The 57,671-nt window shown below is 32.5% G+C and carries 47 protein-coding genes and 3 tRNA genes (2 of these 50 cut by a window edge); 25 read left to right on the plus strand and 25 right to left on the minus strand.

Going from position 1 to position 57,671, the window contains the following annotated elements:
• The 6 genes from NLG42_RS23745 to NLG42_RS23770 form a co-directional block, all read left to right on the plus strand.
• Positions 1 to 874, plus strand: the 3' portion of a protein-coding gene (locus NLG42_RS23745) for a chloride channel protein (protein ID WP_089056203.1). It extends 404 nt beyond the left edge of the window; only the last 874 of its 1,278 coding nucleotides appear in the window; the start codon falls outside the window, past its left edge; it ends in the stop codon at positions 872 to 874.
• Positions 875 to 961: 87 nt separating this feature from the next.
• Entirely contained in the window at positions 962 to 1,564 is a 603-nt protein-coding gene (locus tag NLG42_RS23750) for an HPP family protein (RefSeq protein ID WP_089056204.1), read from the plus strand.
• A gap of 204 nt (positions 1,565 to 1,768) precedes the next feature.
• Positions 1,769 to 2,308 carry an IS1096 element passenger TnpR family protein gene (locus tag NLG42_RS23755; RefSeq protein ID WP_089056205.1) on the plus strand — a complete coding sequence of 180 codons (540 nt, stop codon included), beginning with the start codon at positions 1,769 to 1,771 and terminating at the stop codon, positions 2,306 to 2,308.
• 95 nt (positions 2,309 to 2,403) lie between these two features.
• Entirely contained in the window at positions 2,404 to 2,763 is a 360-nt protein-coding gene (locus NLG42_RS23760; protein WP_257682612.1) for a four helix bundle protein, read from the plus strand.
• Positions 2,764 to 2,806: 43 nt separating this feature from the next.
• Positions 2,807 to 3,865 (plus strand): nucleoid-associated protein, encoded by a 1,059-nt coding sequence (locus NLG42_RS23765; protein ID WP_089056207.1) that lies wholly within the window; start codon positions 2,807 to 2,809, stop codon positions 3,863 to 3,865.
• 205 nt (positions 3,866 to 4,070) lie between these two features.
• On the plus strand, positions 4,071 to 6,440 hold the full coding sequence (locus NLG42_RS23770) for a GAF domain-containing protein (RefSeq protein ID WP_257682613.1): 2,370 nt from the start codon (positions 4,071 to 4,073) through the stop codon (positions 6,438 to 6,440).
• Between the two features lie 183 nt (positions 6,441 to 6,623).
• On the opposite strand, the gene NLG42_RS23775 is transcribed toward NLG42_RS23770, so the two are convergent.
• Complete coding sequence (locus NLG42_RS23775; RefSeq protein ID WP_257682614.1) at positions 6,624 to 7,802, minus strand: Pycsar system effector family protein; 1,179 nt, start codon at positions 7,800 to 7,802, stop codon at positions 6,624 to 6,626.
• Between the two features lie 26 nt (positions 7,803 to 7,828).
• Between NLG42_RS23775 and NLG42_RS23780 the strand changes: the two genes are divergently transcribed.
• Positions 7,829 to 11,563, plus strand: a complete 3,735-nt coding sequence (locus NLG42_RS23780; protein WP_257682615.1) for a metallophosphoesterase — start codon at positions 7,829 to 7,831, stop codon at positions 11,561 to 11,563.
• A 171-nt stretch (positions 11,564 to 11,734) separates the two neighbouring features.
• Here the strand turns inward: NLG42_RS23780 and NLG42_RS23785 are convergent, their stop codons facing one another.
• Both NLG42_RS23785 and NLG42_RS23790 read right to left on the minus strand, forming a co-directional pair.
• Entirely contained in the window at positions 11,735 to 12,592 is an 858-nt protein-coding gene (locus tag NLG42_RS23785) for an SdiA-regulated domain-containing protein (RefSeq protein WP_257682616.1), read from the minus strand.
• 80 nt (positions 12,593 to 12,672) lie between these two features.
• Positions 12,673 to 13,725 (minus strand): hypothetical protein, encoded by a 1,053-nt coding sequence (locus NLG42_RS23790; RefSeq protein ID WP_089056212.1) that lies wholly within the window; start codon positions 13,723 to 13,725, stop codon positions 12,673 to 12,675.
• Between the two features lie 108 nt (positions 13,726 to 13,833).
• Between NLG42_RS23790 and NLG42_RS23795 the strand changes: the two genes are divergently transcribed.
• Genes NLG42_RS23795 through NLG42_RS23805 form a run of 3 tightly spaced genes read left to right on the plus strand, consistent with a single transcriptional unit; the run spans position 13,834 to position 17,946 of the window.
• Positions 13,834 to 14,745, plus strand: coding sequence for an ABC transporter ATP-binding protein (locus tag NLG42_RS23795; RefSeq protein ID WP_099719483.1), 912 nt, complete (start codon positions 13,834 to 13,836; stop codon positions 14,743 to 14,745).
• A gap of 3 nt (positions 14,746 to 14,748) precedes the next feature.
• Positions 14,749 to 15,585 (plus strand): ABC transporter permease, encoded by an 837-nt coding sequence (locus tag NLG42_RS23800; protein ID WP_099719484.1) that lies wholly within the window; start codon positions 14,749 to 14,751, stop codon positions 15,583 to 15,585.
• Between the two features lie 15 nt (positions 15,586 to 15,600).
• Positions 15,601 to 17,946 (plus strand): T9SS type B sorting domain-containing protein, encoded by a 2,346-nt coding sequence (locus NLG42_RS23805; RefSeq protein WP_257682617.1) that lies wholly within the window; start codon positions 15,601 to 15,603, stop codon positions 17,944 to 17,946.
• Between the two features lie 122 nt (positions 17,947 to 18,068).
• Here the strand turns inward: NLG42_RS23805 and typA are convergent, their stop codons facing one another.
• Complete coding sequence (gene typA / locus NLG42_RS23810) at positions 18,069 to 19,865, minus strand: translational GTPase TypA (protein ID WP_089056216.1); 1,797 nt, start codon at positions 19,863 to 19,865, stop codon at positions 18,069 to 18,071.
• A gap of 222 nt (positions 19,866 to 20,087) precedes the next feature.
• Here typA and NLG42_RS23815 point away from each other — a divergent pair, with 222 nt between their 5' ends.
• Together NLG42_RS23815 and NLG42_RS23820 are read left to right on the plus strand one after the other, a co-directional pair.
• Complete coding sequence (locus NLG42_RS23815) at positions 20,088 to 21,743, plus strand: PAS domain-containing sensor histidine kinase (protein ID WP_233207056.1); 1,656 nt, start codon at positions 20,088 to 20,090, stop codon at positions 21,741 to 21,743.
• Positions 21,744 to 21,749: 6 nt separating this feature from the next.
• Complete coding sequence (locus tag NLG42_RS23820; RefSeq protein ID WP_089056218.1) at positions 21,750 to 22,166, plus strand: response regulator; 417 nt, start codon at positions 21,750 to 21,752, stop codon at positions 22,164 to 22,166.
• A 167-nt stretch (positions 22,167 to 22,333) separates the two neighbouring features.
• Here the strand turns inward: NLG42_RS23820 and rpsT are convergent, their stop codons facing one another.
• The 5 genes from rpsT to proS all read right to left on the minus strand — a co-directional run bounded on the left by rpsT (position 22,334) and on the right by proS (position 24,596).
• Positions 22,334 to 22,585: a 30S ribosomal protein S20 gene (gene rpsT / locus NLG42_RS23825; RefSeq protein WP_089052957.1), complete on the minus strand. Its 252-nt coding sequence runs from the start codon at positions 22,583 to 22,585 to the stop codon at positions 22,334 to 22,336.
• Positions 22,586 to 22,738: 153 nt separating this feature from the next.
• Positions 22,739 to 22,810, minus strand: a tRNA-Glu gene (locus NLG42_RS23830).
• Between the two features lie 44 nt (positions 22,811 to 22,854).
• A tRNA-Glu gene (locus NLG42_RS23835) sits at positions 22,855 to 22,926 on the minus strand.
• 39 nt (positions 22,927 to 22,965) lie between these two features.
• A tRNA-Glu gene (locus NLG42_RS23840) sits at positions 22,966 to 23,037 on the minus strand.
• A gap of 80 nt (positions 23,038 to 23,117) precedes the next feature.
• Positions 23,118 to 24,596 carry a proline--tRNA ligase gene (gene proS, locus NLG42_RS23845; RefSeq protein ID WP_257682618.1) on the minus strand — a complete coding sequence of 493 codons (1,479 nt, stop codon included), beginning with the start codon at positions 24,594 to 24,596 and terminating at the stop codon, positions 23,118 to 23,120.
• Between the two features lie 101 nt (positions 24,597 to 24,697).
• Here proS and NLG42_RS23850 point away from each other — a divergent pair, with 101 nt between their 5' ends.
• The 5 genes from NLG42_RS23850 (at position 24,698) to NLG42_RS23870 (ending at position 30,315) form a co-directional block, all read left to right on the plus strand.
• Positions 24,698 to 25,702 carry a hypothetical protein gene (locus NLG42_RS23850; protein ID WP_257682619.1) on the plus strand — a complete coding sequence of 335 codons (1,005 nt, stop codon included), beginning with the start codon at positions 24,698 to 24,700 and terminating at the stop codon, positions 25,700 to 25,702.
• 47 nt (positions 25,703 to 25,749) lie between these two features.
• On the plus strand, positions 25,750 to 27,255 hold the full coding sequence (locus tag NLG42_RS23855; RefSeq protein WP_257682620.1) for an OmpP1/FadL family transporter: 1,506 nt from the start codon (positions 25,750 to 25,752) through the stop codon (positions 27,253 to 27,255).
• 201 nt (positions 27,256 to 27,456) lie between these two features.
• The gene (rimO, locus tag NLG42_RS23860) at positions 27,457 to 28,767 is read left to right on the plus strand and encodes a 30S ribosomal protein S12 methylthiotransferase RimO (RefSeq protein ID WP_257682621.1); all 1,311 of its coding nucleotides are present in this window, start codon (positions 27,457 to 27,459) and stop codon (positions 28,765 to 28,767) included.
• A 42-nt stretch (positions 28,768 to 28,809) separates the two neighbouring features.
• On the plus strand, positions 28,810 to 29,376 hold the full coding sequence (locus tag NLG42_RS23865; protein WP_089056223.1) for a hypothetical protein: 567 nt from the start codon (positions 28,810 to 28,812) through the stop codon (positions 29,374 to 29,376).
• A gap of 33 nt (positions 29,377 to 29,409) precedes the next feature.
• Positions 29,410 to 30,315 carry an N-acetylmuramoyl-L-alanine amidase gene (locus NLG42_RS23870; RefSeq protein ID WP_089056224.1) on the plus strand — a complete coding sequence of 302 codons (906 nt, stop codon included), beginning with the start codon at positions 29,410 to 29,412 and terminating at the stop codon, positions 30,313 to 30,315.
• 325 nt (positions 30,316 to 30,640) lie between these two features.
• Here NLG42_RS23870 and NLG42_RS23875 read toward each other — a convergent pair whose 3' ends face one another.
• The 4 genes from NLG42_RS23875 to NLG42_RS23890 all read right to left on the minus strand — a co-directional run bounded on the left by NLG42_RS23875 (position 30,641) and on the right by NLG42_RS23890 (position 35,768).
• Positions 30,641 to 31,711: an outer membrane beta-barrel protein gene (locus NLG42_RS23875; RefSeq protein WP_089056225.1), complete on the minus strand. Its 1,071-nt coding sequence runs from the start codon at positions 31,709 to 31,711 to the stop codon at positions 30,641 to 30,643.
• Positions 31,712 to 32,511: 800 nt separating this feature from the next.
• The gene (locus NLG42_RS23880; protein ID WP_099719490.1) at positions 32,512 to 33,468 is read right to left on the minus strand and encodes an aldo/keto reductase; all 957 of its coding nucleotides are present in this window, start codon (positions 33,466 to 33,468) and stop codon (positions 32,512 to 32,514) included.
• 170 nt (positions 33,469 to 33,638) lie between these two features.
• Complete coding sequence (locus tag NLG42_RS23885) at positions 33,639 to 34,205, minus strand: HdeD family acid-resistance protein (protein ID WP_089052948.1); 567 nt, start codon at positions 34,203 to 34,205, stop codon at positions 33,639 to 33,641.
• A 234-nt stretch (positions 34,206 to 34,439) separates the two neighbouring features.
• Positions 34,440 to 35,768 carry a sialate O-acetylesterase gene (locus NLG42_RS23890; RefSeq protein WP_257682622.1) on the minus strand — a complete coding sequence of 443 codons (1,329 nt, stop codon included), beginning with the start codon at positions 35,766 to 35,768 and terminating at the stop codon, positions 34,440 to 34,442.
• Positions 35,769 to 35,907: 139 nt separating this feature from the next.
• On the opposite strand from NLG42_RS23890, the gene NLG42_RS23895 reads away from it, so the two are divergent.
• A complete protein-coding gene (locus tag NLG42_RS23895; protein WP_257682623.1) occupies positions 35,908 to 36,417 on the plus strand; it encodes a C40 family peptidase in 510 nt (169 codons plus the stop codon).
• A gap of 84 nt (positions 36,418 to 36,501) precedes the next feature.
• On the opposite strand, the gene NLG42_RS23900 is transcribed toward NLG42_RS23895, so the two are convergent.
• Positions 36,502 to 38,082, minus strand: coding sequence for a L,D-transpeptidase family protein (locus NLG42_RS23900; RefSeq protein WP_099719635.1), 1,581 nt, complete (start codon positions 38,080 to 38,082; stop codon positions 36,502 to 36,504).
• Between the two features lie 185 nt (positions 38,083 to 38,267).
• Complete coding sequence (locus tag NLG42_RS23905; RefSeq protein WP_089052944.1) at positions 38,268 to 38,681, minus strand: DUF1573 domain-containing protein; 414 nt, start codon at positions 38,679 to 38,681, stop codon at positions 38,268 to 38,270.
• Positions 38,682 to 38,846: 165 nt separating this feature from the next.
• On the opposite strand from NLG42_RS23905, the gene NLG42_RS23910 reads away from it, so the two are divergent.
• From NLG42_RS23910 to NLG42_RS23920, 3 genes are all read left to right on the plus strand, one after another.
• Positions 38,847 to 40,109, plus strand: a complete 1,263-nt coding sequence (locus tag NLG42_RS23910) for a sensor histidine kinase (RefSeq protein ID WP_257682624.1) — start codon at positions 38,847 to 38,849, stop codon at positions 40,107 to 40,109.
• Positions 40,106 to 40,792, plus strand: a complete 687-nt coding sequence (locus NLG42_RS23915) for a response regulator transcription factor (protein ID WP_089056231.1) — start codon at positions 40,106 to 40,108, stop codon at positions 40,790 to 40,792. The genes NLG42_RS23910 and NLG42_RS23915 overlap by 4 nt, the downstream gene beginning before the upstream one ends.
• 109 nt (positions 40,793 to 40,901) lie before the next feature.
• A complete protein-coding gene (locus tag NLG42_RS23920) occupies positions 40,902 to 41,666 on the plus strand; it encodes an MBL fold metallo-hydrolase (RefSeq protein ID WP_257682625.1) in 765 nt (254 codons plus the stop codon).
• A 1-nt stretch (position 41,667) separates the two neighbouring features.
• Here the strand turns inward: NLG42_RS23920 and NLG42_RS23925 are convergent, their stop codons facing one another.
• A complete protein-coding gene (locus tag NLG42_RS23925) occupies positions 41,668 to 43,884 on the minus strand; it encodes a B12-binding domain-containing radical SAM protein (RefSeq protein WP_257682626.1) in 2,217 nt (738 codons plus the stop codon).
• Between the two features lie 134 nt (positions 43,885 to 44,018).
• Here NLG42_RS23925 and NLG42_RS23930 point away from each other — a divergent pair, with 134 nt between their 5' ends.
• Positions 44,019 to 47,363: a T9SS type B sorting domain-containing protein gene (locus NLG42_RS23930; protein ID WP_257682627.1), complete on the plus strand. Its 3,345-nt coding sequence runs from the start codon at positions 44,019 to 44,021 to the stop codon at positions 47,361 to 47,363.
• 89 nt (positions 47,364 to 47,452) lie between these two features.
• Here NLG42_RS23930 and NLG42_RS23935 read toward each other — a convergent pair whose 3' ends face one another.
• The 4 genes from NLG42_RS23935 to NLG42_RS23950 form a co-directional block, all read right to left on the minus strand.
• Positions 47,453 to 48,817, minus strand: coding sequence for an alpha/beta hydrolase family protein (locus tag NLG42_RS23935; protein ID WP_257682628.1), 1,365 nt, complete (start codon positions 48,815 to 48,817; stop codon positions 47,453 to 47,455).
• 41 nt (positions 48,818 to 48,858) lie between these two features.
• Complete coding sequence (locus NLG42_RS23940) at positions 48,859 to 49,521, minus strand: SdpI family protein (RefSeq protein WP_257682629.1); 663 nt, start codon at positions 49,519 to 49,521, stop codon at positions 48,859 to 48,861.
• Between the two features lie 3 nt (positions 49,522 to 49,524).
• Entirely contained in the window at positions 49,525 to 49,779 is a 255-nt protein-coding gene (locus tag NLG42_RS23945; protein WP_089056237.1) for an autorepressor SdpR family transcription factor, read from the minus strand.
• A 100-nt stretch (positions 49,780 to 49,879) separates the two neighbouring features.
• A complete protein-coding gene (locus NLG42_RS23950; RefSeq protein ID WP_089056238.1) occupies positions 49,880 to 51,157 on the minus strand; it encodes an MFS transporter in 1,278 nt (425 codons plus the stop codon).
• A gap of 269 nt (positions 51,158 to 51,426) precedes the next feature.
• On the opposite strand from NLG42_RS23950, the gene bshC reads away from it, so the two are divergent.
• The 3 genes from bshC (at position 51,427) to NLG42_RS23965 (ending at position 55,147) form a co-directional block, all read left to right on the plus strand.
• A complete protein-coding gene (gene bshC / locus NLG42_RS23955) occupies positions 51,427 to 53,016 on the plus strand; it encodes a bacillithiol biosynthesis cysteine-adding enzyme BshC (protein WP_257682630.1) in 1,590 nt (529 codons plus the stop codon).
• A gap of 218 nt (positions 53,017 to 53,234) precedes the next feature.
• Positions 53,235 to 54,506, plus strand: coding sequence for an acyltransferase family protein (locus NLG42_RS23960; protein WP_257682631.1), 1,272 nt, complete (start codon positions 53,235 to 53,237; stop codon positions 54,504 to 54,506).
• A 221-nt stretch (positions 54,507 to 54,727) separates the two neighbouring features.
• Positions 54,728 to 55,147 (plus strand): nucleoside-diphosphate kinase, encoded by a 420-nt coding sequence (locus NLG42_RS23965; RefSeq protein WP_089056241.1) that lies wholly within the window; start codon positions 54,728 to 54,730, stop codon positions 55,145 to 55,147.
• Positions 55,148 to 55,255: 108 nt separating this feature from the next.
• On the opposite strand, the gene NLG42_RS23970 is transcribed toward NLG42_RS23965, so the two are convergent.
• From NLG42_RS23970 to ftsY, 5 genes are all read right to left on the minus strand, one after another.
• Positions 55,256 to 55,717: a hypothetical protein gene (locus tag NLG42_RS23970; RefSeq protein ID WP_257682632.1), complete on the minus strand. Its 462-nt coding sequence runs from the start codon at positions 55,715 to 55,717 to the stop codon at positions 55,256 to 55,258.
• 29 nt (positions 55,718 to 55,746) lie between these two features.
• Positions 55,747 to 56,043 carry a DciA family protein gene (locus NLG42_RS23975; RefSeq protein ID WP_089056243.1) on the minus strand — a complete coding sequence of 99 codons (297 nt, stop codon included), beginning with the start codon at positions 56,041 to 56,043 and terminating at the stop codon, positions 55,747 to 55,749.
• Positions 56,024 to 56,464 carry a hypothetical protein gene (locus NLG42_RS23980; RefSeq protein ID WP_089056244.1) on the minus strand — a complete coding sequence of 147 codons (441 nt, stop codon included), beginning with the start codon at positions 56,462 to 56,464 and terminating at the stop codon, positions 56,024 to 56,026. The genes NLG42_RS23975 and NLG42_RS23980 overlap by 20 nt, the downstream gene beginning before the upstream one ends.
• A 280-nt stretch (positions 56,465 to 56,744) precedes the next feature.
• Entirely contained in the window at positions 56,745 to 56,924 is a 180-nt protein-coding gene (locus tag NLG42_RS23985) for a hypothetical protein (protein WP_257682633.1), read from the minus strand.
• Between the two features lie 7 nt (positions 56,925 to 56,931).
• Positions 56,932 to 57,671, minus strand: partial view of a signal recognition particle-docking protein FtsY gene (gene ftsY, locus NLG42_RS23990; protein ID WP_089052932.1) — the 3' portion only. 214 nt of this gene lie beyond the right edge of the window; 740 of the gene's 954 nt are visible here — the last part of the coding sequence; the start codon falls outside the window, past its right edge; the stop codon is at positions 56,932 to 56,934.

Raw genomic sequence — 57,671 nt, forward strand, 5'->3', positions numbered from 1 at the left:
ATCTGTTGCTCATGAAAAAGAAAATGTCTTCCGTCAATATAAAACGGAATTAATTTGTGCGGGTGTTGCTGCTGGAGTTACAGCTCTTTTCAGCAGTCCAATTGCAGGAATCCTGTTTGCTTTCGAAGTTATTTCAAGAAAAGTAACTCGTGCATTTATTATTTCCAATGTAATTGCTGTTTCAATTGCATTCGGTTTACTTTCGATTTTAAAAGAAGAACCTCTATTTGCCGTGTCAATTACAACTTGGCATCTAAAAGCAATTCCGTATTTTATTCTTTTAGGAATTTTAGCTGGAATGAATTCTGTGTATTTAACACGATGTGTATTGTTCTTCAAATCTCAATTTGGAAAAATAGATACTCATTATTATAAAATCCTTATTGGCTCTGTAGTTTTAAGCATCTCATTATTTGTTTTTCCACAATTATATGGAGAAGGTTATCATGCTATAAAAGCTATTTTTGGAAACTCGGCCGAAATCCCATTAACCATAACATTAGCTTTAACATTTATTGGTATTTTAATTCTTAAACCAATCGTTACCTCAATTACATTGGCTTCTGGCGGAGACGGCGGCGTTTTTGCACCAAGTCTTTTTATTGGTGCATTTTTAGGATTATTACTCGCATCTGTTTTAAATACCTTTTTCAATCTGCATGTAATTCCAGTAAACTTTATGATTATTGGTATGGCAGCGGTATTAAGTGCTAGTATTCATGCGCCCTTTACGGCAATATTTTTAGTATGCGGTTTAACAAACGATTATACGTTGTTTTTACCAATTCTTGTCGTGTGTTTAATTTCTAAATACACTGCAAAAATGATTTATCCTCATACTGTTTATACTTATGCTCCAAGTTTAACAAAATAACAATTCAGAAACCAACTCACAAATCTCACAGATTTAAATACTAATCTTTAACCCTTTCTTAGTAAAATATACAAACATTAAATAATTATGCCCACTCCTAGAATTAAAAGAAGCTATCGCAAAACTCGTTATATTCTTTATAAAGAAACTTTAATTGACTACAAAGAACATTTTTGGTCATTTCTCGGATCATTTGTTGGCATTGGTATTTTAGCTTATGTACAATCTATACATTTTACAGGAAATGACGCTGTTTACTTAATTGGTTCTTTTGGAGCCTCAAGCGTTTTGGTTTACGGAATTATTCAAAGTCCATTTTCACAGCCTAGAAATTTAGTTGGCGGACACGTAATTTCGGCTTTCATAGGCGTTACAGTTCATAAACTAGCACCAGATATTATCTGGATCGCAGCACCTTTGGCAGTTTCACTTGCGATAATTTTTATGCAGATTACAAAAACTCTGCACCCGCCAGGAGGCGCAACAGCTTTGATTGCTATTATTGGCTCAGATAAAATTAAAGCTTTAGGATATTTTTATGTTGTTTCGCCGGTTCTTGTGGGGACTCTTATTTTACTTTTGACTGCTCTGCTTTTTAACAATATGACATCAAGCAGAAGTTATCCTAGTCATAGTACCTACCACAAACATTATCATAAAATCAAAAAGAGATTAACTGGTAAGTCATAAATGCTCTTGTAGACTCTTCATAACCTTGCCTCTGCTAATTTCGGAATCATTGAAAACTAAAAGATTCTGAAAATTCAACAAATTCATAAAACACACTAAATCACAGGAAAACAATAGTTTAAAATCTTTTCAACAAATCGTAATTCACAATTCGTATTTTGTTTTTTATATTTTACCTTTGACCTCTCAATAAAAACAAAGATTATGGTTTATAAATTTAGAGTAATTCTAGACGCCGAAGAAGATATTTTTAGAGACATTGCTATTCTTGAAGAAGATACTCTTGAAGATTTACACAATGCAATCTTCAACGCTTTTGGTTTTGACGGAATGGAAGTAGCTTCGTTCTACACCTGCGATGAAACTTGGAATCAAGAAGATGAAATTCCGCTTTTTGATACTGGTGATGTTCCTGGTGAACAAAGAACTATGAACGATTATCCATTATCTTCTATCTTAGATAAAGAAAATACCAAAATCATTTATGTTTACGATTTCATTCATATGTGGACTTTCTTAGTTGAATTGGCTGCTATTGAAGAGCAATCTGTTGGAGCTGTTTATCCAGAAACTTTATTCTCTCACGGAGAAATGCCTGATGATTCTGGCGAGAAAAATTTTGAAGCTGATATGCATGACGATATCTACGGCGAATTTGAAGATGATTTAGACGAAGACGATCTAGATATGTTTGAAGGCGATGACAGCTTTGAAGATTTTGGATTTGAGGAGAATTGGAATTAGTTTTTTTTTGAGGTTCTAAGGTTCTAAGATGCTAAGGTTTTTAATTTGAGAGTTTTTTCTTATTTTTAATTTTTCAAATTAAAAATAAATTAAACATGAGTAATTTTAGAAACCTACTTATCTGGCAGAAATCAATGGCCTTGATAACCAAAATTTATTCTTCAACAAACAGTTTTCCAAAAGAAGAAATCTTCGGATTAACTTCACAAATTAGACGTAGCTCGGTTTCTATCCCTAGTAATATTGCAGAAGGATTTGGCAGAGAAAGCGATAAAGATTTTTTACGCTTTTTAAACATTTCTATTGGGTCTTTATTCGAAATGCAGACTCAATTAGAGATTGCAAAAAACATTTATTACTTAAAAGAAAACGATTTTAATAACTTATATGAGGACAGTCGCGAAGTAGAAAGAATGTTAGTTTCTTTTATTAAAAAAATAAAAAGCAGAAACTAAACCTTAGTACCTTAGCATCTTAGAACCTCAGCACCTAAAAAAAATGATCAACTTATTCAACACCCACATCGAGACGCTTTCGATTCACCGCGTAGGGAACAAAAGCCGTAACGAAGCTATTTTTTTATCAGAACAACCATTTAATTTAAATGACGAAATTGTGCCTTTGATAAAAGAGTATTTCTTTAAACCTTTTAGAGAAAAGGAAGAAAACTATTATCAGTTTGCGCATGAAGTGGATTTGGATTATAATGACATGTTTAAATATGCGACTGAAATTTTTACAAATCCAGCTAATGTTCAGGAGATTTCAAAAAAAATTACGACGCATTTATTTGAGCAGTCTAACCATCCGCATATTAAAAACGGAGAAGTTTATGTTACGTACTTAACAAACTTAAGTATCGACAATAATGTAGTTGATGCGATCGGAATTTTTAAAAGTGAGTTACAGGCTGACTTTTTACAATTTGAAGAAAAAGACAGCAATCTTGAAATGATTTTACAACAAGGTATCAACTTGAGTAAACTAGACAAAGGATGTTTGATTTTTAATTATAAAAAAGAAGAAGGATATAAAATTCTAACTGTAGACAGCAACCGTTATGATGCACGTTATTGGTTAGAGCACTTTTTATCTGTTGATGCTTTTGAAGATGAAAACTTCATCACTAAAAAGTACTTGAAATTCTGTCAAAACTTCGCAAAAGATGTTGTTTTACCTGCAGAAGACAAAAAAGAAGAAGTTATGTTCATGAACAGATCTGTGAATTATTTCGCTAAAAACGATCAGTTTGAAGAACAAAATTTCTTAAATGAAGTACTTGATAATCCAGACTTAATTCCTGAATTCAAAAACTATAAAGTTGATAAAGGAGAAAAATACAGCATTGAAGATGTAACCTCATTCCCAATTGCAAACGCAGCAGTTTCTGACGCTAGAAAATCGATTAAAAACGTTATTAATCTAGATACACATATCCAGATTAAAATGGATTTCATCAATCCTGAAAGTGCAGAGAAATTTGTTGAAAAAGGCTGGGATGAAGAAAAACAAATGTATTACTACTTAGTTTACTTCAATAAAGAAGAAAAAAGCTAAGAGTTATTCATTTTCTATTACTTACTTAAAACGAAAAACGGCAGTTGCAATTTGTAACTGCCGTTTTTTATTGGCCGTTTTTGCACTATAAAAGATATTCTTTTCAAAACATCAATTAAACTTGATAGTGCTATAAACGAAAGAAATCGCAAAATGCGAAAGATTCTTAATTTATGCTTAATTTTGTATTTTAAAACCAAAACAAATGGATCGTCTTTTACACAACGAAAGTCCTTTCGAAACGATAATCTCATTTCATAAGCTAATTGAATCTTTTGAAGAAATTGCTTTATCTGATGTTGATTATCGATCTAATTATGCCAAAGCCATTTTAAAAGAGGTTGAAGCATATCCGGAATTTAGAACCGGAATTCACGACTACTCTATTATTAAAAATAACGAAGGTTTAATCAAAAATCTAGTTGCTGATTTATTTCCAACTGCGCTTACGCATAACGAGATAAAAGCAATAACAATTCCTTTTCAAAACGTTTCATTCAATTATACAGAACGTTTCAAGAAAATTTTGAGCAATGCCGGCGATGAATTTTATATGGAAATTCGTGATTTTGATGAACATCAATTTTACATCAACAATTGCTGCTTGATTTTAAGCGATTATTACAAACAAAATCTCGATTTCAACAGACCATTTTTTTATGATATTCCAGATGAAAATGGCATAGAAAAGCATTATAGAATTTTGTATAATGCCGATTTTATGGAAATAATTCCATCAGAAAAAGCAGTACATTTAACTCAGGATGATATCGATCTTCTTATTGATAATTATAATGATATCGATTTATGGAAATCAAAATTTCCTAAAGGAAGCTGGACTCTTAAAGGATTTGGTATTGTTTCTTTGTTTGATGCAACAACCGAAAGCGCTATTTCGAACTTAAAAAGTAATTTATTAAAACCTGAAACGACAAGAGTTGCTTCGACAGAAATAATTGAAAACATTTTTAAATCGATTTTTAAAATTTCAAATCTAAAAGTTGGTTTTATAATCTATAATCCAGAAGAAGAAAAATTCATTAGACCAATAAAATTTGACAATCAGCTTACCAGTTTTTTATTAAAATCGGATCAGGAAGTCGATTGTAAAAATGCTTTTTTTGGATGTTCTTTTGAAAATTTATTAGACAAAAAAGAACCGCTTGTTATTTCTAATGTTAAAAAATTCATTGAAGCTTCTTCAAACAAAAAACTTGGTGAACATTTATTAAAACAAGGAATTCAAAGCTGTGTTTTTGCTCCGGTTATAAAAGATGGTAATTTATTGGGTGTAGTCGAATTGGTTTCTGAAAATGCAAGAGAATTAAACAGCGTTAACGCAACAAAACTAGAATTAGTTTTACCGTACTTAACAGATACAATCGATCGCTATAATACCGATATGCAGCATCAGGTTGAAGCTATTATTCAACGTGAGTACACTACAATTCACCCAAGCGTTTATTGGAAATTCAAGAAAGAATCTCAAAATTACTTTCAAAATATAAATCATACGAAAGATTATATTTTTAAAGAAATTGTATTTAAAAATGTATTTCCGTTATACGGACAAATTGATATAAAAAGTTCATCTGAACATCGAAATGAAACTGTAAAAATAGATCTTCAAAATCAGCTTACAGCACTTCTAGAAATCTTTGACAATCAAAAGCCGAACTCTAATTTGGTTCTTTTGGAACAAAGAAAATTCGAGTTAGAATCGTTGCGAGACGAATTAGAATTTCCTTTGAAAGCAGATACAGAACAGCATATTCAGAGATATATCGAAGAAGAAATTCATCCGATATTAAAAAACACAAAAGACAATGCTAAGAATGTAAAATTGGAGGAATTGTATTTTGCAACTCTCGATGAAAAAACAGGAATGTTTTATCAAGAAAGAAAGAAGTTTGACAACGCGATGTCGATTATCAACAAAAGATTAGCTTCTGTTCTAGATAAAAAACAAATCGAGGCACAGCAAATTTATCCACATTATTACGAGCGTTTTAAAACGGACGGAGTAGAACATAATTTATATATTGGAGCTTCAATTGCACCAACAAAACCATTTGATATAATGTATCTGCATAATTTGCGTTTGTGGCAGCTGCAAACGTTATGCGAAATGGAATTGGCACATCATCAGCTAAAAGAATCACTGCCATACGAATTAGATGTTACTTCGTTGATTTTAGTATTTAGTTCTCCGCTTTCTATACGTTTTAGAATGGATGAAAAGCGTTTTGATGTTGACGGAACTTATAATGCCAGATATGAAGTTGTTAAAAAACGAATTGACAAATCGAATATTAAAGGAACTAACGAACGTATTACCGAAAAGGAAAAAATAACTATTGTGTATTCGCAAAACAGCGAAGAAGCCGAATATTTAAAATATATTAAATACTTGCAGCACACTAAAGTTCTTGAACCTGCCATAGAACAATTTGAGGTCGAAGATCTTCAAGGTGTTTCGGGCTTAAGGGCGATTCGAGTAAAAGTGATTAATAACACGGAGAATCCAGCGGTAAAAAAAATAACCTATCAGGATTTATTAGACGAGCTCAACTAATTAGTTGAGCTTTTTCTTTGATTATAAATACTGAACGCAGATCAAACGGATTCGCTATCGCGAAAACGCAGATGACCACAAATTGAAAAGTTTTTTTAAAAAAAATTTATTCCAAAATCCGCTTTTGTCAGCATTTTCGCGATAGCGAATCCGTAAAATCAGTGTCTAAATACGTACTTAAAATTAAATAGACTTAAAAGCGATTACAAACGCTATTACCGTAATAATTATTCCTACCATGAAAAAATTATAGGCAATACGCAGTAAATTGTACTTTCGCTGTAAAACCAATCCTAGGTAATATAAATCTTTGATCATTGTTGAATACAAATAATCTCGATCTTTCATCATTTCATTCATTGCCCAATCGTAATCTTCAAGAGGCATTTTATAGAAATTTCCAAAGAACATTAAATTCACTTTTTTCTCTTCAACATCAGCACGTGTAAAAAAACCAGAAGTTACTTTTGGCCGCGTAGAAAGTATTGCAAAAATAATGGTAACTACACTTGAAATCAGCATAATGAATGTTGGCAGTACCAAATGCGCATTTTTTGGACTGTCTAATTTTGGAATAATAGACGAAAGTGCAATCGAAATAATAATAGCATTAACAGATAACAGAATATTAGCTTTACTATCGGCAATACCGCTTAAACGTGTGTGATTTCCAAGAGTAACGCGAAATAAAGTATCAATACCACGATCTGGTTTTTCGAGTTTTTCTTTCTTTTTATTCTCCTCCTCTATTGCTTCGGCAGCTTTTAATTCTTGTTTATCAATTTTTTTTCGAACAAGAAGTAAATTTTTCTCTTTCAGCGGCTGCCATTTTCGCAGTGCATAATCTGTGTAAAAACGATGCTTATTCAATAAAAAATTCAAATTCTCTTTTGCCCATTCCGCATTAGAGAATGATATTTTTCCAGTATTTTTAAGTTCTAAACGTAGCAATTCGCAAGTGGTTACATATTCTGTCCCCATAAGATGAGCATAATCTGCATCTTTAATGATTTTTTCTAAATGCGTTTTAGGAACGTATTCTTTCTGTGTTGCCAAAATCAAACTGGCAACAGTTGCAATAAATTCTTCTGACTGTCCTTTTTCTTTCAAAAAAGCAGTCGCAATTTTCACACTCTCTTTCTCATGATTATCGTAACCATGTACATAACCTGTATCGTGAAACCAAGCCGCAATTATAAGAGCTTCTTTATCGCCGTCACTTACTTCCTCTTTCTTACATAGTTCTTTAACCGCAGTAACTACCGTTAATGTATGGTTAAAATTATGGTAAGAATATAAATTAGAAAGTTTATCTTTGAGTAAATTACTGACGAAATCTTCGGATTGATCTATTAGATTCATAAAGAATATTTTTATACCACTAAATTATGAAATTGTTTTTGGAAAATCATTTCATTGCTAAGATTAAAAACTATTTATTAGCAATTGCAACTCTTATATTAATTAGCTCTTGTGCCACGCATAAACCTCAATACGGAAAAAATGTAAGCGCTAATGAAACAGAAAACGCAACTGATACCATAAAAATTGCCCAAACCTTTTATCTTGTCGGAGATGCAGGAAATGCTGACGAAGAGCAAGCACAGCAAACTTTGGAGCTTTTACATCAAAGGTTAAAAAAAGCCGGTAAAAAGTCAACTTTGCTTTTTTTAGGCGACAATATATACCCAAAAGGTTTTCCAAGCGATAAAAATCCTGACGATAAAGCACTTGCCGAAACTAAACTTACTAATCAATTAAAACTGACTAAAGGTTTTAAAGGCAAAACAATTTTTATTCCCGGCAATCATGATTGGTACAGCGGTATAAAAGGTCTTGAACGACAAGCTGATTTTATAACTAATTATTTAAATGACAAAAAAGCTTTTTTACCAAGAAAATCATGTCCAATTGAAGGCGTGAAAATTGACAGTACAACAACTTTAGTAACAATTGACAGCGAATGGTTTCTTGAAAACTGGGATGATCACCCGACTATCAACGATAATTGTTCTATAAAAACAAGAGAAGATTTTTTTGATGAGCTGGAAAGCATTTTAAATAAAAATCAAGAAAAAACAGTTGTTTTAGCAATTCATCATCCTTTGTTGAGCAATGGAACGCATGGCGGACAATTCTCTATGGAAAAACAGTTATTTCCTCTTGAGAATAAAATTCCGCTTCCAATTATTGGATCTTTTATCAATTTACTTCGAAAAACATCCGGAATAAGTCCGCAGGACATTCAAAATAAGCAATATACTATTTACGCCAAAAGAATTAAAACGCTGTTACAGAAACAGAAAAATGTAATTGTTGTTTCTGGACACGATCACAATCTGCAATACATCAGCAAAGAAAATATTCAGCAGATTATCAGCGGAGCCGGATCAAAATCTGAAGCTGCTAGAGCTGTAAATCCTTACGATTTCTCGTATGGCGGAAATGGCTATGCAACTTTAACTTTATTTAAAAGCGGCGATGCTAAAGTTTCTTTTTATGGAAATGAAAACAATAAAGAAAAACTACTTTTTGAACGCGAAATAATCAAGGCTAAAGAAATTAACTGGGCGGCAGATATCCCGAATAACTTCCCGCCAAAAATAACAACTTCTATCTATCCGCCGAAAATGACTGAAAAAAGTATCTTTCATAAATTCTTGTTCGGACAGCATTACAGAAAATATTACAGCATGCCAATTGAAGTAAAAACGGCTACTGTCGATACTTTAATGGGAGGATTAAAACCTATTCGAGAAGGCGGCGGGCACCAATCGGTTTCCCTTAGAATGTCAGATCCAAAAGGCCGCGAATATGTAATGCGCGCCATGAAAAAAAGTGCTACTGCATTTTTACAGTCAGTTGCTTTTAAAGATCAATATGTTGTAAACGATTTTGCCGATACTTATGCAGAGAATTTCTTATTAGATTTTTACACTACATCACATCCATATACAAGTTTTGCAGTTGGAAATTTATCCGATAAAATAGGATTATCGCACACCAATCCTGTTTTATACTATATCCCCAGACAAAATGGCTTAAAAGAATTTAATGCGAGTTTTGGAGACGGATTATATATGGTGGAAGAAAGACCTGCTGACAATCATATTGACGCTAAAAACTTCGGAAATCCGAGTGATATAATAAGCACAGGTGACATGATGGCAAATCTCCATAAAGATGAGAAATATACTGTTGATGAAAAAGAATATATAAAAGCTCGTTTGTTTGATATGCTGATTGGCGACTGGGACAGACACAGTGACCAATGGCGTTGGGGCGAACATAAAAAAGACGGAAAAATTATTTACAAACCAATTCCGAGAGATCGTGATCAGGCATTTGTAAAATATGATGGAACTTTACTTTCTCTTTTAATGAATATTCCCGCATTGCGTCATATGCGTACTTTTAAAAGTTCTATCGACAATGTAAAATGGCTTAACAGAGAACCTTATCCTTTAGATTTGGCATTTTTAAAAACGTCTGAAGAAAAAGACTGGATTGCACAGGCAAAATTTATTCAAGAAAATCTATCGGACAGCGATATTGATAATGCTTTTAAAAGTCTGCCAAAAGAGGTTCAGGATGAAACGATTGACGAAATTAAGCAAAAGCTAAAAAGCAGAAAGAAAGAGCTTCAAAAATATGCAATACGCTATTCTGATGTTTTAAGTAAAACAATTATGATTGCGGGAACTGATAAAAAAGACAAATTTGTTTTGAATCATATTGCTAAAAACAAAATTGAACTTCAGGTTATCAGAATGAAAAAAGATGGCGACGAATTACAATACACAAAAACGATAAGTGACACTAAAACGAAAAATTTATGGATTTATGGTTTAGACGACAACGATGTTTTTGAAGTAAAAGGCGATCATAAATCGAACGTTAAAATTCGTTTAATTGGCGGTCAAAATAATGATGTTTATAATATTGAAAATGGACGAAAGGTTATTGTTTACGATTTTAAATCAAAAGAAAACACATATAACTTGGACTCAAAAACTAAAACTCAGTTAACTGACGATTATGATGTTAACTTATACAATTACGAAAAACCAAAATACAATGTAGTTTCTGGTCTGCCAAATATTGGATATAATCCTGATGATGGTGTAAAATTAGGTTTTAATATAAATTACACGGTAAACAATTTCAAACAGAATCCTTATACTCAAAAGCATGTATTAAATGGTTTTTACTACTTTGCTACAGGCGGTTTGGAATTTAATTATGCGGCACATTTTCCTGGATTACTGGGTAAATGGGTTATTGATGTTGAATCACAGTATACTACTCCAAATTTTGCCATGAACTATTTTGGATATGGAAATGAAAGTCAGAACAATGATGAGGAATTTGGAATGGATTATAACAGGGTTCGTATTCGAAAATTTAATGTATCGGGCGCTATTAGACACGTTGGACGATACGGAAGTGAATTTAGCTTTCAACCTATTTTTCAAAAAATGACAGTTGAAGAAACCGAAAATAGATATATTGATATTCCAAATATCGTAAATCCGATGGTATTTGACAGCCAGACATTTGGCGGTGTAAAAGTGAAATATCAATTTAAAAATTCTGATTTTGCTGCAAAACCAACTTTAGGAATGGCGTTTATGATTGCCGCCACTTGGACGACAAATTTGAGCGACACTAAACAAAATTTCCCAACACTGGAAAGTATTTTAGGCTTTACTCATAAAATCGATCATAACGGAAAACTGGTTTTGGCGACATACTTAAAAGGAAAAGCAATCCTTAATAACAATTACGAATTTTATCAAGGCGCTGCTTTAGGAGGCGACACCGATTTAAGAGGGTATAGAAACGATCGTTTTTTAGGGAATTCATATTTCTCTCAAAGCTCTGATCTTCGATTAAGTCTTGGTAAAATCGAACGTACGGTTGCTCCTTTGACTTACGGAATTTTAGGTGGTTTTGACTACGGAAGAATCTGGCTTGATGGAGAAAATTCAAGAAAATGGCATCAGGATTATGGCGGTGGTCTTTGGCTGAATGCAATCAATGTTTTAACAGCAAGAATCTCTTATTTTAAATCTCCTGACGAAGTAGGAAGAGTTATTTTTGGGGCTGCATATAGTTTCTAGAAAAAGGTGCTAAGGTTCTTAGATACTAAGGTGCTAAGTTTTTCCCTAGATAACGAAAAAAAAACAGCCACGAATTCATAAATTTTAATCATAGTAAATTCGTGAATTCGTGGCTGACTTTTTTTGCTAAAGTCTTAGTATCTCAGAATCTTAGTATCTCAGAACCTTATCTTATAGTTTAAATTCATAAACATTTCCTCCTGTCTTGTTCGCTTTTTCATCAGCGATAAGCAAAGTGGTATTGTCTTTAAAAGCAACGGCCTCTTTTTGAGAAAAATGGTTGAGATCAATTTCAGTCTGAGTTCCTTTGTGAAATAAATCTCCTTTAAAATCTTTAAATAAAACAATTTTGTCATGGCTTAGCAAAACCACTTTTTTCCCGTCAGGACTAATTGCTGCGCTGGTAAGCACGCAATGATTATAGTTATCGCAGGTTTTAAACTCTCCTATTTTGACTGCTTTTTGAGTTCCTTTTGCATTTTTTACTTTATAGATAAAAGCAGTTCCGTCAAAACCTTTACTTCTGTTCTTGGTAAAAAGATAAAAATAGCCGTTGTGCTCAAAAAAGCCTTCAACATCGTAAAACATTTCTTTTTTCTTTGGAGGAAATTCAGTCTGTTCTGGATAAGAGAATGAAATTTTATATTCGGCGGAAGCCACATCTTTATCCAATTGAGTTTTATCTACTTTATAAATGCATAAATCTTTACGTTCGTTATCATTATTTCCGAAATCACCAATATAAAGATTCCCTCCTTTATCTTTTGTTATGTCTTCCCAATCCACGTTTACTGCATTTGAAATCGTAATTGTTTTGGCTAATTTCCCGTCAGCATTTAATGCATAAACCGCATTTTTGTTTCCGCTGTCTTCTAAAGTATAAAGTAAATTTGTCTCAGGGAAATAAGTTATTCCAGATACCTCTTTTAACTTTTTTGGAAGTGAATAAAGCGTTTTTAAATCACTATTTGATTGTTGCTGGCATGCTAATAAAACAATAGAAGCTGCTACTAAAAAAGACTTTTTCATAAGACTGTTTTTTTTTTGAACCCTATAAGTGATATAAGAAAATTTAAGTTTTGCTATGTGAACTTATCTGGTTTATTCTTTTAAACTAAGTTTGTATTTTTAAAATTACGGGTAATAAATTCGAATGCTGCATGCATAATATGCCCCATTGATTTGGCGTTTTTAAATTTCATATCGTTTGTATATCGATACAATTCCATTTTCAATTGATTCAAATGCTCTTCAGTTGAAATGGTATCGTGACACATTATATTCAGCAATTTATGTATTCTCGTTTCGGCTGAATGTATACGTTTTGCCAAAATCGCTCTTTCTTCATCTTTGTATTGAATAATGGAACGATCTTCTAATTTCTCTTTTATAAGCTGCATCATCGGATAATTTTCTTTAAAAAACTGCGGACGATACACTTTAAAATTTCCTTCGTAACACTGCTGATCAAAATCAATAGGACGAATTTTATACACTACTTGATCAAAATCGTGAATAGGCACAATTACATAATTATAAGCACGCATATCTCCTAAAAGCCTGATCATACAACGTTCATTAAACTTTACAAACTCCTTTGCAATCTGAGATTTTTCCGTTTCAGTACAATTGTGCAGTAAAGTATCCATAAAAACATCGCCCGGAATCCCTATAATATGTTCTTCGATCAAGGTGTCTTTATAGACCAAAAAGTTTATTTTATCCGGTGAAAGAATATCTTCCAATTCAAGTCCGTAAATCCTCGAAGCATCTGCTTTTTTAATATAAAAATGAACATAATTGTCATTCAGAATATTTCTAACCTTAATTCGAAATGGTTTTGAATTTCCAAAAGTACAATAGTCAATTGCATCAATATTTAGAAACTGAATGATATCACTATTTCCATCAGAATGTAAAAGCGAATAAATTTTCTTTAGATTCAAATCGATTTCATTTCTTTCGAACTCGCTGTAATAAACCCGAATCCACAAAGTATCCGTTTCATTTTTATCATATACATTGACCGAGCCGGAAAAACGCAATAAGTCATCGTAGAACACAGATACTTTCGAAATACGTTCGTATCGTTCTAAATAACTTAATAATGGACGTGTTAAAGGATAAGTAGGTTTCTTTAACACCATTAAAGGTTCGCTCATTTTGAATATCTTTATTACAAATTTACACGAATAAGATGATAAAAATAAATTTGGCGTAACAATATCCAACTTGCTTCGTCTTACTAAAAAACTAAAACCACAATTAACTTGGAAACCATATTAACTATCGAGAATCTCAGTAAAAGATACGGACGCATTCATGCGCTTCAAAATGTATCTTTTAGCATTAAAAAAGGACATGTTTACGGAATTTTAGGTCCAAACGGAAGCGGAAAATCAACGACTTTAGGAATCGTTTTGAATGTTGTAAACAAAACTTCCGGCGATTACAAATGGTTTGACGGCAAAGTACAAACGCATGAAGCTCTAAAAAAAGTTGGCGCTATTATAGAACGTCCCAACTTTTACCCTTACATGACTGCCGAAGAAAACCTTAAACTGGTTTGCAAAATAAAAAGCATTGATTATTCTAAAATAAATGAAAAACTGACTCTTGTAGGTTTAACCGAAAGAAAAGACAGCAAATTCAGCACTTTTTCTTTAGGAATGAAACAACGTCTTGCAATTGCATCGGCATTATTAAATGATCCAGAAATTCTAATTTTGGACGAACCTACAAATGGCTTAGATCCGCAGGGAATTCATCAGATTAGAGATATTATTAAAGAAATTGCATCGCACGGAACAACCATTTTATTGGCTTCGCATTTACTAGACGAAGTCGAGAAAGTATGCTCGCATGTTGTTGTTTTACGCAAAGGCGAAATTTTATATTCAGGCTCAGTTGATGGCATGTCTGCCAATGAAAGTTTCTTTGAACTGCAGGCAAATGACAATTTAGCTTTAAAATCAGTTTTAACAGAGCATCCAGCTGTAGATAAAATCAAGGAAGCCGATGGAAAAATTTTGGTACATCTAAAATCCGATTTATCAGCTTCTGAACTGAATTTGTATTTGTTTTCTAAAAATATTGCTTTGAGCCATTTGGTAAAACGCAAAAATAGTTTAGAAGCACAATTTTTAGAACTTACACAAAAAGCCACTATCAAAAAAAACTAAGCCATGAACAGACTTGTCTCTATAGAATTACAGAAAATCTGGAAAAACAAAGCCAGCAAAATTCTTACTTTAACTTATTTTATCCTTCTTTCATTTATAGCATTAATTGCATCTATAAAATTTGACTTAGGTGTTTTTAAATTTCATTTGGCAGAAATGGGAATCTTTAACTTTCCTTTTATCTGGCATTTTAACACTTATATCGCAGCATGGCTGAAATTTTTTCTAGCTATTGTAATTGTTTCAATGATGGCAAATGAATACAGCTACGGTACATTGAAACAAAACTTAATTGATGGTTTAAGCAAAAAAGAGTTCATTTTATCTAAGTTTCTTACGGTTGTACTTTTTGCATTATGCTCTACCATTTTTGTTTTTGTAATGAGTTTATTGCTTGGATTAAGTTTTTCATCGTACACTGAATTTGATGTCATTTTCATGGATTTAGATTATTTGCTTGCCTTTTTTGTAAAACTAGTTGGATTCTTTTCTTTCTGTTTGTTTTTAGGAATCTTGGTAAAACGATCTGCATTTGCTTTGGGATTTTTATTAGTCTGGAGTATTCTTGAAGGTATCGCAAAAGGTTTATTAGTTTTCAAACTATTTCCTGAAAGCACAACAGGATATACTATAATGAAGTTTTTCCCGCTGGAAGCGATGTCAAATTTAATTATAGAACCCTTTTCAAGACTTTCAGTTATCAAAAATATCGGAGCTCAAATGGGCGTAAATGATGTTAAAGATTATAGCGTAAGTTATACTTCGATATTGATTGTTTTAATCTGGACTTTCTTGTTTATATACTTTTCTTACAAACTATTAAAAAATCGAGATTTATAGTATATTTGTTATACTATGATTCCAGTAAAACGTTTTTTATTTATTCTATTTTTATGCTGTTTATCTGCAAAGATGAATGCGCAGGTAATCACTATTGACGACACAAAAACACCAACACAGTTAATTGAAAATATCTTAATTAATAGTTCTTGTGCCAATGCCTCGAATTCGACAGGTCGCGGCGATACTTTTAGACTTGGAAAACAGAGTTTTGCTTATTTTAACAGTAACGGAAGCAGTTTCCCTTTTAGAGAAGGAATCGTTTTAGCCACTTCAACAGCTCAAAGTGCAATCGGCCCCTTTGTTAGTAACCCAAATGATGGTTCTGATGATAGTATTTCATGGGGTCGTGACACCGATTTGGATCAAACACTTGGTATTAATTCAATAAATACAACGGTTCTGGAATTCGATTTTATTGCGAACACAAGTTCCTTGAGCTTTAATTATATTTTTGCTTCTAATGAATATCAATATGATTTTCCATGCAGATATTCTGATGGATTTGCTTTCTTAATCAAAGAAGCTGGAACTGCTGATCCTTATAAAAATTTAGCAGTAATACCTAATACAAATACGCCGGTTTCTTCTGTAAATATTCATCCAAAAATTGATCCGGGATCAAGTGTTGGAGGCATTAGTTATCCTGGTTGTGCAGCTTCAAATGAAAGTTACTTTAACGGGCGAAATACAAATACAAGTCCAATAAATTTTGCTGGACAAACTGTCGTAATGACTGCTAGCAGTATAGTAACTGCAGGAAAAAAATATCATGTAAAACTTGTAATAGGCGATGCTGACGTTAGATATCAAACTTCAGCAATTTTCCTTGAAGCAGGAAGTTTTGCTTCTAAAATTGTTCTTGGCGAAGATCGCACAATTGCAAATAATAATCCTGCCTGTTTTGGAGAAAGAATTACTTTAGACAGTAAACTATCAGCCGCTGATTATACTTTTAAATGGTATAAAAAAGACAATCCTGCTATTACTTTAGGTTCGGGTTCAACTTATGAAGTTACAGACGCAGGAAATTATGTAGTTGAAGCCACTGTAATAAGTACAACGTGCATATTATCTGGAGAGATAAAAATAGACTATGCTTCAGAAATCCAGTCAACAGATACCTCTTTACTGCAATGTGATGATAATACAGACGGGATTTCGATTTTTGATTTAAGCAAAGTAAACAATATTGTAAAAAATAATGTTGCTTCGATTTTAAATGAAGGCTTTTATGAAACACTGACTGATGCTCAGAACAAAACAAATAAAATTGCAGTACCAAACCGATATGTAAATAATGCACCAAATCAAATTGTTTACGCCCGTCTTGAAAATCAATTTGGCTGTTCTAAAATTGCCGAAGTAACTTTAGAGATTGCAAATACATCTATGGCTGATCCAAATCCAATAAGCATTTGTGACCAAGATCAAATTCAAGATGGATTTTATCAATTTGATTTAGATAGAGATGTTACACAACAGCTTGGTCTTATGGCTGGACTAACAGTTAATTACTATGCAACCGCAAATGATGCTGTAACAGAAACAAATCAGCTGCCAAATATTTTTAAAAACACAACTGCATTCAATCAAACTATTTATGGCAGAGTTGTAAATGGACCAGATTGTTACGACATTATTCCAGTTCCTCTTGTGGTAAACACATTTGACCCGCCAAATTTTGAAAATGAATCTATTTTTCTATGTAAAAATAGTGATGTGACACTAACTGTAGATTCTGGTTTTAGCAGTTATTCTTGGAATACGGCACCGGGAAACACCACAAATTCATTAACTGTTACTGCTCCGGGAGATTACGCTGTAACTGTAACAAATGCAAATGGCTGTAAAAGAACTAAAACCTTCAAAGTTATTTTATCAGAACCTGCAACATTGACAGGAGCGACTGTAAAAGATTTTTCAGGAAACGATAATTCAGTTTTGTTAGAATATACTGGAGTTGGAGACTACGAATTCTCATTAGACGGTGTTACGTTTCAAGATGATCCGTTATTTACCAGAGTAGCTGCCGGCACTTATAATGCTGTTGCCAGAGACAAAAATGGCTGCGGATTATCAAGCAATATTACTATATATGTATTAGATTATCCAAGATTTTTCACACCAAACGGAGACGGATATAATGATTTATGGTTTATCAATGACATCGAACATCTTCCTAATTTTAAAATTTATTTTTTTGATCGCTACGGAAAATTACTAAAAGAAATGAATCAAAACAGCATTGGATGGAATGGAATTTTTAATGGCCAGCAGCTTCCATCTGATGATTACTGGTTTACTTTGACTTTTGTAAACGGCAAAAGCGTGAAAGGCCACTTTACTTTAAAAAGATAAAATATTAAAATCCATTACTTAAATTCCGAATTCAAATTGCTTAAAATTCGGATTTAGACCATAAAGAAAATCCCAAACTCCATAATGGAATTTGGGATTTTTTATATTGAAATTTAAAATTACTAAACTTTAAATCTTTTTCTATCAGTTTCAGTCAAATAGATTTTTCTTAAACGAATAGATTTTGGTGTAACCTCTACGTACTCATCTTTTTGAATATACTCTAAAGCTTCTTCAAGAGAGAAAATAATTGGAGGGATAATTCTAGCTTTTTCATCATTTCCAGATGAACGAACGTTAGATTGTTTTTTCTCCTTAGTTACGTTTACACACATATCATCACCACGTGAGTTTTCTCCAATTACCTGACCTTCGTAAATTTCAGCATTTGGTTCAACAAAAAACTTACCACGATCTTGTAATTTATCGATAGAATAAGGAATAGCTTTTCCTTTTTCCATAGAAATCAATGAACCTTTGTTACGTCCAGAAATTTCTCCTTTGTAAGGCTCATATCCAATAAAACGGTGTGACATAATAGCTTCACCAGCCGTAGCTGTAAGCAATTGATTTCTTAAACCAATAATTCCACGAGAAGGAATATTAAATTTAATGATCATACGCTCGCCTTTAGTCTCCATACTTAACATTTCACCTTTACGAACTGTTACGAATTCAACTGCTCTACCTGAAAGATTTTCTGGTAAATCGATTGTTAATTCCTCAATTGGCTCACATTTTTTACCATCAATTTCTTTGATAATAACTTGCGGCTGACCAATTTGTAACTCATAACCTTCTCTTCTCATTGTTTCAATAAGAACAGATAAGTGAAGTACTCCACGACCAAAAACCATGAATTTATCTGCAGAATCAGTTTCACCTAACTTCATAGCTAAGTTTTTCTCTAATTCTTTTGTCAATCTTTCTCTAATATGACGAGAAGTTACAAATTTACCTTCTTTACCAAAGAAAGGTGAATCATTAATTGTAAACAACATACTCATTGTAGGCTCATCAATAGCAATAGAAGCTAAACCTTCAGGGTTTTCGTTATCAGCAATAGTATCACCAATTTCAAAACCTTCAATACCAACTACAGCACAAATATCACCTGCAATTACTTCTGCAACTTTTTTACGTCCAAGACCTTCAAAAGTATGTAATTCTTTGATTCTTGATTTTGTAACAGTACCATCTCTCTTTACTAAAGATATTGCCATACCTTCTTTCAAAATACCTCTTTCTAAACGACCAATAGCAATACGCCCAGTAAAAGCAGAGAAATCTAAAGATGTAATTAACATTTGAGGAGTACCTTCAGAAACTTTAGGAGCTGGTACATTAGCAATAACCATGTCTAATAAAGGCTCAATGTTTTCTGTTTGGTTTTTCCAATCGTCAGACATCCAGTTGTTTTTAGCAGAACCGTAAACAGTTGGGAAATCTAACTGCTCTTCTGTAGCACCTAATTCAAACATTAAGTCAAAAACTTTTTCATGAACTTCTTCAGGAGTACAGTTTTCTTTATCAACTTTATTGATAACTACACAAGGCTTCAAACCTAAATCGATAGCTTTTTGTAATACAAAACGAGTTTGCGGCATTGGCCCCTCAAAGGCATCCACTAATAAACATACACCATCGGCCATGTTCAATACACGTTCTACTTCACCTCCAAAATCCGCGTGGCCAGGAGTATCGATAATATTGATTTTTGTTCCTTTATATTGAACAGAAACGTTTTTAGAAGTAATAGTAATACCTCTCTCACGCTCTAAATCGTTATTATCAAGAATTAAATCACCTGTATTTTCGTTGTCACGAAATAATTGACAGTGATACATAATTTTATCAACCAAAGTGGTCTTACCGTGATCGACGTGGGCAATAATTGCAATATTTCTAATAGATTCCATTTGTGTTTTTTAATGGGTGCAAAAGTACACTTTATTTTCTAAAAAAAAACGTTTCTGTGATAGTTTGCGTATATACAAGTAATTAGTTCATTAAATCAATGTTAAATTAGGCATCAAAATGAACTTTACTTATTGTTTAGTTATGGTTAATTTAACTATATTTGAGTAATGAAAAGTAAAACTCTCCTAATTACTCTTGTTTACGTTATCATATCACTAATTATGGCAACAGTGTGCCATAACCTACTCATTAAATACTTTTTTCAGTCAAAATATTCTTATTTATTTTATTTAAAGGACATTTTTCTTATCCTTACTACAGGACTTATTTTCAAATACATACTTACCAAAAATGAAAATAGAAATATTTCTATTTTTAAAAAATTAAAAAAAACAAATCAAGAAATTAAAGAATCTAACGAAAAATATGATATCGTTGCAAAAGCAACAAGCGATACTATTTGGGATTGGAAAATACAAGAAGACAGTATAAATTGGAACAAAGGAATTGAAGGCGTTTTTGGATATAACCCTGAAGAAGTTGGAAAAACTTCAAAATGGTGGTTTGACAAAATTCATCCTGAAGACAGCATTAGAATGTCTATTAAATTATACTCTTTTATTGAACAAAAAACAGAAAAATGGCAGGATCAATACCGTTTTAGATGCGCTGACGGAAGCTACAAGTATGTTTTAGACAGAGGTTTTTTACTAAAAGATGAAAACGGAAGAGCCATCAGAATGATTGGTGCCATACAAGATATCACTAAACAAAAAGAAGAAGAACAGCGATTAAAACTTTTAGAAACTGTAATCACACAATCAAAAGATTCAATTTTAATTACCGAAGCCAATTCTGTCGATCGAAAAATACCAAAAATAGTTTACGTTAATCCAGCTTTCTCTCAAATGTCTGGCTACCAATCAAATGAAATAATAGGAAAATCTCCAAATATTTTCAAAGGACCAAAATCAGACTCAGATGAACTAAAAAAACTCTTAAGAGCCATAAAAAATGAAGAAGAATGCTTGATAGAGACAATCAGTTATACTAAGAAAAAAGAAGAATACTGGGTACGCTTCTCTATGATTCCAATTTTCAACAATGAAGGCTTAATATCACACTGGATTTCTATTCAAAGAGATATTACCGACGAGAAGACATTGGAAACTGAAAAAGAACATTTAATTCGCGAATTAACTCAGAATAATAAAGACTTAAAACAATTCTCGTACATTACATCACATAATTTACGAGCTCCATTATCTAACTTAATCGGACTTTTAAATCTTATCGAAGATATTCCTATTGAAAACATTGAACTTCAAGAGATTTTAGGAGGCTTCACAAAATCAACTCATTTATTAAACGAGACTATTAATGATTTAGTAAAAGTCATAATCATAAAAGACAATCCTTCTATGCAAAAAGAAGAAGTTTCATTAAAAGAAGTTTTTGAAAATGTCTTCAGTCAACTTTCTTTTCAAATTGAATTACACAAGCCAATTATTAAATTGAAATTCGAAAAAGTTCCTTTACTAAATACAAACAAAGCTTACATCGAAAGTATTTTACTTAACCTGCTTACGAACTCAATAAAATACAAGTCTGAAAACCGTAAACTAAAAATATCAATAACTGCAGAACAAATTGATCAACAAGTTACATTAACCTTTAAAGACAATGGAATTGGAATAGATCTAGACCGAAATCGCGATAAGGTTTTTGGCCTTTACCAGAGATTTCACAACTATCCAGACAGTAAAGGATTAGGCTTATATCTTGTAAAATCTCAAGTAGAAACCATGGGAGGAACGATTAGTATTGAAAGCGAAGTTAACAAAGGCACAACATTTACGATAACATTTAAAAACTAAAACATCATGCTTGAGCAAATTTTATGCATTGACGACGACCCAATTACATTAATGTTATGCAAAAAAGTAATTTCAAAATCATCATTTTCACATGAAATTATCACTGCTCAAAATGGTGAAGAAGCACTACTCCATTTCAATACCTTAAAATACACCAACAATAAAAATAAAGTAAATAAAAAACCAGAATTGATTTTTTTAGATTTAAACATGCCTGTAATGAGCGGATGGGAATTTCTAGATCATTTTATTTCGGCTGACTATAAAGAATTCAACAGCGCAAAAGTCATAGTACTATCCTCTACAATTGATCCTGACGATTTAGCCAAAGCTAAAAAATACCCTATAATAATCGATTTCCTTTCGAAACCAATTACCCTAGCCATGTTAGAATATCTCAAAAAGAAAATAGACATCGCTTAAATCCTTACCACTACTAACCCCTAAGATCCAACAAAAAACATATTTAAAAAGTATGAAATTCAAAAATTCAACATTCAAGTAAAAACTGAATTTAAGATTTTCATTTTTAAACAACAAAAAAGTCCTCTAAAAGAGGACTTTTTTAATATTTAGGAAATTGTAATTAATTACAATTTAGCAACATGTTTCGTTAATTTAGACTTCAAGTTAGAAGCTTTATTATCATGAATGATGTTCTTTTTAGCTAATTTATCAATCATAGAAATTACAGTTGATAATTTTGCAGTAGCATCAGATTTATCAGTAGCTAATCTTAATGCTTTAATAGCGTTACGAGTAGTTTTGTGTTGATATCTGTTAAGAACTCTTCTTTTTTCGTTACTTCTGATTCTTTTTAATGCTGACTTATGATTTGCCATTTTTTTTAATTTTAGATGTAATAATTATTATAAATACTAGTTAAAAAAGAAAAACCTCCCACAATTGCAAAACAATCACTTTGGTTTTAACTAATAAAACAAAAACCGAGACACCAATTTTCATTTTACAAAACTTATTTACAACTAATTTTGTAGTCTGTAAGGGAATCGAACCCCTGTTACCAGGACGAAAGCCTGGAGTCCTAACCCCTAGACGAACAGACCAGCTCTCTTCTAAGTTTTCTTCAATTTAAAACAAATTGAAATTGTAGTCCGTGGGGGAATCGAACCCCCCTTACCAGGATGAAAACCTGGCGTCCTAACCGATAGACGAACGGACCAATACATCAAGTTAAATAACTTATTCGCAGAAAAAAAAGTAGTCCGTGGGGGAATCGAACCCCCCTTACCAGGATGAAAACCTGGCGTCCTAACCGATAGACGAACGGACCATGTATTTCTCTAATGCGGATGCAAAGATACATCTATTTTTTAGTTGCACAATAGCTGATGCAAAAATTTTTATTTTTTTTTAATACGCCTTAGCAAAAAGCACTCTTTTCGAAGATGGATTACCAGTAAACACACAGACTCCCCCCTCTTCAACAGCGTCTAAAGGAATACAACGAATCGTCGCTTTTGTCAAATCTTTTATCTTCTCTTCGGTCGCTGCAGTACCATCCCAATGAGCAGAAACAAATCCTCCTTTTCCTTCTAAAACTTCTTTAAATTCCTCAAAACTATTTACTTCCGTAATATGAGTATTTCGATACTCTAATGCCTTATTAAATAAATCCGTTTGAATCTGCTCAAGCAAGTCATTTACGTACTCAACAATTTTTTCACCAGCAACAACTTCTTTTGTCAAGTTATCACGTCTTGCAACTTCAAAAGTTCCGTTTTCTAAATCTTTCGGACCAACTGCAATTCTTACCGGAACACCTTTCAACTCCCACTCTGCAAATTTAAATCCAGGTTTTTGAGTTGTTCTATCATCATATTTCACAGAAATCTTAAGCTTTCTTAACTTAGCCGTTAACTCATTAACTGCCGCTGTAATTTCAGCCAACTGCTCATCTGTTTTGTGAATTGGAACAATCACCACTTGTATTGGTGCTAAATTAGGAGGAAGCACTAATCCTTGATCATCTGAATGCGTCATAACCAAAGCCCCCATCAAACGAGTAGAAACCCCCCAAGAAGTTCCCCACACGTGTTCTTGCTTTCCTTCGGCATTTGCAAACTTTACATCAAAAGCTTTCGCAAAATTCTGTCCCAAAAAGTGAGACGTTCCAGCTTGTAAAGCTTTTCCATCCTGCATCAATGCTTCAATGCAATATGTTTCATCCGCACCTGCAAAACGCTCTGTTTCGGTTTTAAAACCTTTTACAACTGGAATTGCCATGAAGTTTTCAGCAAAATCAGCATAAACATTCATCATTTTCTCAGATTCTTCTAGAGCTTCTTCTTTTGTCGCATGAGCCGTATGCCCTTCCTGCCACAAAAACTCTGCAGTTCTCAAAAACAAACGCGTACGCATTTCCCAGCGAACTACATTTGCCCACTGATTAATTAACAACGGTAAATCTCTATAAGATTGCACCCATCCTTTATATGTAGACCAAATAATTGCTTCACTCGTAGGACGAACAATAAGTTCTTCTTCTAATTTAGCATTTGGATCAACCATTAATTTCCCTGGTTTATCAGGATCATTCTTTAATCTATAATGCGTAACAATAGCACATTCTTTTGCAAATCCTTCTGCATTTTTTTCCTCAGCCTCAAACATGCTTTTAGGAACAAACAGAGGAAAGTAAGCATTTTGATGTCCTGTTTCCTTAAACATTCGATCTAACTCAGCCTGCATTTTTTCCCAAATCGCATAACCGTATGGTTTGATTACCATACAGCCTCTAACTCCTGAATTTTCAGCTAGATCCGCTTTCACAACCAGCTCGTTATACCATTTCGAATAATCTTCTGATCTTGTAGTGAGGTTCTTACTCATATTATATAGTTTGGCACAAATTTTGTTTTAATTATTTTAACTAAATAGTTTGACAAAACTAACTATTTTTGTAATGTGCAACAATAAAAAACACCACAGATATGAAAACTTATATTACTCTACGTCAAAACTCAAGTCATTTTTACTTAATTGGACTATTGAGTTTTCTGCTTGCGTCATGTGGTTCTTACCAAAACACATCTTATAATGATAATGACGGAGTCTATGGTAATTCCAGTACTAGATACGTTCAAACAAACACATCTAACGCAAACAACCAATACAAAGATTATTTCAGATCTCTTCAAGACGACAACCAGCCTACGGAAATCTTTACAGATGTAGACAGCTACGGAAACTACTCTCAAAACGACAGCACACAAGTTGCCGCAAATGTTTATCCAGCATGGGGAAGCAGTCCATCTGAAGTTTCTGTAAATGTATATTCTGACCCAACATGGTCACTTGGATTTGGTTTTGGTTTTGGATATCCATACTATGGCGGATACTGGGGATACCCAGGTTACGCTTGGGGCTACCCAGGATACTGGGGACCTGGATGGGGCTATCCTGGATGGGGTTACCCTGGATATTGGGGACCACGTTATTACGGAAACTATTCTTATAATTACGGAAGAAGAGGTTCTGCAGCATACTACGGAAGCGGCAGAAACTATAGCTCAAACAGAGATTTTTCATCCGGAAGAAACTATTCTTCAAACAGAAATTATACTGACAGAAGTTTCAACAACCGAAGTTATAACAACAGAAGCTATACAACAGACAGAAACTACACAAACAGAACAAACGGCTATTCTGACTACAGAAGAAGCTCTAGTACAAACGGTAGAAACTACACTACAAGCCCAACGTTTACAAATAGAAGAAGTACAACACAAGGACAAAGTAACAGCTATGATTATTCAAACAGAAGATCAAGCTCTACAACCAATAGAAGCTACAACAACACCAATAGCAGCCCATCTAGAACTTACTCTCCTAGCCCATCGCGTTCAATGAACAGCAGTGGCGGAAGCATGAGATCATCTGGCGGCGGTGGCGGTGGCGGAAGATCTTATGGCGGAGGCGGAGGAGGAAGAAGATAACCTCCTTCTCCTTTTACCAATCTAAAATCACACAAAAACGTACCAAAATGAAAAAAATATTTTTCCTATTAATTACAGGACTAGCTGCCAGTATCTTACATTCTCAGGAAGTTTCTGACGCTTTACGCTTTTCACAAGACAACTTAACTGGAACAGCGCGATTTAGAGCAATGAGCGGGGCATTTGGAGCTTTAGGAGGCGACTTATCTTCTATTAGCGTTAACCCTGCGGGATCTGCTATTTTCATAAACAACCAGATGGGAGTAACTTTTAGCAATCAAAATATTAAAAACAACTCTAATTACTTTGGAACTCAAACTTCAGACAAAGACAATTCATTTATCCTAAATCAAGTGGGCGCGATCTTTGTTTTTAATGACAGAAACCCAAACAACAATTGGAAAAAAATTGCCATTGGAGCAACCTATGAAAACACTAACAATTTCAACAACAATGTTTTCTCAGCTGGAACAAATCCAACTAATTCTATAGACAACTATTTTCTAACTTATGCAAACGGAATTCCACTAGGAGACATCACTGGAATACCTTATAAAAATCAGTTTTACGATGAGCAGCAAGCCTATTTTGGGTATTATGGTTTTGTCATAAACCCTGTAAATCCATTAGACAAAAACAATACTCAATACACTTCTAATGTTCCTGCAGGCGGAAACTACTATCACGAAAACGAAATTTACGCTAGAGGATACAACAGTAAATTAAGTTTCAACATTTCAACTTCTTACAAGGATCGTATTTATTTTGGAGCAAATTTAAACGCACATATTACTGATTATAGAAGATCGAGCAGCTTTTACGAAGACAATTCAAACCCATTAGAACCTACTGAAACAATTTCTAATCTGCGTTTCAACAACGAACTTTACACATACGGAAATGGATTCTCTTTTCAACTTGGTGCAATTGCTAAAGTAACTGATTCTTTCAGACTTGGATTAGCCTACGAATCAAATACTTGGTACGAACTTTATGATGAAGTTTCTCAAAGTCTTCACACTACTACACAAGCTGCAAATGGACCTGAGAAGTACGCAGATATAAATCCTAAAATCATCAATGTTTACGAATCATACACTTTACAAACTCCTGGCAAAACAACTTTTAGTGCAGCGTATATATTCGGAAAATCAGGTTTAATCAGTGTTGATTATGCTATTAAAGATTATGGAAACACAAAATACAAACCTACTAACGATCCAGGCTTTAGAGGTGTAAATAATGAAATCAGCAATCAGCTGACTAATAATGGAGAATTAAGAGTTGGAGCTGAATACAAAATAAACCAATTGAGCTTAAGAGGCGGATACAGATACGAAGGAAGCCCTTATAAAAACAAAACTACTATTGGAGATTTAAACAGTTATTCTGGTGGATTAGGTTATAATTTTGGAGGCACAAAATTAGACTTAGCTTATTCTTATGCTGAAAGAAAATCAAACCAAGGTTTCTTTTCGAAAGGTTTTACTGATGGCGCCAACATCACATCAAAACTTAACAATGTCACATTAACTTTATTATTTGAATTGTAATTTAAAAATAAACCGAATAATAAAACTTCCGTCAGGTTATTGCTTGACGGATTTTTTTTTACTTCAGACAAAAGAAGCCTATTTCAACAGGAAAAAACACAGCATAAAGCGCAATTCGCTTCACAAAAAACACCTAAATAGAACTGAAACAAGCGCTGTTTGAATAAAAAAGTGTAATTTTGCACTCCAATTTATAAAAGTATGAGAACCAAGTCTTTAAAAAAGAACAAAATTAACGTAATCACTCTTGGGTGTTCAAAAAATGTATATGATAGTGAAGTGCTTATGGGACAACTTCGTGCAAACGGTAAAGAAGTTACTCATGAAGCCACTAAGGATGAAGGAAACATTATTGTAATTAACACTTGCGGGTTTATTGATAATGCAAAAGCAGAATCAGTTAATATGATTTTGGAATATGCTGATAAAAAAGACAAAGGATTAGTTGATAAAGTTTTTGTAACTGGATGTTTATCGGAACGTTACAGACCAGATTTAGAAAAAGAAATCCCGAATGTAGATCAATATTTTGGCACAACTGAATTACCTCAGCTGTTAAAAGCTTTAGGAGCCGATTATAAACATGAATTATTAGGGGAAAGATTAACAACAACTCCTAAAAATTATGCATATTTAAAAATTGCCGAAGGCTGCGACAGACCTTGCAGTTTTTGTGCTATTCCGCTGATGCGTGGATCACATATTTCACAACCAATTGAAAAATTAGTTAAAGAAGCACAAGGTTTAGCAAAAAATGGCGTTAAAGAATTAATACTAATCGCTCAAGACTTAACATATTACGGTTTAGACCTTTACAAAAAGAGAAATCTTGCCGAATTATTAGAAGAATTGGCAAAAGTTGAAGGCATTGAATGGATTCGTTTGCATTATGCTTATCCTACTGGTTTCCCGATGGATGTTTTGGAATTAATGAAACGCGAACCTAAAATTTGTAATTATATTGATATTCCATTACAGCATATTTCAGATTCTATTTTAAAATCAATGCGTCGTGGTACAACACAAGCTAAAACAACTCAATTATTAAAAGATTTCAGAGCTGCTGTTCCAGGAATGGCAATTAGAACAACTTTAATCGTTGGATATCCAGGTGAAACTCAGGAAGATTTTGAAATTTTGAAAGGTTTTGTTCAGGAAATGAAATTTGACAGAATGGGATGTTTTGCTTATTCTCATGAAGAAAACACGCATGCATATTTATTAGAAGATGATGTTCCAGACGACGTGAAACAAGCAAGAGCTAATGAAATTATGGAATTACAGTCTCAAATTTCATGGGATTTAAATCAAGAAAAAGTAGGACAAGTTTATAAATGTATTATCGACAGAAAAGAAGGTGCACATTTTGTAGGAAGAACGGAATTTGACAGCCCTGATGTTGACAATGAAGTTTTAATAGATGCATCTAAACATTATGTAAAAACAGGAGAATTTGTTAATATACGCATAATTGAAGCTACAGAATTTGATTTATACGGAGAACCTGCTTAAATTTACCTAAATAATTATCAATTTTAGATAAAACCTTTTTATATGAAACCTACACAATCTTTATTTCTTTTGGTTTTCACCATATTCTGTTTCAATTCTGTTTCAGCTCAATACGGAAACGGATATAATAATGGCTATGGAAATGGTTACGGAAACGGTTATGGAAATGGCTACGGACGAGGCGGCGGAATGGGAATGGACAGAAGTATGATGCAAGGTCCACAAAGCACCCCAAGCAAACCTAAAGAAGTTCCTGTAGAAGAAACTGCTTCACTAATTGTTGAGCAAATGAAACCAGCTGTTAACTTAGATGAATTGCAAGTAATTGCAATAACAAATGTTTTAGCAGACAGTATGAGAGAGCAAGGTATTCTTTTAAAAAATGAAAGCAGCAGTCAAGATGTAAAGATTGAACAAATAAAAGCTTTAAGAGACAGTACAAATAAAAAAATAGCTGCTTTTTTAAATCCTGATCAAGTTACAAAGTACACTACTTTCATGGAAAACTTTAAAGAGATCAAAAAACCTTCTAAATCAAAAAAGAAAAAAGATTCAAAAGATAACAAAGAAAAAGAAGAAGATAAACCTGTAGAAAAAGCGCAAGAATAATTGCTCATCCTTCATCATAAAATGCAACTAACCATGGCAAAAAAACATTTTTGTTATCTATTTTTAGCAATTATAATTACTTCTTGCTCAACAAACCCATACAAGAATACCGAAAAAGTTTATGATCAACAGCTTAAAACACTGGAGAATCAAATTACAAGCAAGGAACCACAATCTATTCCGCCAATAACACCCGTAATCATTGATACTTCGTATGCTGCTCAACTAGGCATCATTAAAGATACTTTATCAAAAACCGGATCTACTGCTTTACAAAATGGAATAAATACAGAATGGGTTGGTACGGTAAACTTCAATTTAAGAAAACCCAGCTTTATTATTATTCATCACACTGCTCAAGATTCACTTCAGCAAACGATAAATACGTTTACAAAAGTTAAAACACAAGTAAGCGCACACTATATTATTTCTGAAAACGGAAAAGTAGTTCAAATGCTAAACGATTATTTAAGAGCTTGGCACGCAGGAAATGCTACTTGGGGGAAAAATACTGATTTGAATTCGACTTCAATTGGGATCGAACTTGACAACAATGGATTCAAACCGTTTACGGAAGCTCAAATTAGCAGTTTAGTTGCTCTTTTAACAAAGCTTAAAAAAGATTACAATATTCCAACTCAAAACATATTAGGACATGCAGATATTGCTCCTGGCAGAAAACAAGACCCAAGTGCATTGTTTCCTTGGAAAACTTTAGCTGAAAAAGGTTTTGGAATTTGGCCGGATGCTGTATTAGAAGAAGCCCCTTTTGACTTTAAAATAGAGCCTGCACTAAGAATAATAGGATATAATACTAAAAATCTTTCGGCGGCTATTATGGCATTTAAACTGCATTATATCCAAACTGATGTGACTGCCACTTTAGACCGAAAAACAATAGACACTATTTATTCGATTTATAAAAAACAAGTTCAATAAATAGTATTCACAAAATACAAAAGCGCATTTCTACAATTTTAGAAATGCGCTTTTTTTATTTCTTTTATTCGTCATTATTCGCCAGCATTAAAACAATTAGCAAAACTTAAAAATGAGTTTAAATACAGATTAGAAGTCCTCATACTATGTACTTTCTTAATTACTTATAATTAACGTACTGCGATAAAACATCAAATAAAGCATGTACAACTTTTTCAATTCTTTGATCTGCAGTAAAAGGGAAAGACATCCAAATAAAAAAGCTGCCAAAACATTAATATGTTTCGACAGCTCCAAAAAAAAAAAAAAATATCAATCTTTATCTCTAGAAAGAGTATGTTGTTGCAAGGAGAGCGTAGAATGATCCGCCAGTTGGAGCAGCATCTTTATCTAAAAAGATATCCTCTGACGCAGCATCGTATCTTATCTCTGGAATAATAGTTAGTTTTCCAACTTTATAATTTAAAGAAGCAGTATTAGCAAAAACATTTGATCCTGTAAGAGTTCCCAAACTTGGAGCAGCACTTTTCGCATCAAAATATTCCATTCTATAAGCTAAAAGTAATGATGGAGAAAATGCATAGTTTGCATAACCTACTAAAGAAAACCACTCACCATCATCTACACTTGAAATATCATTTGTAGTTTTAGCGTAAGTTGCATTAAACCCAAGTCCAAAGCTGTCACTTATTGTTTTTGACGCAACAAAATCAAATTGTGTTTTATTCTCTAAAGAAGATGGATTACTGCTTCCTGAAGTAAAATTCAAATAAGCACTTCCAGTTTCACCAATATAACCCAATTGGCCTATATAAGTTTTTTGAGTAGAACCTGCGTCCATTGCCGATTTAAAATCAGTAGGATTTGTTATACCAAACATCGCTGTAAACTTTCCTGAAGTATATTGTGCTTTTACACCAGTATTAAAAAATGGACCATAAGAAAAAGCATAAGACATACTGTAGTTTTTATTATCGACAGCATCTAAAACTTCGTATCCAATATGAGTTCCAAAACTACCTGCTACCACTTTAAATTTATCTGTGATTTGGTAAGTAAAAAACAATTGTTTTATCAAAAATTTTGCTGTTATATCTTTATCAGTTGTTTCATTGTAGGAGAACTCTCCTGCTCTTTTTCCAAATCCTAAGTCGACAAAAACAGAAGCTTTTCCAAATGTATGCCCCGCCTCTATCGACGCCATTCCTAATTCAAACGAATCCTGTGAGTTGGTAAAGCTCGTTAATCCGTTCATTTGTTTCGAAAAATCATATTTATAGTAAGCATCTGCAGACCCTCCCCAAGTTGTTGCCGGCGAAGTTTTCGTTTCATCATCTTGGGCAAAAGCAAAAGAACTCGTTAACGTCGCGGCTAAAATGTAAAATACTTTTTTCATGTGTTAATTGGTTTTTAGTTATTAATTGATTTTGGTTAGTTAATCTTTTATATATCTATTTAATAGTATAAGTCATTTTTAAAACCCTGAATCTGCCTCTAAAACCTCCTCATTTTCATTAGCGAATTTATTAACTTTTGTATGAGTAGAATAATTGAAAACTACTTTTTTGGCTTTTTAAACGAAGAATTACGGATTACAAAAATTAAAACATCAATAATCATTATTTGACATTTATAAGGTTTCGTTTTTAAAAATTCAACAACCACATTTCACAAATTACAACGAAAAAACAATAGCAAAAATCAAAAACATTAAAAATTAAACACAAAAAACAACAATTTTAAACACAAAAAAGCAATTATACCCATTAAAAAATAGGGGTGTTCAAAAAATAATCAAAAACAAGAATAAAAAGTCATTTTTATAAAACAACACAATAGATCAAAAACAAATCGTAAAAATTCCTACAAAATCAAAAGACTTTAATACTTAAAAAAAACACTTTTAAAAGACCAAATCTCCTTTAAAAACAAAAAACCTGTCCAAGATTTGAACAGGTTTTCACATCGCAAAAAACAACTTTATTCTTAGCTATTATACTTATTTAAATTTCACTCCATTTTATTCCATGCTCTTTGTCTCTGCAAAAAACAGAAACAGTATTAAAACGAAAAGTCTTCAAAACTTAAACAGCAACAACGGAAATACAATTAAACAAAGTAGATCATATTATACCAATAACCAAAAACGCACTGCTATTGCAGTGCGTTTTACTTTTATCTAAATTAAATATTTTTCTATGCTAGTATTTTTTCAATGGCATTCAATTCATCAGATGTAAATTCTAATTTTTGCAAACAATCTATATTATTGTTTAATTGTTTTACTGAACTCGCACCAATCAAAACAGACGTAATTCGTTTGTCTTTTTGCAGCCAAGCCAATGCCATCTGTGCCAAAGATTGATTTCTGTTTTTAGCAATTTCATTTAATTGGATCAGTTTTTGAATACGTTCCTGTGTAACCTCATCTTCCTTCAAATGTCCGTTTGGATTGTGGGCTCTAGAATTTTCAGGGATTCCGTTTAAATATTTGTCCGTTAAAAGTCCTTGTGCCAAAGGTGAAAATGCAATACAGCCTACTCCTTTCTCTTCTAAAACATCCAACAATCCATTTTCAACCCAGCGTTCTAACATGGAGTATTTTGTTTGATGAATTAAACATGGTGTGCCTAATTGCTTTAAAACATCGACCGCTGCACGAGTTTGCTCTGCCGAATAATTACTAATTCCAACATAAAGTGCTTTCCCGCTCCTTACAGCATAATCAAGCGCCATCATTGTTTCTTCAATTGGTGTTTCAGGATCTGGACGATGCGAATAAAAAATATCTACATAATCAACTTTCATCCTTTTCAAACTTTGATCTAAACTTGACAACAAATATTTTCTAGACCCCCAATCACCATAAGGTCCATCCCACATCGTATAACCTGCTTTTGTCGAAATGATAATCTCATCACGCAAATTCCCTTGAAAGTTATGCCACAAAATTTTACCAAAATTTGTTTCAGCAGAACCCGGAACCGGTCCGTAATTATTAGCCAAATCATAGTGTGTAATTCCTTTATCGAAAGCTTCTACGGCGATGCTTTCAGCATTTTCAAAATTATCTACCGACCCAAAGTTATGCCATAATCCTAAGGAAATTTCAGGCAGCAATAAACCGCTTTTTCCACATCTGTTGTATTTCATTATTCAAAATTGAAATTAAAAATTCTATCAAATAAACTTAAAAAACTTTTAAACCCTTTTAAGTTTAACCATCGAAAGATACTTATTTTTTTATTTCGACTCAAAAAACAAACGCGACAGATTTACAAAAATCTGTCGCGTTTGTTTTATCCTTAAGAATTAAGATTTTCTTAATGCATATCGTGTATTCTCTTTAATTTGAAAGAAAAATAAATATAAAAAATTCCAAGAGCAATAAAAGCAAAAGCTGTCCAATACACTAAAGAAAGCCCGGCAAAAACAGGATTCCATAATAACACAAACGAAAATATAGTTCCGAGTATTCCTAGAATCAAAAGATTTCCCCAATCAGAAACTGCATAACTCTTTAAATTAAAAGCAATAACTATAGCCATTATAGAACGAAATAGAATTACAAAACCCACATAAAGCGGCAGCAGAGTAATTGAAATCAGCGGATTAATAACCAACAATATTCCCACTACTAAACCTATAATCCCTGATGCTAATGTCCATCCCCAATTGTCAATTTTCTTTCTGTTTGAAAGAGCAAAAATGATTTCAAAAATTCCGCTTCCCAAAAACGAAACACTAAAAAGAAATGCAAGAGTTAAATAAGCTGCCAACGGTGTCATAAATGACCAAATTCCGATTCCAACAAACAGTAATCCTACCAATAAAGGAATATACCAGTAATCAATAGCTTTTTTTACTTTTTTAAATAAAGAATTTTCCATAAGTATACTTTTAAAATCGTGCCTACTCTATAAAGTTTTCAGCTTACCTTTAAAAATCAACGCTATAAAAACTACTTTTCAGATTTTCTTATATCGTTGTTTCTCAAAGATATAAATAAAAAACTGACAAATAAGTATAATTCACTGCCAGTTTCAACTTCATCATAGCTTTCAAAAAACAAACAACGAATTCATTCTAATTCCTTAAATCTGCAAAAAACCTTTAAATTTCTTCTACTCTGTAATAAAACAAGAAGCTGGCAGATTTGCTTCATTAAACAGGTCAGATTGTATTGTATTTCCCCAAGCAAACCTCGCTTTCATAGGACTCTCCACTTTTTTGCATACCAAAACAACTTGATTGTTTTTAATTGATGCTTCGGCAAAATAGAAAACTCCATCAGCATCAGCGACTTCAAATTGTTTCGAATTTTCATTCTTGAAATACAACCCTTCAGCATAGTCAAAAAAAACTTCTATTGTATTTTTCTCCATTTTAATTTCTTTAAAAAGCGGCCCGTTAACTAAATCCGAATTGATTTTATACGTTTCAGCCAAGGCTAAATTTGCCAAGCGGATTCCAACTTCTTTTTTATTTTTTGGATGAATATCAATTACATCTGAAATGTCAGAAGTCAGAACCATTCCCGTTTTCGAAACTTCTTTTAGAATTTTTCTTTGAGAATTTCTAATTATAACATTAGAAAAGTTATTTGCTCCTGATTTAAAAGGAGTGATTTGTACGAAGTAAAAAGGAAATTCGTCATTCCATTTCTTTCTCCAAGAATCAATCAAAGCTGATAATGTCTTATCATAAACCAAAGAACCAACATTTGATTCTCCTTGATACCAAAGCGTTCCTGCAATTTTAAATCCTGTAAAAGGATGAATCATTGCATTGTAAGCGCGTCCAGGCAAATGTGGATCGTATTCTTGCTGATTTAATTTCTTAGCGTTTTCCAATAAAATTGGATCATTCTGCACGACTTCTTCCGGCATCCAAATCTCGGCAGGAGTTCCTCCCCAATTTGAAGAAATCAATCCGATTGGAATATTTTTTAAATCTTCCTGCAAGCGTTTAGCAAAGAAATAACCGATAGCACTAAAATTTCTCATGGTTTCTGGAGTCGATTCAACCCAATTTCCGGATAAATTATACTGCGGAGTTGCGGCTGTTGATTTTGGAACAGTATAAAAACGGATATTTTTATTTGCGGCATTCTGTGCTTCTTCCTCGCCGTCATCGATTCCCCAATTTACAGACATTTCCATATTTGATTGTCCTGAACAAAGCCAGACTTCACCAATCAAAATATTTTTTAAAACAACTTCACTATAACCTTTTATTGAAATTGTAAAAGGTCCGCCAGCTTCGGGTGTTTTAATATAAAGTTCCCATTTAGCCTGATTATCAGCAACAGTTTTATACTCTCGATTATTCCAACTCGAAACCAATTTGATTTCTTCTTTCGGATTTGCCCAGCCCCAAATTTTTATTTCTGAACTGCGCTGTAAAACCATATTATCACCAAAAATATTTGGTAGTGTAACGTTTGTCATCATAATATTGGGAATCATCTAAAATGAAACAAACTTATAAAACTAAATTGATTTACATATTTTATCATTCTTAAAAGTATTCTTTTGATTTACAAAATTTAGAGGCTATCTTTATCGATTAACTATTTCTTAGTCACAAAAAATGAAATCGCACCTTTTTACAGCTTTATTATCTATTCTTTTATTTTCTTCTTTTACTTTAAAAAAAAACGAGTCCAAAAGTGTTGTTTCTAATCCAAAAATACAAACAGAAATTAACCGAGATTCAATCATTGAATACGCTAAGAAAAACTTAGGTATACCATACAAATATGCCAGCAATGATCCTAAAAAAGGATTTGACTGTTCTGGTTTTGTGGGTTATATTTTTAAAAATTTCGGTATGACTTTACCAAGAAGTTCCAGCGGTTACAAAAATTTAGGAACTTCTTTAAAACCTGAAGAATTTAAAGTTGAAGATGTTTTAGTTTTTTATGGATACAAGAACAAAAATATAGTTGGCCACGTTGGAATAATATGTGAAGCAAACGGAATGCAGTCTAAATTTATTCACGCTTCATCTGGAAAAGCGCAAAAAGTTACCATTACAGCTTTGGATACAGAACATTATACAAAACGCTTTTATAAGTGTATTGATATCTTGACTAAATAATTTTTACTGCGAATTGCGCTGATTTATAGACCAAAATTTAGTTTTAAATCATCTGATTTACAGCTTGAATTTTTATATTTATTCTTATTCTTCTGTCAGTAGTTTTATCAAACTTTCATCTCTTTGATAAATATCTTTGTAAAAATTCATATTACCATCACGATCAACCCAAGCTGTAAAATATCCGATGTAAACAGGTATTTTATTTTTTAATGTGTACCAGCTTTCTTTGCCAGCGTGCATGGCTTTGTCTATTCTTGCAGGAGTCCATGAAGGATCTTGCTTTAATAATTCAATTGCCAGTTCACGAGGTTTTGCAACACGCACGCATCCATGGCTGAACGCTCTGCTTTCTCTTTCAAATAAACTTTTTGAAGGTGTATCATGCAGATAAATATTACTGGAATTCGGAAATAAAAACTTCACTAAACCTAATGAATTGTTTTTCCCAGGAAGCTGACGAACAGCACCATTATTCCATTCTAAATTTTTCTCTTTTAAATAATTTTTATTTTTGGCCATTCCCGGTTTTATCTCCTTATTGATAATACTTGTTGGGACGTTCCAATAAGGACTAAAAACAATATTGTTCATCATTCCGCTAAAAATAACCGTTTTTGTCATTGCTTTTCCTACTACAACAGCCGATGTAAAAGCAATTTTACCATCCCGAATTAAATACAATTTAAACTCTGGAATGTTCACCTCTAGATATTCTTTACCTTTTTCTAATTCTGGATCAATCCAGCGGCAGCGTTCCATGTTGGCAATTATCGTTTTAATTCTATCTGATACAGGAACATTCATTTCATCAATATGTTCTCGTAAGATTATATTTTTGGGAGATAAGCCATGATGCAATTCGTAATTTTTAATCGATTTTATTAAAACAGAATCGCATATTGCACTTTTCGTATCCTCTTTAATATCTTTTGTAATATAAAGTCTTTCTCTAATTTGAGCTATTACTTCAGACGAATCTCCTAATTTAAGATTTTTATAATTTTCATCTATTTCAATAGTTTTCCAGCCTCCTTTTTTTTCAATTTCTCTATATTCACGAAGAACATCACGCAGTTTATAATACTGACTGAACATTTTACTTTTTCTATCGTCGTTTATGGTAGATTTTTGAAAAATAGAATCCGAGAAAACCTGATAATTCATTTTTTTTCGAGGAAGAAGCCATTCTAAAGATCTAGTTGTTTTTTCATCAAAACCACGATATACTTTTTCTCCGTAATAAAAATACAAATTGGTTATCATCAAGTCAGTATTCACTTGCGACAACTTGTTATCGGCATTGCCTTCAAAAATAAAATTGAGTTCTTTGTATGGAAAATTAGCTTTTAAACCTTCATTATCTAATCCTTTGTATTTGTTATACAACGTGTTTCCAAACTCTACCACACCTTTATTATCAAGCCATAATTGTCTCGATTCCTTCTTTTTATATAAAGAAAGAACTTCTTCTTGAAAATTCTTTAATTTCGGATAGGTTTCGTAAAAATCAGCAATTGCAGTGCTGTCGATAGTAAGTTTAAGTTCAGGAACAACTGCCTTTGCTGTTTTTGTTTGATTTCCTTCTTTTTTATCCGCTTTAGAATTACAAGAAACAACAACTGCAAGAAGCATAACTGCAATAAAAGAATACCAAATTTTCATACTATTTTTTGTATAAAAATAGAAAAGTTTTACTGAAAACAAACCAATTGCAAAAAAATAAATTTCATTCTTTTTAATACTGCTTTTATAAAAAAAGTAACAGAATTGAAAACAAAAAAAACTCCAAATACTTAATGTATTTGGAGTATCCACTTTATATAACTAACCTCTAAAAATAAACTTATTTAAATAACAGTTCCTTTTAATGTAAGCACTTTTGGAGCTGTTTCAGCACTTGTTGTTACTGTAACTGTTTTTGTAAATCCTCCTTTGTTTGCAGCATTGTAAGTTGCAGTAACTTTTGCAGATTTACCAGGTAAAATTGGCTCTTTTGTATAATCTGTTGCAGTACAACCGCATGAACCTTTTACATCTGTGATTACTACAGCTGTTTTTCCTGTATTTTTAAATTCGTAAACAATCGCTTTTGGAGTACCTTGAGGTATCTGTCCAACATCTATTGTTTCTGCTTTCCAAACAATTGTTGAAGCTGCTTCAATTACTGTTGTTTCAGAAACTAATGATTGTACTGGTGCAATAGCTGAAAAAGACATTAAGCCTAAAGCCAAAGCAAGCATAGAAATTTTAATGATTCTCATAGTCAAATATTTTAAATGGTTTATAGTTCTAATTTTATATTTCAAAAGTAATCCAGACAAAAATAAATCGCTGTTAACCAGTTTCAAATCTTTGTTAACGACTTGTTAATAGCTGTTTTTAACTGTAATTTTGATTAATATTACACTTTTTTAAAGTCTCTTTTCTTGAAAATAAACAAACTAAATAGCATTATAATATTAGGATTGGTTGCCATAATCAGCATTTTGGTAGCGCAATTGCTTTGGACGAAAGAAGCTTTTACTATTGAACAAAAGAAACTCAACCAAAAAGCACATATTGCGTTGCTGGAAGTGGCAAAAAAACTATACGAAGGCACAAATCATGAAATGCCAACCCAGATTTCGGTTCAAAAAATTGCAAATGATTATTATATCGTAAATGTTGAGAATGATTTTGAACCTGATATTTTAGAATTCTACCTAAAATCTGAATTCAAAAAAATGAATATTACGACTGATTTTGAATACGCGATGTACAATTGTCAAAGCGACGAAATGGTTTATGGAAATTATATTTCACTATCACAAAAAGGTAAAGAGAAAAAAACGGTTCATTTTCCTAAACACAAAAATTTAGTTTATTATTTTGCTGTTCGTTTTCCCAATGAAACCAGCTATTTATTTAGCTCAATGCGATTTTGGTTCGTTCTTTCGATTGCCTTAATTTTAGTTTTACTAATTTACGTTTATTCTATTTTTACACTCTTACAGCAAAAAAAATATTCTGAGCTGCAGCGGGATTTCATTAACAATATGACTCATGAGTTTAAAACGCCTTTATCTTCCATTTTAATTGCCTCAAAATATCTGAGCGATCAAAATCCGATTAAGGAAAATAAAAAACTTCATACTTATACGGAGATCATTATCAACCAAAGCAATAAGTTGAATCACCATATCGAAAAGATTTTAAATATTGCCAAATCTGATTACAGACCTTTAGAATTAAAAAAGGAAACTGTCCTGATTGTTCCGATTATTGAAGAAGCAATTGAAAACATTCAGCTGAAATATCCTGAAGCGGTCATCAAAATCGAAACGCTTTCAAAGGAATATTTATTAGAAACAGATGTTTTTCATTTTTCTAATATCATCTATAATCTTTTAGATAACGCGGTAAAATACTGCAATAAAAAACCAGAAATCGCAGTTAGAATATCTGATGAAAAATCAATTTTAAGAATTGAAGTGATTGACAACGGAATTGGAATTTCTTCTAAAAAAATATCCTTTATATTTGATAAGTTTTATCGGGTTCAAAATGAAAAAAGCAATGAAGTTAATGGTTTTGGACTTGGTTTATATTATGTAAAAGAAATTTGCGGACTGCAAAACTGGAAAATAAAAGCCGAAAACAATGCAACAAACGGAGTTACTATAACTTTATCTATTCCTTATAAAAAATGAAACATTATAAAATACTTTATACCGAAGATGATGAAACATTAGCCTTTTTGACCAAGGATAATCTCGAACAAAACAATTACGAGGTTGTTCATTGTATTGATGGCAAGTCTGGCTTAGAAACTTTTAAGAAAGAGAGTTTTGACATTTGTATTTTTGATATTATGATGCCAAAAATGGATGGTTTTGAATTGGCTTCAGAAATAAGAAAAATAGATTTAGATGTGCCTATTATTTTTTTATCGGCAAAAACTTTAAAAGAAGATCGTATAAAAGGACTTCGTTTAGGAGCTGATGATTATTTGGTAAAGCCTTTTAGTATTGAAGAATTAATGCTTAAAATTGAAATTTTTCTAAAACGCTCTCAGCGAAATATCACGGTCGAGAAATCGATCTACGAAATTGGAAAATACCAATTCGATACTAAAAATTTCATTCTCTTTAATGATGGTGAAAAAATTGGACTTACACAACGTGAAGCCGAATTATTAAAGCTTTTTCTCGACAATAAAAACTCCGTATTAAAAAGAGAACAAATCCTAACCTCGCTTTGGGGAACTGATGATTATTTTATGGGACGCAGTCTTGATGTTTTTATTTCGCGGCTTCGTAAAATTCTATCAAATGAAAAAGGTATTTCGATCGAAAATCTTCACGGAATTGGTTTCAGATTTTCTATTGAATAAATTCCCTAAAATTCTGAATTTAAACGCTAACAATTTTATTAAAAACAAAGAGAAATCTATAAATTAAATTTGAAAAATCTTTGTATTTTTAATATCTAATTTTCCAGATATGAAAATACATCATTTGCGAAATGCGACTTTAGTTATTGAAACAGAGAAGCATGTAATTTTGGTTGATCCAATGTTAGGAAAAAGAAAAACGATTCCTCCATTTACAATCTTTCGATACAAACCAAAAAGAAATCCCTTGGTTTCTCTGCCTAAAAACAGCCGAGAAATTTTGAGCAGAGTAACTCATTGTTTAATTACTCATTTACATCCTGATCATATAGACAAAGCTGGTGAAGTCTTTTTAAGACGAAAAGGAATATCTGTTATTTGCAGCACAAAAGATGAAAAAGAGTTAACGAAAAGAGGACTTAACATTGTTCAAACTTTAAATTACTGGGAACCTCAATCTTTTTTAGATGGAAAGATTATTGGCATTCCGGCGCTTCATGGTTATGGTTTTGTTGCAAAATTAATGGGTAGCGTAATGGGATTTTACATCGAACTCGAAAATGAGAAATCTGTTTACATAAGCGCTGACACCATTTTCACCAATGATGTACAAAAAGCTCTCATAGAGTTAAAACCTGATATTGCAACTGTTGCCTGCGGAACTGCCAGATTAGATTTTGGACAGCCTTTATTAATGCGAATGAATGATATTTTGAAATTTACAACACTTGCTCCTGGAAATGTTTTTGCAAATCATCTTGAAGCTTTAAATCATTGTCCTACAACTCGTGAAGAACTGAAAACAGCTCTTGCTGAAAATAACCTTCTCTCTAAAACTGCAATTCCAAGCGATGGAACTTTTGTGGAATATTGATTTATAAAACTAATAGTCCAAACTCGCGTAAAGTGTTTACTGGTTTTGAATACCAAAACAATTCAAAATCTTCTAAATGAGTTTCAAAGTCATTTTTCACTTCTTGAAAAGTACAACTTTTAGAATTTGAAACTGAAATTTTAGTTAAAATTTCGATTAACCATTTACCTTCTTCATTACTGGTTTGAATAGTAAAACTTTGTTTTTTGTCATGAAAAGTAAGCGACATCATTTCCCAGCTTCTGCCTTTTTTAGATTTAGTAAAAATCTCCGTTGAAGGTTTTCCACCAAGCCAAACCACTTTTGCATTTGGCTTTGTACTGAAATCATTTTGCTCTTCAAGTGCATTAAATATAAAATCGGGATGAATTTTTGTCTTCGGAATTTTGAAATCAAACCAATCTTGAAGCTCGTAATCAAAACAAATTCCATGCATGAAATTAAAAAGTGATTTCTTTAACCCAAAACTAAATTTATCGTGATTGATTCCTGTTGAATCTGTGTATTCAATATCATTATTAGCAAAAGTTCCAATAGTTTCAGAAGCCTTAGTTACACCAAATTTTTCAGGATACAATCCAACAGGACTATGAGCCGTTAATGCAAACTGATGCCAAAATCCAGATTGCAAAACTCCCGCTTCAAACAACTGACGAACCATTTCAAGACTATCAACTGTTTCTTGGATCGTTTGTGTTGGATATCCATACATTAAATACGCATGAACCATAACTCCTGCTTCAGTAAAATTGCGGGTTACTTTTGCAACTTGCTCCACGGTTACACCTTTGTCTATTAATTTCAATAATCGGTCTGAAGCAACTTCTAAACCGCCTGAAACGGCAATACATCCAGAAGCTTTTAAAAGAAGACAAAGATCTTTAGAAAAACTTTTTTCAAATCTAATATTCGTCCACCATGTAACTGCAAGTTTTCGCTTTATTATTTCAAGCGCCAAAGCGCGCATTAAAGCTGGCGGCGCAGCTTCATCGACAAAATGAAAGCCATTTTGACCGGTCTGCAAAATCATCTCTTCCATTCGATCACAAAGTAAACTTGCCGCAACTGGCTCGTAAACTTTAATATAGTCTAATGAAATATCACAAAAAGTACATTTTCCCCAGTAACAGCCGTGTGCCATGGTAAGTTTATTCCAACGTCCATCGCTCCACATTCTGTGCATTGGATTCACAATTTCAATTACAGAAATGTATTTATCCAAAGGCAGATCTGAGTAATCTGGAGTTCCTACTTGTGATTGTTTATAATCGTGTTTTAAAGAGTTATTTTTATAAACTACTTCTCCGTTTTCTAGTAAAAATGTTCTTTTATAATGCTTCTCGTTCCTCGACTCCGCTCGGGATGACATATTTTCAATAAGTTCTTCTATTGGAACTTCGCCATCGTCTAAAGTGATGAAATCGAAAAATTCAAAAACACGTTTATCTGAAAGGGATCGCAGTTCTGTATTTGGGAAACCACCGCCCATTGAAATCTTAATTTCGGGATGATTTTGTTTTACCCATTGTGCACATCTAAATGCGCTGTATAAATTTCCTGGAAAAGGAACAGAAATCAAAAAGAAAGTAGGCTTTACAGTTTCAATTTTTTCTTTTAGAATAGAAATTAAAACAGAATCAATATAAGTTGGTTCTTGTTGTAAAGCATTGTACAATTCATCAAAAGAATTGGCGCTTCGACCTAAACGCTCTGCATATCGGCTGAAGCCAAAATTTTCGTCAACACATTCTACAATAAAATCCGAAATATCTTCAAGATATAAAGTCGCCAAATGTTTGGCTTTATCTTGAGTTCCCATTGTTCCAAAAGCCCAATCTAGTTCTTCCAACTGTGCAAAACGAGAAGCTTCGGGCAGAAAATCTTCCTGACAAATCTGCAAAGCCAAAGTTGGATTTTTTCCCTGCAAAAACTGAATGACAGCATCAATTGTTTTGATGTATTCATCCTGTAAAGCAAAAATACGCTTAGAGTTATCTGAGATATCAAAACTAGAAGTCTCAAACTTAAAACTTGAAGTTTTAAACAAATTATTTAATCCTTTCTTCGAAAACAATTCTAAAATCACATCAATACCCAAATCAGCCTGAACCGACTCGATATTTTTGGTATTCAAAAAACCTTTTATATAAGCCGTCGCCGGATACGGAGTATTCAGTTGTGTAAAAGGCGGCGTAATTACAAAAAGTTTCGTTTTCAAAGGGAATTATTTTTTGCAAAAATACGAGATATTTAGTGACTTTTATGGGAAAGATTTTATAAGCACACGTTTTAATTTTTTGATTTTGTTTTGTAAGATATTTAATTAATTTTACTGCTATCCAAAACAAACCTATGAAACACAAATTACTTTTGCTTTTTTTGTTTTTTTCTCTGTTAATGCGTGGTCAATGTTTTGATTGCGCAAAAGTTTACGCTGGCTGGATTGGGGGCGCCGTCTATGATTTAGAGAAAACAAGCAATGCAGTATACGTAACTATAGGAACACATATTTCTGGTGACAATAGAACAGATAAATCCGGATTATACAAGTATGATTTAAATTGTAACCTTATTTGGAAAAAAGAATTTCCTGATTATACAAGTGCCGATTATATATGCACTGACGACCAGGGAAATTCCTATGTTTTGGTAAAAGAACTTTTAGGTCAGAATTACAATTATGGAAGAGAACCATTTTTTCTTGATGGTTTAGAGTTTTATTTTGGTGTTACACTTTACAAATTGTCTCCAAACGGGAATATTGTTTGGAATCGTAAAATTGGTACAATAAACAATTTAGCAAAAAACGTTTACTACAATAATGGCTACATTTATGTCACCGGCTCATTTAACAATTCTATCAATATCAATAATCAAATTTTATTAAGTGATAATGCTTATTATGGACGAACTTTTGTTGCGAAATTTGATACTGAAGGAAATTTAATTGATGCTAAAAAATACGGATCTGGTTTGGACTTACTTAAGGCTTCCGAAATAGATAAAAATGGAAATATATATTTCGCTAAAACTGATCCAAACTCTACTACTTCTAGTATTTTCAAAGTAAATCCGAACTTAGAAATTGTGTGGAGCAAAGAGATTTCTAATAATGGTAATATTCCTAACAAGACTTCTTATAGACCTACAATATTGCATTACAACCCAATAAATGACAAATTATATCTATGGGGCTGCTTTGATAGAAAAGTAAATATCCTAAATACTGAATTTAATACAAACTCATTAAGGAACGATGTAAAACAATCTGTTTTAACAGAATTTAATCCTTCGAATGGAAACCTGGAACGCTTTAAACAAATTAATAATAATTCATTACTTGAATATCCCGGAGAAGGTAATCTTCGTTCAAGAAGTTTAAGCAAAGCATTTATGACTGAAAAAGATAATGAATTGTTTGTTTTAACCAGCTTTTCTGCCACAATGAACTTTCCTAATGCAAATATCACTTCAAGACCTAATAATGAAGAACTGGTACTTTTTAAAATGAATTTAAATACTTTTGAACCAGAATATATTTTAAAATCATCGTCGGGCACAAACATTAGCTTCACTTTTGATGCAGCGGGACCTATTCAATTTGACGGGGATGATCTTTTTCTCACTTCAAACTTTCAAAGTAAACCTCTAATAATTAATAATTCTACTATTTATGGGAACAGTGGAAATGGGGAAGAAAATGGATTACTTTATAAACTAAAATTCAATTCTTCTACTCCTAGAAAGGGTGAAATAATCGTTAAAAACACTTGTTTTAATAAAGCTGTTGATTTTGATGTAAAAGGCACCTTTGATTCTATAGAATGGAATTTTGATGACCCAGGGTCAAATAGTAATAATACAGCAACAATAAATACTCCACAACATCAATTTACTGTTATAGGAACATATAACATTTCTGCAACTATAAAATGTGGAAGCGAAACTCAAACCATATATAAGGAAATTACCATTACAAATGCTCCTAGTGATTTTACCTTAAATTCAATTTACTCTTGCGAAACAAATTCAGGATCTCATATTTCCAACTCTTTTGACACTTCAAACATACATACAACCGTCATAGGAAATCAATCTGATTTAATAGTAGAATATACCAATCAAAATGGGGTTTTATTACCTAGTCCTTTACCAAACCCTTATACAAATACAGTAAAAAAAGAAGAAATAATTACCGTAAAAAGCTACTTTAGAACAAATCCATCTTGTTTTGTAGAGCGAGATTTTAAACTAATTACAATTAATAAACCCGAAGTTCCTGCCTGCAACTCGCTGCAAGCCTTCTGCATTCAAGAAAATGCAACATTAGCCAATATTCAAATTACAGGAAATACTATAAAATGGTATAACGCCCTAACGGCTGGAACACTTTTATCAGATACAACTTTACTTCAAAATGGAATAACGTATTATGCATCGCAAACCATTAACGGCTGTGAAAGCGAAAGGACTCCTGTAACAATTACAATTCAAAATACTCTAGCACCAACAGCAACTGCAAATCAGCCTTTTTGTACAAGTCAAAATGCCACAATTGCCAATATTCAAGTCATCGGAACTTCAATAAAATGGTACGATGCATCAACTAATGGTTCTTTGTTAGCAGAAACAACAAATTTGATTAACGGAAAAACCTATTATGCTTCGCAAACAATTAATAATTGTGAAGGTCCGAGATTTGGAGTTACTGTTTCAATTGTAAATACACCTTCTGCTCCAACAGGAAACGGCAATCAGTCTTTTTGTAAAAACGAAAATGCAACCTTAAACAGTATTCAAATTTTAGGGCAGAATATAAAATGGTATGATACCAATATGTCTGCAGCCACTTTACCAAACACTACTTTATTAGAGGACAACAGAACGTACTACGCTTCTCAAACTATTGGATGCGAAAGTGATAGAACTCCTTTTTTAGTTAGAATTTACGACACCTCATTGCCAACAGGAAGCAGTAATCAACAATTTTGTATAGATGAAATTGCTACTATCGAAAATTTAAGTATAAATGGAACCAATATTAAATGGTATGATGCTGCAACAAGCGGAAATATTTTACTAGAAACCACTTTATTACAAAATGGTATTTATTATGCAACTCAAACATTAAATAACTGCGAAAGTCAGCGGCTTGCCATTACTGTAAAAATACAAGACACTCAAATTCCAATTGCTGATTCACCGCAAAAATTTTGTATTCAAAAAAATGCTGTAATAGATGATATTGATATTATTGGACAAAATATAAAATGGTACGAAAATACATCTTCAAATATAACTTTGGGTAAGTCAACAACTTTACAAAACGGAATCACCTATTACGCTTCACAAACTGTAAATAATTGTGAAAGTGACAAAGTACCTATTATCATCAATATACTTGAAGCAACAACTGGAGATTGTATCAATTTTGTTGATGAACTACCTTTTCCAAAATTCTTCACCCCAAACAATGATGGCTATAATGATTATTGGACAATTGATTTTGCTTATTTGGCGCCAAATACCGAAATCAAAATATTTGATCGTTACGGAAAATTCATAAAAGAACTAAATAGTAATACTGGCTGGGATGGAAATTATTTGGGACAACAACTCCCTACATCTGATTATTGGTTTATTGTTACCCGATTAAACGGAAAGAAATTTACAGGACATTTTAGTTTAAAAAGATAAATTCAATTACAAGTTCACATTGATTAAGAAATTGCAAATAAATATAAGCTCCTTTTTAATCAATGTAAACTTTAATTAGTAATGTGATATTATTTAATCTGCAATAAAACCCAGCTTGATATTTCTTCTAAAGCTATTGGAGAGAAAGTCTGTTCAATTTTTTCATATTCATCTGGCGAACCTGTTTTACACTCCTGAAACAAATGGTTTAAATTAGGTAAAATTTTAGCCGTGACTTTTTTATTTCCCGCTTTTGCTAAAGTCTTTTCTATAACTTGTAAATTAACTTCTGCCGGAACTTGCAAATCTTTACTTCCATTAAGCGCTAAAACCGGGCATTTTACTTTTGCTAAAGCAACTGCTGGATCCATTTTTATAAAAGTGTACCACCAATTACTTGTAATTTGGTTCGTCGCCGCTTTTGCTTGATTCTCATCAAATTTCGAATTAAAATAAGTGCTTACACTATTTTTGAAATTTTCATCATTTGCAGAAGAAGCCACAACAAGATCGTAAGCCCCTTTTAAAATCTCTTGTCTTTTTTTAATTTCCTCGTTAGACACACCGCTTTGTCTCTCTATTAATTCAGTTTGCAAAAGCAATAATGTGTCGCCGCGCAGACCAGGACCTGCCAATAAAACAATAAAATCGATATCTTTAGAATTTCCAGCTATAATAGGTGCAATTAGTCCACCTTCACTATGACCAATTAATCCAATTTTCTTTTTATCAATTTCTTTTCTTGTTTTTAAATAATCAACTCCAGCCTCAACGTCTTTTGAAAAATCAATCGTGGATGCTTTTGAAAAATCTCCCGTTGATTCGCCTGCACCACGATCATCAAAACGTAATACCGCAATGCCTTTTTTAGTCAAGTAATCCGCTAAAACGAGAAACGGTTTATGTCCCAAAAGTTCTTCATCTCTATTTTGTCTGCCGCTTCCTGTAATTAAGATCACAGCTGGAAAATTACCCTCTTTTTTAGGAAGAGACAAAGTTCCTGCTAAAACGACGTTATCTGTTTTATTCTCAAATTTAACCTCTTCAGTATAATATGGATAAGGCTTTTGCGATTCCTGAGGTCTTGCATAAACTTGTTTTTGAATAGTTTCCTTTGATAAATCCAGTTCTAAAGATTGTCCGCCCTGCGTAAATTTTCCAACAACAATATTATCTTTATTCAAGGCACCTTCATAAGAAATTTGAGCGCTTGGAATTTCCAATTTTAAAATCGAATTTTCAAAGGCAACTTTCCCCAAAGGAACTCCTGTAACTTTCTGATCCGGACTATCCATTGTCCCATTATATCCATTTTCTGTTTTGCTGACATGAAAAACCACTCTTAACTGTCCGTTCGGAACCTTCAAAAGTCCATTCCATTGTCCTGTAATTTCTTGCCCTTTCATTATAAAAGAAATTAAAGCTGTAATTAGAATAAGTATTGTTTTTAACATTTTTATTTGAATAAGTGAATGATTTAATTGATTTTCAACCGTTACAGTTTTTCTTCCTTTTTCTCTAATTGCTTGAATTTTATAAAAGAATATGCAATTGGTACAAATGCTAAAACAACTCCGATAGCAATGAAAGCTTTAGCGAAAACAGGACCTGAAAAAATAAGTGCTCCTAAAATGATAATAAGACCGCCAAAAAACCAAAGCTTACCTGCAAATACATGAGTAGCTTTCCAAACTTCAGGATTTTCTAAGGTCCATGGTGTTCTAATTCCAATAAAATAATTGGGTTGAATTACTTTAAAATAATTTCCTAATGCCATTAATAAAGCACCAATCAAAACGTACATTAAATTCGGATTTGAAAAAGTTTGATTTTTTGAGATGTATATTAAGAACAATGCAAGCAAAGACATAATCAAAACCAGAAAAAACTTCAATTGATAAAATTTAGAACCCATTAAAGAAATCCTTTTTTTAGGATCAAACTTTGCAGCAGCAATCGTAATAAGATACATTAAGCCCGGCAGCATAAAAACCAGTACAATCAAGAAAGATTTATTTCCCCAATCGTCAATTTGTCCATTAATATTCCAATGTATTGGAACTCTTTCGGGAAGACTGTTCCAAATCACACCTAAATACACAAAAGGAGCCAATACAATTCCAATAATTGGAAGCTCTTTTTTAAATTCTAAATTCATTTTTTATTTTTTAAAAGTTAATATCCATTGCAAGACATCCTCCATTATGGTGGTATTGATGGAATAAATGATGAATTGCCCTTTTTTTTCGGATGTAATTAAATCCGCTCGTCTTAAAATATCTAAATGATGCGAAATACTTGGTTTTGAAATATTAAAAGCATCTGCAATTTCGCCTGCAGACATATCTTTCTGTCTTAGAAGCTCAAGAATCTCTCTTCTTGTTGCATCATTTAATGCTTTAAAAATATCGTTCATTCTATTTATATATTTAGACAAATATCTAAATACTTTTTAAACTGACAAAAAAAAGCAGTAATTTTTAAAATTACTGCTTTCATATATCTTTAAAAATATTCTAAAATTTATGCTCCTCTTTACTGATTACTAAAAATGAAAATAATGAAATACAAGCAGCGGCTGTTAAATACAACCCTACGTAACTTACACTATAAGTAGAAGCTAAATAAATGGCAATCATTGGAGCAAAAGCAGCTCCTAGAATTCCTGCCATATTAAAAGTCAAAGAAGCACCAGAATAACGAACATTTGTTGGAAACAACTCTGATAAAAATGTTCCTAGAGGACCATAAGTAAACCCCATTAACCCCATTCCGATGCAAGCAAAAGTGGTAATTAAAGCAATATTTCCAGTACTCAGAAAGTACGAAAAGAAAAAACCAAAAACTGCAATAGCTCCCGTAGCAATAATAAGCATTTTACGACGTCCAATTTTATCAGCAACTACCGCTGAAACTGGAATAAAAGCGGCGAAAAACAGCACCGAGAATAATTGAACCAATAATGCATCTCTCTTTACGATTCCTAAATCTGAAGTCGCCCAGCTCAATGTAAAAACGGTCATTAAGTAAAAAACTAAAAAAGTTGTAATGGCAGCAAATGTTCCAAAAATCAATTGATTTTTATATGATTTTACAAGTACTAAAAAAGGGATTTTAACTTCTTCCTTCTCTTTTTTAGAATTTTCGAATGAAGGTGTTTCAGTAATTTTTGTTCGAATATAAAAACCGACTACAACCAAAAGCGAACTGGCAATAAATGGAATTCTCCATCCATAATCCATAAAATCTTCATTACTCATAGAATCGGTCAGCAATAGAAAAGTTCCTCCCGAAAGTAATAATCCAATTGGAGCTCCTAACTGCGGAAACATTCCGTACCAAGCACGTTTGTTTGGCGGTGCATTTTCTATAGCCAGCAAAACCGCTCCACCCCACTCCCCGCCAAGTCCAACACCTTGTCCAAAACGACAAAGCATCAATAATAATGGCGCCGCAACACCTATACTGGCATAACTTGGTAAAAACCCAATAGTAACAGTCGAAATACCCATTGTTAATAATGCAGCAACTAAAGTAAATTTACGTCCGATTTTATCACCATAATGGCCAAAAAAAGCGGAACCTAAAGGACGTGATAAAAATGCAATTGAAAAAGTCGCTAACGATTCCAGAGTCGCCATAGTCGAATCTGAACTTGGAAAAAATAATTGTGGAAAAACTAATACAGCCGCATTAGCATAAATATAAAAATCAAAAAATTCAATTGTAGTGCCAATCAGGCTTCCAAAAAGAACGTGTTTTAAAGAGTTCTTCTTTTTTGGGTTCGTTTCCATGTAAAATAGATATATATATTTCTGCTACAAAAATAGGTTTTCACCTCTAATAATTCAATGATATACAAATTAGTTTTAAACCATTTACACATTATTAACAAATTTGATGCATTTTATCATTTTTAAGAACAGCTAAAAACCGTAATTAAAAAACTGATTTTAAGACATTTATCTTAAAATTCAAAAATCAATTCTTAAGCAATCGTTAAAACCAATTTTGACTGTATATTTTCATTAAATTTACAGCTGTCAAAAATAAATTTCAAATTATGCCTACAGACTGTATAAGCTATCAAACTTCAGGATATTTTTCTAAACTAATACAAGATTATTTAGAGCAAAAATCAGAATTAAAGCCGCTGTACAATCATTTTCCTACTTTAGAAAATTTTCAGAAACAAATCGCTGAAAAAACTGCCAACTTTGACAATAACAATCGAATTCCTTTAGTTGAGACTTTAAAAAAACAATATCAAAACATAGAAGTTTCGAATTCTACTAAACAGAACATTGAGCTTCTTGCACTCGAAAACACCTTTTCAATTACAACTGGACACCAATTAAATTTGTTTAGTGGTCCATTGTATTTTTTATATAAAATTATTTCGACCATTAATCTTACTAAAGAATTAAAAGCGAAATACCCATCGAACAATTTTGTTCCGATTTACTGGATGGCAACAGAAGATCATGATTTTGAAGAAATTAATTACTTTAATTTTAAAGGAAAAAAATTCAGATGGAACAAAGAAAGCAATGGTCCAGTTGGAAGACTTTCGACTGAAGGTTTGGCAGAGTTTTTTGAAATTTATGCTTTAGAATTAGGCTCAAGTACAAATGCCAATGTATTAAAAAAGCTCTTTGCTGATGCTTATTTAAAACACGACAATCTAGCCGATGCAACTCGATTTTTAGCCAACAACTTATTTGCAGACTATGGTTTAGTAATCTTAGATGCTGATGATGCACACTTAAAACGTGCCTTTATTCCTTATGTAAAAGAAGAATTAGAAAAACAAACTTCATACAAAGCTGTTCAAAAAACAATTGAACAACTGGCAGCATATACTGTTCAGGTAAATCCGCGCGAGATTAATTTATTTTATATTGAAGATCACTTACGCGAAAGAATCATTTTTGAAAATGACAAGTATTTTGTGAACAATACGAAAATCTCATTTTCAAAAGAAGAGATTTTCAAACTTCTAGAAAGCAATCCAGAAAAATTCAGCCCAAATGTGATAATGCGTCCGCTTTATCAAGAAATTATCTTACCTAATTTATGTTATATTGGCGGAGGTGGAGAAATTGCCTATTGGCTTGAATTAAAATCTTTTTTTGATGCGGTAAAAATTACATTTCCAATGCTTTTAGTTCGTAATTCAGTTCTTTTAACAACAGAAAAACAAGTTAAAAAAGCAGATCAGCTGAATTTAAGCTGGAAAGATTTATTTACCAAACAGGAGAATTTAGTCAACACAATCACACATAAAATTTCGACATTCCCTATTGATTTGACTCCGCAAAAAGATATTTTGAAAACACAATTTCAATATCTTTACGAACTGGCAGATCAAACTGACAAATCATTTTCGGGAGCTGTTAAAGCACAGGAAATAAAACAGACAAAAGGTCTTGAAAATTTAGAAAAGCGTTTATTAAAAGCACAAAAACGAAAATTACACAATCAATTACAACGTGTTATTGATTTACAATGCGAATTGTTTCCAAATAATAGTTTACAAGAACGCCAAACCAATTTTTCTGAGTTTTATTTAGAAAAAGGCGAAGAATTAGTACCGCTTTTATTGGAGAACTTGAAACCATTAGAAATGAATTTTAATATCATAACAATATAAAAAGTCAGTCGCAAATTGCGCTAATTCAAACTAATTTCTAGTTGTAAAAAAGCAAAAAGCAAAAAGCAATTAGACAAATTCGAGCAATTCGTGACTAAAAAACAATACAAGGAATAATTCTGAGAACCAAATAACCACCTTCTTCTCGAAATTATTGCCTCTCTAAACCAAATAGAAAAATTTTATAAAAGCAAAAATTAACCTATTTACCAAAAATTATGACCAGAGAGCGCTTGATTTCGTTAGATGTCTTTAGAGGACTCACTATTTTATTGATGACTATTGTAAACAACCCCGGCGATTGGGGCAATGTCTATCCGCCTTTATTACATGCCGATTGGAATGGATGCACACCTACTGATTTGGTATTTCCGTTTTTCATTTTTATAATGGGAGTTGCCGTCCCGTTGGCAATGCCGGATAAATTTTATGACGACTCCACTTTTAATAAAATCCTAGTTCGTTCTTTGCGAATGCTTTGTTTAGGGATTTTCTTTAACTTCTTTGGGAAAATTCAGCTATTTGGATTGGAAGGAATTCCACTTTTAATTGGCCGATTAGCCATTACAATTGCTGTAGGTTATGCTTTAATGGGAAGTTTCAGTTCCAAAGTCAAAAACATACTAGCCTTTTCAATTCTCTTTATTTATCTATTTCTAGCTTACAGCGGTATTGAAGCTTATAGCAATGTAAGACTTCCGGGAGTTTTACAAAGAATTGCAATCGTTTATTTTGTCGTTTCTCTTTTGTACTTAAAAACGTCTCAAAAAACACAAATCATAACTGGAATCCTATTACTATTTGGCTATTGGGCAATCATGACTTTAATTCCTGTACCTGGAACTGGCGAAGCTAACCTTGAAAAAGGAACAAATCTAGCTTCTTGGATCGACAGTGTTTTACTAAAAGGACATATGTATCGCGGAACCATAACTTGGGATCCTGAAGGAATCTTAAGTACGATTCCATCAATCGTGAACGGAATTATCGGTTTATTAATTGGGCAGGTTCTACAAGCAAATACTATAAAAATACAAAAAGCACAAAAAATGGGTATCATCGGCACGATACTTATCTTTTTTGGCTTAATCTGGGACATCGTTTTTCCAATAAACAAATCACTTTGGACAAGCAGTTATGTTTTGTACACTACAGGATTAGCCACCGTATTTCTAACGATTTTATATTATATAATTGATATTGCTAATTACAAGAAAGGCTTCAAACCATTTTTAATTTGGGGCGTAAATCCTATGATTGTTTTCTTTACTTCGCAGATTATTCCGCAGGCTTTAGTAATGATCGAATTTCAGAATCCGCATAATATCTCGGAGAAAATCAACTTATTAAATTACTTGTATAGCTTTGGAATCGCACCATTTTTCAGCAATCCAATGACCGCTTCACTGGCTGGCGCATTGACCTATGTTTGCATTTGGACGTTTATTTTATGGATCTTCTACAGAAACAAATTAATATTCAAAGTTTAAATTCATTAACCATATAAGTGATATAAGTTTACTTAAATAACGGCGCGCAAGAAATCTCCGCAAAGCATAACGTATTTGTAAAATGAACTTATATCACTTATATGGTTTTAAAAACTACTTTTCTTAGTTAAAACATCATTCTAATATGTTTTAATTATGAAATTATTAAAATCAATTCATAAAAAAAGTATACTTTTGCACAAAATTTAATAAAATAAAAAATGGCAACAAATAGAACTTTTACAATGATTAAGCCAGATGCTGTTGCAAACGGACACATCGGGAATATCTTAGCAATGATCACTAATGGTGGTTTTAAAATCGTTTCATTAAAATTAACTCAATTAACTGTAGCTGATGCACAAGCATTTTACGCAGTTCACTCAGAAAGACCTTTCTACGGAGAATTAGTTGAATTTATGTCACGCGGACCAATTGTTGCTGCAATTTTAGAAAAAGACAACGCAGTAGAAGATTTCAGAACTTTAATTGGAGCTACAAATCCTGCTGAAGCTGCTGAAGGAACTATCCGTAAAGCATACGCTGCTTCTATTGGAGAAAATGCAGTTCACGGTTCTGACAGCGACGAAAATGCTGCAATCGAAGGTGCATTCCATTTTGCTGGAAGAGAGCAATTCTAATTTATGATTTTAGAGTTCTATAATTAATAATTATTGAACTTTGTACATAATAAAAAAGCCGTTTCAAATTTGAAACGGCTTTTCTATTTTATTAATCTATGTATACAATTAAGCGTTCTCACTTTTTAAAGTACTTTCCATTTCGGCTATATCGACTAAGTTCTCTTTCAAGTTTGACTTTAAAGCATTGAAATTACTATGATAAAAACTAGAAATACAACCTACTCTCTTTCCTTCCTCAAGAATAAAAACAGACTCATAAAGACTGCCTTTTCCAGACTCGAATATAGTAGAAAAACCATCTAATTCAGCGTATTTATATACTTTAGATTTTCCTAATCCAAAGTAACGTTTCACACTTATACTATCCTCATACATTTTTATGCTGTTCGCTCTAGTCTTCAATATAGTCAACCAAAAAACAACAATAAACAATAAAAACAAAATGGCTAATATTGTATTTTCCTTAGGCGAAATAAAACATAAATAAAAAGCCAAAAGCGGCAATGCACTCAAATATGAAATTAAAACAATTGGAAATTTTTTAAACTTAGATTTTACGACTATCATAATTTAACTCTCTATAACTTTAAATAAGTCTATCTTAAAACTACATCTTTTACAACCTCACGACCTAATTCTTCATTAATCATCTTAACGATTTTAGATTTCCCATGACTCAACTCTTCCCTTAAAACGGCTGACCCAAGCTCAACATAAAGTGTGCTTCCTTTTAAAACAACATTTCTAGTATATGTATTCACTCCATTTCCCATCAACTGTCTCCAAGCCTCTTTTACATCGATCTGATCCATTCCAGGCTGCAATTTATTCACCTGAATAATTTGCTGTAAAACATCCCCAATTGTACTTTGATTATTTAGTCTTTTTGCCATTTTCTAAAATATTAACTGGTCCTGCTTTTTTATAATGATATTCTTTATTTTGATCGTTCTTTACAACAAACGTTTCATCTGAAACAGAGATCAACTCCTCACTCCATTTGGCATAATCAGTTTTATAATCCAAAAAAGTTCCTTTATCTGTAAATCTTACTGCAACATTTTCAAAAGTGTTTGTAGTTAAAAAAGTACCATCTAACTGCGCCATAACTTTCGTACGAGTACCTTTATTTCCTTTTATTTGAAAATAATCAAAGTTCTCATTCATTCCGTACGCTTTTTCTTCACCTTTATCAAAAACCACCTTTTCAATTTCCCAGTAACCATTAAGTTTTTCAATATCTGCGGGTTTTATTTCTTGTTTACAGCTTATAAACAAAAGCGATAAAACCAAAATCATAAAAGTGTTTTTCATAATAATTTATAATATTAATTTGGAGCTGATTCCTGCTGTCTGCTATATCTTTTCCTGCCTAAAGAAGCCAGAAAAAGGATACCGCTCCCATCAGGGCTAGGACTCCCATTTTCAAAAGAAATTTAGTGAATCACAAAGATAAACTTATATAATTCAAAAGAAGTAAGAAGTAAAATTAATAAAAACAAAAATAAGATTACCATTAAACCATAAGTACAGCCAAAAAGGCTGTCTATTATAACTTAACGAAATCTTAGATTCTTAAGAATTAATAAAATACTTAATTTTTATTACGCAGTCTTTTAAGAACTCCCATAAAAAAGAATCCTATTCCTAGAACAAGCAGAACATAGTAAAAAGAAAGACTGCTGTCTCTTAAAACATTTGCTAAAACAAAACACACCACACTTGCAAAATAAAATACAACTGCCGATATATTTTTTAAAGAAGAAAAACTCATTATTATTTTATTTAAAGAAACTGTCAACGAATTCATATTTATTAAAGACTTGTAAGTCTTCAATTCCCTCGCCAACACCAATATATTTTACAGGAATTTGAAATTGGTCTGAGATACCAATCACAACACCGCCTTTTGCTGTTCCGTCTAATTTTGTAACTGCTAACGATGTTACTTCTGTTGCAGCAGTAAACTGCTTAGCTTGTTCAAAAGCGTTTTGACCTGTTGAACCATCTAAAACTAAAAGCACATCATGCGGCGCATCTTCAACCACTTTCTGCATAACACGTTTCACTTTAGAAAGTTCGTTCATCAAATTAACTTTATTGTGTAAACGTCCAGCAGTATCAATAATTACAACATCTGCATTTTGAGCTACAGCCGATTGCAAAGTATCAAAAGCTACAGAAGCAGGATCACTTCCCATATTTTGCCTTACGATTGGAACATCAACACGATCAGCCCAAACTTGTAACTGATCTATTGCAGCAGCACGAAATGTATCTGCAGCACCTAAAACCACTTTATAACCCGCTTTTTTAAACTGATAAGCTAATTTACCTATTGTAGTAGTTTTTCCAACACCGTTTACTCCAACCACCATTAAAACGTATGGTTTTTTATCTTTTGGAATATCAAACTCTGTTCCTTCGCCTGTATTGGTTTCAGATAATAAACCACCTATTTCATCACGAAGAATTTGATTTAATTCGGCTGTACCTAAATATTTATCTTCGGCAACGCGTT

It is taken from the genome of Flavobacterium plurextorum (assembly GCF_024638035.1).
In the GTDB taxonomy this organism is placed as follows: domain Bacteria; phylum Bacteroidota; class Bacteroidia; order Flavobacteriales; family Flavobacteriaceae; genus Flavobacterium; species Flavobacterium plurextorum.

What these genes read in the sequence shown, in the direction of transcription:
- NLG42_RS23750 (WP_089056204.1), top strand. Translation starts at nt 962, where the DNA reads ATGCCCACTCCTAGAATTAAAAGAAGCTATCGCAAAACTCGTTATATT.
- NLG42_RS23755 (WP_089056205.1), top strand. Translation starts at nt 1,769, where the DNA reads ATGGTTTATAAATTTAGAGTAATTCTAGACGCCGAAGAAGATATTTTT.
- NLG42_RS23760 (WP_257682612.1), top strand. Translation starts at nt 2,404, where the DNA reads ATGAGTAATTTTAGAAACCTACTTATCTGGCAGAAATCAATGGCCTTG.
- NLG42_RS23765 (WP_089056207.1), top strand. Translation starts at nt 2,807, where the DNA reads ATGATCAACTTATTCAACACCCACATCGAGACGCTTTCGATTCACCGC.
- NLG42_RS23770 (WP_257682613.1), top strand. Translation starts at nt 4,071, where the DNA reads ATGGATCGTCTTTTACACAACGAAAGTCCTTTCGAAACGATAATCTCA.
- NLG42_RS23775 (WP_257682614.1), bottom strand. Translation starts at nt 7,802, where the DNA reads ATGAATCTAATAGATCAATCCGAAGATTTCGTCAGTAATTTACTCAAA.
- NLG42_RS23780 (WP_257682615.1), top strand. Translation starts at nt 7,829, where the DNA reads ATGAAATTGTTTTTGGAAAATCATTTCATTGCTAAGATTAAAAACTAT.
- NLG42_RS23785 (WP_257682616.1), bottom strand. Translation starts at nt 12,592, where the DNA reads ATGAAAAAGTCTTTTTTAGTAGCAGCTTCTATTGTTTTATTAGCATGC.
- NLG42_RS23790 (WP_089056212.1), bottom strand. Translation starts at nt 13,725, where the DNA reads ATGAGCGAACCTTTAATGGTGTTAAAGAAACCTACTTATCCTTTAACA.
- NLG42_RS23800 (WP_099719484.1), top strand. Translation starts at nt 14,749, where the DNA reads ATGAACAGACTTGTCTCTATAGAATTACAGAAAATCTGGAAAAACAAA.
- NLG42_RS23805 (WP_257682617.1), top strand. Translation starts at nt 15,601, where the DNA reads ATGATTCCAGTAAAACGTTTTTTATTTATTCTATTTTTATGCTGTTTA.
- typA (WP_089056216.1), bottom strand. Translation starts at nt 19,865, where the DNA reads ATGGAATCTATTAGAAATATTGCAATTATTGCCCACGTCGATCACGGT.
- NLG42_RS23815 (WP_233207056.1), top strand. Translation starts at nt 20,088, where the DNA reads ATGGCAACAGTGTGCCATAACCTACTCATTAAATACTTTTTTCAGTCA.
- NLG42_RS23820 (WP_089056218.1), top strand. Translation starts at nt 21,750, where the DNA reads ATGCTTGAGCAAATTTTATGCATTGACGACGACCCAATTACATTAATG.
- rpsT (WP_089052957.1), bottom strand. Translation starts at nt 22,585, where the DNA reads ATGGCAAATCATAAGTCAGCATTAAAAAGAATCAGAAGTAACGAAAAA.
- proS (WP_257682618.1), bottom strand. Translation starts at nt 24,596, where the DNA reads ATGAGTAAGAACCTCACTACAAGATCAGAAGATTATTCGAAATGGTAT.
- NLG42_RS23850 (WP_257682619.1), top strand. Translation starts at nt 24,698, where the DNA reads ATGAAAACTTATATTACTCTACGTCAAAACTCAAGTCATTTTTACTTA.
- NLG42_RS23855 (WP_257682620.1), top strand. Translation starts at nt 25,750, where the DNA reads ATGAAAAAAATATTTTTCCTATTAATTACAGGACTAGCTGCCAGTATC.
- rimO (WP_257682621.1), top strand. Translation starts at nt 27,457, where the DNA reads ATGAGAACCAAGTCTTTAAAAAAGAACAAAATTAACGTAATCACTCTT.
- NLG42_RS23865 (WP_089056223.1), top strand. Translation starts at nt 28,810, where the DNA reads ATGAAACCTACACAATCTTTATTTCTTTTGGTTTTCACCATATTCTGT.
- NLG42_RS23870 (WP_089056224.1), top strand. Translation starts at nt 29,410, where the DNA reads ATGGCAAAAAAACATTTTTGTTATCTATTTTTAGCAATTATAATTACT.
- NLG42_RS23875 (WP_089056225.1), bottom strand. Translation starts at nt 31,711, where the DNA reads ATGAAAAAAGTATTTTACATTTTAGCCGCGACGTTAACGAGTTCTTTT.
- NLG42_RS23880 (WP_099719490.1), bottom strand. Translation starts at nt 33,468, where the DNA reads ATGAAATACAACAGATGTGGAAAAAGCGGTTTATTGCTGCCTGAAATT.
- NLG42_RS23885 (WP_089052948.1), bottom strand. Translation starts at nt 34,205, where the DNA reads ATGGAAAATTCTTTATTTAAAAAAGTAAAAAAAGCTATTGATTACTGG.
- NLG42_RS23890 (WP_257682622.1), bottom strand. Translation starts at nt 35,768, where the DNA reads ATGATGACAAACGTTACACTACCAAATATTTTTGGTGATAATATGGTT.
- NLG42_RS23895 (WP_257682623.1), top strand. Translation starts at nt 35,908, where the DNA reads ATGAAATCGCACCTTTTTACAGCTTTATTATCTATTCTTTTATTTTCT.
- NLG42_RS23900 (WP_099719635.1), bottom strand. Translation starts at nt 38,082, where the DNA reads ATGAAAATTTGGTATTCTTTTATTGCAGTTATGCTTCTTGCAGTTGTT.
- NLG42_RS23905 (WP_089052944.1), bottom strand. Translation starts at nt 38,681, where the DNA reads ATGAGAATCATTAAAATTTCTATGCTTGCTTTGGCTTTAGGCTTAATG.
- NLG42_RS23915 (WP_089056231.1), top strand. Translation starts at nt 40,106, where the DNA reads ATGAAACATTATAAAATACTTTATACCGAAGATGATGAAACATTAGCC.
- NLG42_RS23920 (WP_257682625.1), top strand. Translation starts at nt 40,902, where the DNA reads ATGAAAATACATCATTTGCGAAATGCGACTTTAGTTATTGAAACAGAG.
- NLG42_RS23930 (WP_257682627.1), top strand. Translation starts at nt 44,019, where the DNA reads ATGAAACACAAATTACTTTTGCTTTTTTTGTTTTTTTCTCTGTTAATG.
- NLG42_RS23935 (WP_257682628.1), bottom strand. Translation starts at nt 48,817, where the DNA reads ATGTTAAAAACAATACTTATTCTAATTACAGCTTTAATTTCTTTTATA.
- NLG42_RS23940 (WP_257682629.1), bottom strand. Translation starts at nt 49,521, where the DNA reads ATGAATTTAGAATTTAAAAAAGAGCTTCCAATTATTGGAATTGTATTG.
- NLG42_RS23945 (WP_089056237.1), bottom strand. Translation starts at nt 49,779, where the DNA reads ATGAACGATATTTTTAAAGCATTAAATGATGCAACAAGAAGAGAGATT.
- NLG42_RS23950 (WP_089056238.1), bottom strand. Translation starts at nt 51,157, where the DNA reads ATGGAAACGAACCCAAAAAAGAAGAACTCTTTAAAACACGTTCTTTTT.
- bshC (WP_257682630.1), top strand. Translation starts at nt 51,427, where the DNA reads ATGCCTACAGACTGTATAAGCTATCAAACTTCAGGATATTTTTCTAAA.
- NLG42_RS23960 (WP_257682631.1), top strand. Translation starts at nt 53,235, where the DNA reads ATGACCAGAGAGCGCTTGATTTCGTTAGATGTCTTTAGAGGACTCACT.
- NLG42_RS23965 (WP_089056241.1), top strand. Translation starts at nt 54,728, where the DNA reads ATGGCAACAAATAGAACTTTTACAATGATTAAGCCAGATGCTGTTGCA.
- NLG42_RS23970 (WP_257682632.1), bottom strand. Translation starts at nt 55,717, where the DNA reads ATGATAGTCGTAAAATCTAAGTTTAAAAAATTTCCAATTGTTTTAATT.
- NLG42_RS23975 (WP_089056243.1), bottom strand. Translation starts at nt 56,043, where the DNA reads ATGGCAAAAAGACTAAATAATCAAAGTACAATTGGGGATGTTTTACAG.
- NLG42_RS23980 (WP_089056244.1), bottom strand. Translation starts at nt 56,464, where the DNA reads ATGAAAAACACTTTTATGATTTTGGTTTTATCGCTTTTGTTTATAAGC.
- NLG42_RS23985 (WP_257682633.1), bottom strand. Translation starts at nt 56,924, where the DNA reads ATGAGTTTTTCTTCTTTAAAAAATATATCGGCAGTTGTATTTTATTTT.